The 57,671-nt window shown below is 54.3% G+C and carries 49 protein-coding genes (1 of these 49 only partly in view); 20 read left to right on the top strand and 29 right to left on the bottom strand.

The features are described from left to right. A protein-coding gene (gene elyC / locus DFO57_RS01620; protein ID WP_019106193.1) for an envelope biogenesis factor ElyC crosses the window boundary here: on the top strand, positions 1–662 show its 3' portion. 115 nt of this gene lie to the left of the window's left edge; only the last 662 of its 777 coding nucleotides appear in the window; the start codon falls outside the window, past its left edge; its stop codon occupies positions 660–662. Positions 663–759: 97 nt separating this feature from the next. Here elyC and kdsB read toward each other — a convergent pair whose 3' ends face one another. From kdsB to serC, 11 genes are all read right to left on the bottom strand, one after another. Then, positions 760–1,509, bottom strand: coding sequence for a 3-deoxy-manno-octulosonate cytidylyltransferase (gene kdsB, locus DFO57_RS01615; RefSeq protein ID WP_028714991.1), 750 nt, complete (start codon positions 1,507–1,509; stop codon positions 760–762). Then, positions 1,506–1,688, bottom strand: a complete 183-nt coding sequence (locus DFO57_RS01610; RefSeq protein WP_013025246.1) for a Trm112 family protein — start codon at positions 1,686–1,688, stop codon at positions 1,506–1,508. The genes kdsB and DFO57_RS01610 overlap by 4 nt, the downstream gene beginning before the upstream one ends. 85 nt (positions 1,689–1,773) lie before the next feature. Continuing rightward, positions 1,774–2,991 carry a winged helix-turn-helix domain-containing protein gene (locus DFO57_RS01605; protein WP_028714990.1) on the bottom strand — a complete coding sequence of 406 codons (1,218 nt, stop codon included), beginning with the start codon at positions 2,989–2,991 and terminating at the stop codon, positions 1,774–1,776. Between the two features lie 24 nt (positions 2,992–3,015). Further along, a complete protein-coding gene (gene lpxK / locus DFO57_RS01600; protein WP_110015006.1) occupies positions 3,016–4,017 on the bottom strand; it encodes a tetraacyldisaccharide 4'-kinase in 1,002 nt (333 codons plus the stop codon). Further along, positions 4,014–5,762, bottom strand: a complete 1,749-nt coding sequence (gene msbA, locus DFO57_RS01595) for a lipid A ABC transporter ATP-binding protein/permease MsbA (RefSeq protein ID WP_013025243.1) — start codon at positions 5,760–5,762, stop codon at positions 4,014–4,016. Before msbA ends, lpxK begins: the two co-directional genes overlap by 4 nt. A gap of 34 nt (positions 5,763–5,796) precedes the next feature. Next, positions 5,797–8,052: a DNA internalization-related competence protein ComEC/Rec2 gene (locus DFO57_RS01590; protein ID WP_110015005.1), complete on the bottom strand. Its 2,256-nt coding sequence runs from the start codon at positions 8,050–8,052 to the stop codon at positions 5,797–5,799. A gap of 202 nt (positions 8,053–8,254) precedes the next feature. Beyond that, positions 8,255–8,539, bottom strand: coding sequence for an integration host factor subunit beta (gene ihfB, locus DFO57_RS01585; RefSeq protein ID WP_003849360.1), 285 nt, complete (start codon positions 8,537–8,539; stop codon positions 8,255–8,257). An 82-nt stretch (positions 8,540–8,621) separates the two neighbouring features. Then, complete coding sequence (gene rpsA, locus DFO57_RS01580; RefSeq protein ID WP_026021040.1) at positions 8,622–10,295, bottom strand: 30S ribosomal protein S1; 1,674 nt, start codon at positions 10,293–10,295, stop codon at positions 8,622–8,624. A 122-nt stretch (positions 10,296–10,417) separates the two neighbouring features. Continuing rightward, on the bottom strand, positions 10,418–11,098 hold the full coding sequence (gene cmk, locus DFO57_RS01575) for a (d)CMP kinase (protein ID WP_110015004.1): 681 nt from the start codon (positions 11,096–11,098) through the stop codon (positions 10,418–10,420). Between the two features lie 191 nt (positions 11,099–11,289). Beyond that, entirely contained in the window at positions 11,290–12,576 is a 1,287-nt protein-coding gene (aroA, locus tag DFO57_RS01570; RefSeq protein ID WP_019106189.1) for a 3-phosphoshikimate 1-carboxyvinyltransferase, read from the bottom strand. Between the two features lie 81 nt (positions 12,577–12,657). Next, complete coding sequence (gene serC / locus DFO57_RS01565; protein WP_015700652.1) at positions 12,658–13,743, bottom strand: 3-phosphoserine/phosphohydroxythreonine transaminase; 1,086 nt, start codon at positions 13,741–13,743, stop codon at positions 12,658–12,660. 309 nt (positions 13,744–14,052) lie between these two features. Between serC and ycaO the strand changes: the two genes are divergently transcribed. From ycaO to pflA, 4 genes are all read left to right on the top strand, one after another. After that, positions 14,053–15,816 (top strand): 30S ribosomal protein S12 methylthiotransferase accessory factor YcaO, encoded by a 1,764-nt coding sequence (ycaO, locus tag DFO57_RS01560; protein WP_110015003.1) that lies wholly within the window; start codon positions 14,053–14,055, stop codon positions 15,814–15,816. Between the two features lie 378 nt (positions 15,817–16,194). Then, entirely contained in the window at positions 16,195–17,055 is an 861-nt protein-coding gene (gene focA / locus DFO57_RS01555) for a formate transporter FocA (RefSeq protein ID WP_013025235.1), read from the top strand. 72 nt (positions 17,056–17,127) lie between these two features. Then, positions 17,128–19,410 carry a formate C-acetyltransferase gene (gene pflB, locus DFO57_RS01550; RefSeq protein ID WP_013025234.1) on the top strand — a complete coding sequence of 761 codons (2,283 nt, stop codon included), beginning with the start codon at positions 17,128–17,130 and terminating at the stop codon, positions 19,408–19,410. 167 nt (positions 19,411–19,577) lie between these two features. Then, positions 19,578–20,318, top strand: a complete 741-nt coding sequence (gene pflA / locus DFO57_RS01545; protein WP_014606197.1) for a pyruvate formate lyase 1-activating protein — start codon at positions 19,578–19,580, stop codon at positions 20,316–20,318. A gap of 101 nt (positions 20,319–20,419) precedes the next feature. Here the strand turns inward: pflA and DFO57_RS01540 are convergent, their stop codons facing one another. The 6 genes from DFO57_RS01540 to lrp form a co-directional block, all read right to left on the bottom strand. Further along, a complete protein-coding gene (locus DFO57_RS01540) occupies positions 20,420–21,574 on the bottom strand; it encodes an MFS transporter (RefSeq protein ID WP_013025232.1) in 1,155 nt (384 codons plus the stop codon). A gap of 322 nt (positions 21,575–21,896) precedes the next feature. Next, entirely contained in the window at positions 21,897–23,189 is a 1,293-nt protein-coding gene (gene serS / locus DFO57_RS01535) for a serine--tRNA ligase (RefSeq protein WP_015700658.1), read from the bottom strand. A gap of 90 nt (positions 23,190–23,279) precedes the next feature. After that, complete coding sequence (locus tag DFO57_RS01530) at positions 23,280–24,623, bottom strand: replication-associated recombination protein A (protein WP_026021039.1); 1,344 nt, start codon at positions 24,621–24,623, stop codon at positions 23,280–23,282. 7 nt (positions 24,624–24,630) lie between these two features. Further along, on the bottom strand, positions 24,631–25,242 hold the full coding sequence (lolA, locus tag DFO57_RS01525; RefSeq protein ID WP_013025229.1) for an outer membrane lipoprotein chaperone LolA: 612 nt from the start codon (positions 25,240–25,242) through the stop codon (positions 24,631–24,633). Between the two features lie 182 nt (positions 25,243–25,424). Next, positions 25,425–28,874, bottom strand: coding sequence for a DNA translocase FtsK 4TM domain-containing protein (locus tag DFO57_RS01520; protein ID WP_110015002.1), 3,450 nt, complete (start codon positions 28,872–28,874; stop codon positions 25,425–25,427). A gap of 118 nt (positions 28,875–28,992) precedes the next feature. Then, the gene (gene lrp / locus DFO57_RS01515) at positions 28,993–29,487 is read right to left on the bottom strand and encodes a leucine-responsive transcriptional regulator Lrp (RefSeq protein WP_006118610.1); all 495 of its coding nucleotides are present in this window, start codon (positions 29,485–29,487) and stop codon (positions 28,993–28,995) included. A 525-nt stretch (positions 29,488–30,012) separates the two neighbouring features. Between lrp and trxB the strand changes: the two genes are divergently transcribed. The 5 genes from trxB (at position 30,013) to infA (ending at position 35,901) form a co-directional block, all read left to right on the top strand. Next, positions 30,013–30,978, top strand: coding sequence for a thioredoxin-disulfide reductase (gene trxB / locus DFO57_RS01510; protein WP_014606200.1), 966 nt, complete (start codon positions 30,013–30,015; stop codon positions 30,976–30,978). Positions 30,979–31,114: 136 nt separating this feature from the next. Continuing rightward, the gene (cydD, locus tag DFO57_RS01505) at positions 31,115–32,884 is read left to right on the top strand and encodes a cysteine/glutathione ABC transporter permease/ATP-binding protein CydD (RefSeq protein WP_105083073.1); all 1,770 of its coding nucleotides are present in this window, start codon (positions 31,115–31,117) and stop codon (positions 32,882–32,884) included. Continuing rightward, the gene (cydC, locus tag DFO57_RS01500; protein WP_110015001.1) at positions 32,884–34,614 is read left to right on the top strand and encodes a cysteine/glutathione ABC transporter ATP-binding protein/permease CydC; all 1,731 of its coding nucleotides are present in this window, start codon (positions 32,884–32,886) and stop codon (positions 34,612–34,614) included. The genes cydD and cydC overlap by 1 nt, the downstream gene beginning before the upstream one ends. Positions 34,615–34,645: 31 nt before the next feature. Next, positions 34,646–35,338 (top strand): leucyl/phenylalanyl-tRNA--protein transferase, encoded by a 693-nt coding sequence (gene aat / locus DFO57_RS01495; RefSeq protein WP_013025223.1) that lies wholly within the window; start codon positions 34,646–34,648, stop codon positions 35,336–35,338. A gap of 344 nt (positions 35,339–35,682) precedes the next feature. Continuing rightward, on the top strand, positions 35,683–35,901 hold the full coding sequence (gene infA, locus DFO57_RS01490; protein ID WP_002211347.1) for a translation initiation factor IF-1: 219 nt from the start codon (positions 35,683–35,685) through the stop codon (positions 35,899–35,901). A gap of 92 nt (positions 35,902–35,993) precedes the next feature. On the opposite strand, the gene clpA is transcribed toward infA, so the two are convergent. Together clpA and clpS are read right to left on the bottom strand one after the other, a co-directional pair. Then, positions 35,994–38,270, bottom strand: coding sequence for an ATP-dependent Clp protease ATP-binding subunit ClpA (gene clpA / locus DFO57_RS01485; RefSeq protein ID WP_013025222.1), 2,277 nt, complete (start codon positions 38,268–38,270; stop codon positions 35,994–35,996). A 53-nt stretch (positions 38,271–38,323) separates the two neighbouring features. After that, positions 38,324–38,644, bottom strand: a complete 321-nt coding sequence (gene clpS, locus DFO57_RS01480) for an ATP-dependent Clp protease adapter ClpS (protein WP_013025221.1) — start codon at positions 38,642–38,644, stop codon at positions 38,324–38,326. Positions 38,645–38,960: 316 nt separating this feature from the next. Between clpS and cspD the strand changes: the two genes are divergently transcribed. Further along, a complete protein-coding gene (gene cspD, locus DFO57_RS01475; RefSeq protein WP_006118603.1) occupies positions 38,961–39,185 on the top strand; it encodes a cold shock-like protein CspD in 225 nt (74 codons plus the stop codon). 71 nt (positions 39,186–39,256) lie between these two features. Here the strand turns inward: cspD and DFO57_RS01470 are convergent, their stop codons facing one another. Beyond that, positions 39,257–40,906 (bottom strand): ATP-dependent endonuclease, encoded by a 1,650-nt coding sequence (locus DFO57_RS01470; protein ID WP_041457557.1) that lies wholly within the window; start codon positions 40,904–40,906, stop codon positions 39,257–39,259. 136 nt (positions 40,907–41,042) lie between these two features. On the opposite strand from DFO57_RS01470, the gene DFO57_RS01465 reads away from it, so the two are divergent. The 3 genes from DFO57_RS01465 (at position 41,043) to ltaE (ending at position 44,912) form a co-directional block, all read left to right on the top strand. Beyond that, on the top strand, positions 41,043–41,942 hold the full coding sequence (locus DFO57_RS01465; protein WP_024470921.1) for a lysine exporter LysO family protein: 900 nt from the start codon (positions 41,043–41,045) through the stop codon (positions 41,940–41,942). A gap of 123 nt (positions 41,943–42,065) precedes the next feature. After that, on the top strand, positions 42,066–43,787 hold the full coding sequence (poxB, locus tag DFO57_RS01460; RefSeq protein ID WP_110015000.1) for a ubiquinone-dependent pyruvate dehydrogenase: 1,722 nt from the start codon (positions 42,066–42,068) through the stop codon (positions 43,785–43,787). Between the two features lie 63 nt (positions 43,788–43,850). Then, positions 43,851–44,912 carry a low-specificity L-threonine aldolase gene (gene ltaE, locus DFO57_RS01455; RefSeq protein ID WP_233255844.1) on the top strand — a complete coding sequence of 354 codons (1,062 nt, stop codon included), beginning with the start codon at positions 43,851–43,853 and terminating at the stop codon, positions 44,910–44,912. A gap of 23 nt (positions 44,913–44,935) precedes the next feature. Here the strand turns inward: ltaE and DFO57_RS01450 are convergent, their stop codons facing one another. Together DFO57_RS01450 and DFO57_RS01445 are read right to left on the bottom strand one after the other, a co-directional pair. After that, complete coding sequence (locus DFO57_RS01450) at positions 44,936–45,760, bottom strand: N-acetylmuramoyl-L-alanine amidase (protein ID WP_110014998.1); 825 nt, start codon at positions 45,758–45,760, stop codon at positions 44,936–44,938. After that, on the bottom strand, positions 45,757–46,077 hold the full coding sequence (locus tag DFO57_RS01445; RefSeq protein ID WP_013025214.1) for a heavy metal-binding domain-containing protein: 321 nt from the start codon (positions 46,075–46,077) through the stop codon (positions 45,757–45,759). The genes DFO57_RS01450 and DFO57_RS01445 overlap by 4 nt, the downstream gene beginning before the upstream one ends. 105 nt (positions 46,078–46,182) lie before the next feature. Between DFO57_RS01445 and DFO57_RS01440 the strand changes: the two genes are divergently transcribed. From DFO57_RS01440 to artJ (DFO57_RS01415), 6 genes are all read left to right on the top strand, one after another. Continuing rightward, positions 46,183–46,722 (top strand): lipoprotein, encoded by a 540-nt coding sequence (locus tag DFO57_RS01440; RefSeq protein WP_014593303.1) that lies wholly within the window; start codon positions 46,183–46,185, stop codon positions 46,720–46,722. Between the two features lie 222 nt (positions 46,723–46,944). Further along, positions 46,945–47,673, top strand: coding sequence for an arginine ABC transporter ATP-binding protein ArtP (gene artP / locus DFO57_RS01435; protein ID WP_014606209.1), 729 nt, complete (start codon positions 46,945–46,947; stop codon positions 47,671–47,673). 15 nt (positions 47,674–47,688) lie between these two features. Continuing rightward, on the top strand, positions 47,689–48,420 hold the full coding sequence (gene artJ / locus DFO57_RS01430; RefSeq protein ID WP_014606210.1) for an arginine ABC transporter substrate-binding protein: 732 nt from the start codon (positions 47,689–47,691) through the stop codon (positions 48,418–48,420). A gap of 6 nt (positions 48,421–48,426) precedes the next feature. Further along, positions 48,427–49,143, top strand: coding sequence for an arginine ABC transporter permease ArtQ (gene artQ / locus DFO57_RS01425; RefSeq protein ID WP_110014997.1), 717 nt, complete (start codon positions 48,427–48,429; stop codon positions 49,141–49,143). Next, positions 49,143–49,811, top strand: coding sequence for an arginine ABC transporter permease ArtM (gene artM / locus DFO57_RS01420; RefSeq protein WP_013025209.1), 669 nt, complete (start codon positions 49,143–49,145; stop codon positions 49,809–49,811). The genes artQ and artM overlap by 1 nt, the downstream gene beginning before the upstream one ends. A gap of 122 nt (positions 49,812–49,933) precedes the next feature. Next, on the top strand, positions 49,934–50,665 hold the full coding sequence (gene artJ / locus DFO57_RS01415; RefSeq protein ID WP_015700668.1) for an arginine ABC transporter substrate-binding protein: 732 nt from the start codon (positions 49,934–49,936) through the stop codon (positions 50,663–50,665). Between the two features lie 62 nt (positions 50,666–50,727). On the opposite strand, the gene rlmC is transcribed toward artJ (DFO57_RS01415), so the two are convergent. From rlmC to DFO57_RS01380, 7 genes are all read right to left on the bottom strand, one after another. Further along, the gene (gene rlmC, locus DFO57_RS01410; RefSeq protein ID WP_015700669.1) at positions 50,728–51,870 is read right to left on the bottom strand and encodes a 23S rRNA (uracil(747)-C(5))-methyltransferase RlmC; all 1,143 of its coding nucleotides are present in this window, start codon (positions 51,868–51,870) and stop codon (positions 50,728–50,730) included. Between the two features lie 48 nt (positions 51,871–51,918). Beyond that, positions 51,919–52,386 (bottom strand): YbjO family protein, encoded by a 468-nt coding sequence (locus DFO57_RS01405; RefSeq protein WP_014593297.1) that lies wholly within the window; start codon positions 52,384–52,386, stop codon positions 51,919–51,921. 74 nt (positions 52,387–52,460) lie between these two features. Then, positions 52,461–53,306 (bottom strand): putrescine ABC transporter permease PotI, encoded by an 846-nt coding sequence (potI, locus tag DFO57_RS01400; protein WP_013025205.1) that lies wholly within the window; start codon positions 53,304–53,306, stop codon positions 52,461–52,463. Beyond that, positions 53,303–54,265, bottom strand: a complete 963-nt coding sequence (gene potH, locus DFO57_RS01395) for a putrescine ABC transporter permease PotH (protein ID WP_013025204.1) — start codon at positions 54,263–54,265, stop codon at positions 53,303–53,305. The genes potI and potH overlap by 4 nt, the downstream gene beginning before the upstream one ends. 9 nt (positions 54,266–54,274) lie before the next feature. Beyond that, a complete protein-coding gene (potG, locus tag DFO57_RS01390) occupies positions 54,275–55,408 on the bottom strand; it encodes a putrescine ABC transporter ATP-binding subunit PotG (protein ID WP_014606214.1) in 1,134 nt (377 codons plus the stop codon). Between the two features lie 114 nt (positions 55,409–55,522). After that, positions 55,523–56,632: a spermidine/putrescine ABC transporter substrate-binding protein PotF gene (gene potF, locus DFO57_RS01385; RefSeq protein WP_014593294.1), complete on the bottom strand. Its 1,110-nt coding sequence runs from the start codon at positions 56,630–56,632 to the stop codon at positions 55,523–55,525. A gap of 493 nt (positions 56,633–57,125) precedes the next feature. Then, positions 57,126–57,605, bottom strand: coding sequence for a YbjN domain-containing protein (locus DFO57_RS01380; RefSeq protein WP_014593293.1), 480 nt, complete (start codon positions 57,603–57,605; stop codon positions 57,126–57,128). Positions 57,606–57,671: the final 66 nt, after the last annotated feature.

The following is a 57,671-nucleotide window of genomic DNA, read 5'->3' as shown; positions in this document are numbered from 1 at the left end:
GCAAAATACTCATCTCGGTGAGCTGGCTGATAATATTACTGATTAGCCTACAGCCTGTGGCAGACCGCCTGTTATTGCCGGTGGAGTCGCACTATTCAACATGGAATGGTAGCCAGAAAGTGGATTACATCGTGGTACTGGGTGGAGGCTATACCTACAATCCTGCCTGGGCACCCAGCTCAAACTTGTTGAATAACAGTTTGCCTCGCGTGACAGAGGGCGTGCGTCAGTGGCTGCGTAACCCGCAGGCAACGATGGTCTTTACCGGTGCTGCTGCAGGGCACAATCCCAAAAGTAATGCGTGGGTGGCCGCACAGGTCGCCGAAAGCCTTGGCGTACCTGACGCTCATATTCATATTCTGGATCAACCCAAGGATACTGAGCAGGAAGCGCGGGCGGTCAGCGCAGTGATCGGGCATCATTCCTTTTTGCTGGTCACATCAGCGAATCATATGCCGCGTGCCATGCGTTTCTTCCAGCAGGCAGGGCTTAACCCGATTGCCGCACCGGCGAACCAGTTGGCAATTACCTCCCCGCTCAACTGGTGGGAGCGGGCTTTTCCTTCTCCGCTGTGGATGGGCCACAGCGAACGCGCCATCTATGAAACGCTCGGCAGTGCATTGCAACGCATTAATCCCCCCGCCGAAACACCCGCTTCGTAGAAGCGTTGGAGGATGCGCACGACGCCGCGCGCATCCTTCAATCGGGTAATCAGAAGCGCGGAGAGCCGTAGTCACGCCCTGAACCTGTCGGATGACCTCAGCCGCGCATGGCAGCGCGCACACGAATCAGGTCCTCTGGCGTATCGACCCCAACGCCCGGCACCGTTTTTGCTACGGCCACGTGAATCTTTTCGCCGTACCACAGCACCCGGAGCTGCTCGAGTAATTCAATCTGCTCAAGGGGACAAGGTGCCCAGTCGATGTAACGGCGAATAAAGCCTGCCCGGTAGGCGTAAATGCCAATGTGCCGGAGCAGCGTATCGCCGATGCGATCGCGTGATTCCGCATAGCGCTCGCGGTCCCAGGGAATGGTCGCACGAGAAAAATACAGCGCATAGCCTTTGGCATCCATAACGACTTTCACGGCGTTAGGATTAAAGGCTTCTTCTGCATCGGTAATGGGCACGGCCAGCGTCGCCATACCGGCCTCAGACTGCGCCAGATTATTCGCCACCTGGTGCACGATTTCGGCCGGGATCATAGGCTCATCGCCCTGAACATTGACGATAATTTGATCGTCTGCGAACTGATACTTCTCAATCACTTCGGCAAGGCGTTCTGTGCCTGAATGATGATCGGCGCGCGTCATGCAGACTTCGCCTCCCGACGCTTCCACTGCGCCGGCCACATCCGGGTGATCGGTCGCCACGATAACCCGGCTGGCACCGGATTCGCGCGCGCGTTCCATCACATGTACCACCATCGGCTTGCCATGAATATCGACCAAGGGTTTACCGGGTAGACGGGTTGAGGCATAACGAGCAGGAATGATGGCAATGAAACTCATGGATGGATCTCTTCAACCGACAACGTACGGGCTTCGTTTTCCAACAGGACCGGAATGCCATCGCGCACCGGAAAAGCCAGTGCATCGGGCTTGCAGATCAGTTCTTGCTGTTCGTTGTTGTAATACAGCTTGCCATTGCAAACCGGGCAGGCAACGATTTCGAGTAAACGGTGATCCATATATCCTCCATCACGGACCGATAGCGTAAGCGCTAAAGCATATCACAGCGTTGATAAGAGCGGGTAAACCACACCGGTTGTGGCATCACGAATTATCCAGCGGCCACAACCGCGGCCAGTGTGCCAGTAACGCCGGAGGAGCCTGCTGTAACACGACCGTCTCTGCACCCTGCCAGCGCGCGAAACGGGTAATTGCCCGTTGTGCATCCTGGAGAAAGGAGGTGGTGACAGAGACGTCGTGCTCCAGCCAGATATTTTTGATCTCCAACTGACGTGACGCGCGAATCATTCGTGCATCCAGCCGGGCTTTAAGCTGACCACGATGCAGCAAAGGTAAAACGAAGTAACCGTACCTGCGCTTTTCGGCAGGCGTGTAGCATTCGATACGGTAGTCAAAATCAAACAGTTCTCGCGCCCGCTTTCGATCCCAGACTACGGGATCAAATGGGGATAACAGCGCGGTGTGCGTCGCTTTCAAAGGCGTCGTTAATCCGGGCAGCGCGCTCTGGTGCAGCCACATCGCGCCCATCCCCTTGACCTCGACCGGAATAATGTCTCCCGCGACCTGCGCCGATTGGATAAAGGCTTTGATCGGTGCCTGTTTCAGCCGGTAATAATCGGCCAGCCATTCACTGCGAAAAATCCCCAGGCTGCGCGCACTGTTCATCAACATCAATTGGATCGCTTCATCCTCGCCGATCGCGTGGATCGCATCCTGCCAGTCCGGCATCACCCGGGTGCGTAAATCGTAGACTCGCTGAAAATTTCGGCGCTCTGCTACCATCAATTCACCTGCGCTAAACAGATTTTCGAGATGCCGCTTGTGCGGTTTCCACGCCCACCATCCCGGTTTATGATTTTTTTCGGTGGCAAAATCGGCCGATCTGACGGGGCCGTTATCGCGGATGTAGGTCAGTAAATCGGCCATCTCCTGCTGATACTCGGCAGCCCATTGCGCACTGTATTTCCAGCCCAGGCGTTCGGGCGAGAGCATGCGATGTCGCAGTAATTTGTAATCGTTGCGCGGAATAAAGCAGGCTTCGTGGGCCCAGTACTCAAAAATGTCCCCCTGAGCCAGGGATGTATCCAGCCAGGATTGAGGGTAATCCCCTAAACGACTAAACAGCACCAGATAAGGGCTTCGGGCAACCACATTGATGGTGTCGATTTGTAGTAAGGCCATTCGGGTAATACAGTCTGGAATGTCCTGCTGACGCGCCCGGCGGGCTGCCGGACGGAGCAGACCCTGAGCTGCGAGGTGGATGTTACGTGCCTGCTGTCGCGAAAGTGAATGTATGCTCATTCTCTTCCTTATCAGATGGGGAGGTTAGTACTTTGCCCGGTGTGCAGACGTACGGCAAAGGTTTTCTATATCCTCTAACAGCAAGGTGGCTGCCTCGGCGTGCAGTTGTGCATCAACCGGCAGATACCACCACGAGGGTTGTGCGAATGCCCGGCACTTAACCGCATCTTTTTCGGTCATCAACAGCATCTGCTCAGGCTGCAGCAGACGTGAAAGTTCTTCTTCGCTGTAAGCATGGTGGTCGGCAAAAGCGATTTCCGCTACAGGCGTTAACCCCTGCTGCTTTAAGGTATTAAAGAAGCGTGGCGGATGACCAATTCCCGCCATAGCAACAACGTTATGAAAGGTGCTGAGCGGGCGTTGTTCGCCGCTCAGCAGATGCGTCGCCTTGCCCGGGCGCAGTTGCATCGCAATTTCACCTGCCTGCGGTTCGCCGCCATTGACGATAACGGCATCCACCGTTTTGAGACGTGAAGCGCGTTCGCGCATTGGGCCAGCAGGTAACCACCAGCCGTTGCCGAAACGGCGCACGCCATCCACCACGACAATCTCCCGATCGCGCTGCAAGGCGTAATGCTGCAGACCATCGTCAGTCACAATCAGATCCAGCTCGTGATGCTTCAGGAGAAGGTCAATGGCCTCACGGCGGCGCGGCGCAACGGCCACGGGCGCAGCCGTGCGCTGGGCGATCAGAACGGGTTCGTCACCCGCCTGTTCAGTGGCGGTTGCGGCAGTGACCTGCAATGGATAATGGTCTGCTTTACCGCCATAGCCTCGTGAAATCACGCCAACACGCAGGCCGCGTTGTTGCAGGGCCTCTACCAGCCAAATCACCACCGGCGTTTTGCCGTTCCCGCCTGCGGTTAAATTCCCGACCACCACGACAGGCACGGGCGCACGCCAGCTTTTGCGCCAGCCGCGTTGAAAACTGAAGCGGATCAATGCCGTAATCGCCCCGTATAGCAGACTAAGTGGCCATAGCAGTACCCATAAAGGCGATCGCCCGCTCCAGATGCGCTCAATCATTGGCCAAATTGCATTTTATGAAGTTGGGCATAGGCGCCTTTTTCCGCAAGGAGCACAGCATGCGTGCCGCGCTCGATAATTTTGCCCTCTTCCACGACCACAATTTCATCCGCTTTTTCGATAGTCGACAGGCGGTGTGCAATCACCAGGGAAGTACGGTTTTTCTGCAACTCATCCAGGGCTGACTGAATAGCACGCTCAGATTCCGTATCCAGCGCCGAAGTGGCCTCGTCAAGAATCAGGATAGGACAGTCGCGCAGTAACGCACGCGCAATGGCGATACGTTGACGCTGACCGCCAGACAACAGGACGCCGTTTTCGCCGATAACCGTATCCAGCCCTTTATCCATTTTATTGATAAAATCCATGGCATGAGCCATGGTCGCCGCTTTTTCAATCTCCTCACGGCTGTACTGCTCGCTGCGCGCATAGGCAATGTTATTGGCGACAGTATCATTAAACAGGTGCACATTTTGCGACACCAGCGCGACCTGATTACGCAATGACGATAAGGTGTACTCGCGCAAATCGTAGCCATCCAGCAAAATGTTGCCCTGCTGAATATCATAAAAACGGGTCAGCAGGCTTGCCATGGTCGATTTACCCGAGCCTGAACGCCCCACCAGGGCTACCGTTTTGCCTGCCGGCAGCGCCAGATTAATGTCTTTCAAGGCAGGCGTTTCACGGCCCGGATAGGTAAATGTCACATTACGGAACTCGACATCCCCTTTTGCGCGGGTAATTTCACGCTTACCGTTGTCAATTTCCTGCTCGCTGTCCAGAATGGAAAACAGCGTCTGGCAGGCCGCCATACCACGCTGGAACTGAGCATTCACGTTGGTCAGTGACTTCAGCGGGCGCATCAGCGCAATCATGGATGAGAACACCACAGTGATCGTACCGGCGGTCAAGGTATCCATCACGCTGGGGAAACTCGCCGCATAAAGCACAAACGCCAGCGCCAGCGAGGCAATCAGCTGAATAACCGGATCGGAGATCGAGGACGCTGACACCAGCTTCATACCCTGCTGGCGCATACGGTTGCTGACCTTGGCAAAACGCGCCGATTCGATTTCCTGTCCGCCAAAAATCAGCACTTCTTTATGCCCTTTCAGCATCTGCTCAGCGCTGGTTGTCACTTGCCCCATGGTGTTTTGCATGGATTTGCTGATGTTGCGGAAGCGCTTCGACACCATACGAATGGCAAAGGAAACAATCGGGGCGAGCACGATGAGAATCAGCGACAGCTGCCAGCTGTAATAGAACATCATGATAAACAGGCCAATGATGGACGCGCCTTCGCGCACGACCGTGACCAGTGCGCCTGATGAAGACGATGCAACCTGCTCCGAGTCATAGGTGATACGCGAGAGGAGCGTACCCGTAGACTGCTGATCGAAGAAGGCCACCGGCATGCCCATCATATGACTGAACAGACGCCGGCGCATATTCATGACCACGTTCCCGGATACCCAGGAAATGCAGTAGCTGGAAATATAGCTACTTACGCCGCGAACCAGCATCAAGCCAATAACTGCCAACGGCATCCACAGCATCACGGACCTGTCCGCTTTACCAAAGCCGTCATCCAGCAAAGGCTTCAACAGGGAGAGCATTAACGTATCGCCTGCGGCATTAATAATCAGGGCCGTAGCCGCCACAATTAAGCCAGCTTTGTTGGGTGCGATCATCGGCCAGAGTCGACGGAATGTCTGCCACGTTGAGAGATCTTTATCTTGATGCATTATTTATTCACGTTGTTGGAAATAGCCGGCCATTCTACCTGGATTCGCGTTTGACGCCAAACCACTGATGATACCAACGGGGCATTAATTGTTCTCTGAGGGTAAAAACCTGCATTTTACCTTTACCAACTCTGATGCTTATCTGTCCAGATTGCCCTGTATCGAGCCAGTTATAGCCATATTCGTGGTAATTACGTAATACAGGTTTAGCCGGCATTCGCCATGCATTATAGCGCGCCAGAGAGGCAATCGCGGTGTGTCCGGCCACGCTACGAAGCAGTAATCGGGAGGATGACGTGCGGCTGCCATGATGGGGAACCTGCAAAATATCGGCTTTTAGCTGCTGCTTCTCCAGCCTGACCAACTGCTGCTCAGCCAGTTTTTCCAGATCGCCGGTCAGCAACAGCCGGACATTTCCGTCATCAACGCTCACCACGCAGGAGTCGTTATTTTCACCTTTATTGGGTGAACTGAGTGGCCAGAGCACGCTGAAATTTAGCTGCTTCCAACGCCATGTTGCTCCCCGAACGCAGGCCAAATGGTGCGTTCCCTCCAGGCTGCTGCGCACCTTTATCCCAGGCCAGCGTTGCAGAATGGCAGCGAGCCCGCCGGTATGATCGAGATGTCTGTGGCTCAGGATAACCTCCTGCAGTACCAGACCTTTATGTTGTAACCAGGGCGTAATCACGCGTGTTCCTGCATCACTGTGTTGCCAGCGTGGCCCCGTATCGTACAACACGGCCTCACGGCCCTGACTGATGACCACGCTCAAGCCATGCCCGACATCCAGCATATCAATGCGCCATTCCCTTTCCGGTTTATAGTGGCGGGAAAACACCATGGCCAGTGCGATAGCGCTGCAGCTCCACGGCAGGCTGAACAGTGCACCAGTGCGCCAGACCAGCAAGCCGCCCCACACCATGAGCATAAAAAAGGCTGCCCCCTGCAATGGCCACCAGCCCGGCGGCAACAGCGCCAGGCTGGTTAACAGAAAACGAAGAGAGCCATCTGCCGCCAGCCAAAACCAGGTGGAGATTGCCGGCACCGGTAGCAGCATCGCAACCAGTATTAACGGCACCGTGACAAATGACACCACCGGGATGGCCAGCAGATTGGCTATCAGCGCCGTTATACTAATGCCGTTGAACAAGCCCGCCTGTAACGGCAGCATCAAAATCATCATGCCTGACTGCAGGTGGAGAAGCTGTATCGGTAACCAGCGGCGTGCGTGCCGAAAGCGCGCCGCCAGTGGGAACCAGTGGTACCAGGTCAACAGCATGCCCACCGCCAACACAGAAAGCCAGAAGCTGTCAGAGAGTACCGTAAGCGGGTCGACGGCAAGCAGTAAACCCACACACAGCGTCCAGACTTGCCAGCTACTCAACTGCACGCCAACGAAACGTGTTACAGCCCAGAGTGTCAGTGCCAGTAATGCCCGCTGCGCAGGTGCATGCGCCCCGGAAAGCCAGGTATACAGCGCGGCAAAAAGCCAGCCCATAATGACAGGATACAGATAGCTGACAGCGCGGGCCGGAAACAGAATCTGGCTTCCTCGTGCCAGTAACCACCCTGTCCCTGCTGCCAAAGCAATGTGCATGCCTGAAATTGCCATAAGGTGCGCGGTACCGGTCTCCCTTAACAGCTGTCGGGTCGCCTCGCTGAGGTTGTCCCGGATGCCAAAGGCTAACGCTTCAAGCGTGGCTGAGGCAGGCAAGTGGCCGTTTTGCTGACGATGGTGAGTGATAAATCGCCAGCGCACGCTGCAGGAGGCGTGCGTGATGGTCTGGGAAACAATACGGCCCTGCACGGGTGCATGATTCGCCATGGCGAAGCGCTGCGCATCAAACGCCCCTTCGTTGAGCCTGGCATGCACCGCTCTCAGCCTGAGCATCATCTTTCCACGCTGGCCGGGGCAATACTCACTGGCGTTATCCGGCAACGAAAGCCACGCAAAGCGCGGCGGGAAGAGAATGTGATCGTCCACTTTTAGCAATCTGACTCTGATGCGCGAATGCGCCTGATGGACGTCCTCAATTTGCACATCAAACTTCCCCGGGGCAGCAATCATCATTTCGGTGTCTTTTACCAGTGATTGTGCATTAAAAAGCCCCCAGGCCGTGAACAGGAGCGCCACGCCGGCGATGCGGATCCTGCGATGAGATAAGGCAAGCAGGCAGACACCACTCAACAGCAGCACCACTATGGTGAAAGGGGAAGGAAGCCCGGGTAACACCAGTAAGGGTAACGTCGTGATCGCGGCGATTCTTGCCAGTAAAATCCATGTCAACATAATGCATCCCGCTCCTGTCGTGCCACAAGTATGCCGCACGACTTCTCAGGATAAAGCGCATTCGTTGTTCACCAGGTGAAGGATCGCAGTAAAAATCGGCCGTTGCAGCGAAGAGACATTTTTCTGGAAGAGAGATCCATCGCAGGTGACAGGCAAAAAAAAACGACATCCGGAGATGTCGTTTAGGCGGTTCGGTATCGGCTTAGCCGTAAATGTTTGCACGGTCACGCAGTTCTTTGCCCGGCTTGAAGTGGGGAACGTATTTACCTTCCAGATCCACTTTGTCACCCGTTTTCGGGTTACGACCGGTGCGCGGAGCGCGATAATGCAACGAAAAGCTGCCGAATCCCCGGATTTCAATGCGTTCGCCCTGTGCCAGCGTCGTGGCCATGTGCTCCAGCATTTCTTTGACTGCATCCTCAACGACTTTCGCCGGTATATGAGTATGCTGTCCCGCCAGCCTTTCAATCAGTTCTGACTTGGTCATGTAACCTCCGGTTAATCCCTACAGGAATGTATGACAGCTTTTACCGAAACCGGGCGAATAAATCCGCCCGGTGCAAGGTCGATTACTCGCCTTTAGCCGCTTTGAACGCTTCAGCCATAGCGCTAGAGAAGTTGCCTTCTTCCTGTTTGGTGTTAACAGTATTGATGGCTTCTTTCTCGTCAGCCTGGTCTTTCGCACGAACAGACAGGCTAACAACGCGGTTTTTACGGTCAACGCCGGTGAATTTAGCTTCAACGTCGTCGCCTACGTTCAGAACCAGCGTAGCGTCTTCGATGCGGTCCAGTGAAGCTTCAGAAGCGCGCAGGTAACCTTCAACGCCGTCTGCTAATTCAACTGTAGCACCTTTAGCATCAACTGCAGTCACTTTACCGGTGACGATGGCACCTTTCTTGTTCAAAGTGATGTAGTTGTTGAACGGATCTTCTGCCAGCTGTTTAACGCCCAGAGAGATACGCTCGCGCTCTGCATCAACCTGCAGTACAACGGCAGCGATTTCGTCACCTTTTTTGTACTCACGAACGGCTTCTTCGCCAGTCGCGTTCCAGGAGATGTCAGACAGGTGAACCAGACCGTCGATGCCGCCGTCCAGGCCGATGAAGATACCGAAGTCAGTGATTGACTTGATTTTACCTTCAACGCGATCGCCTTTATTGTGAGTCTCGGCGAACTGCTGCCATGGGTTAGATTTGCACTGCTTCAGACCCAGGGAGATACGACGACGCTCTTCATCGATGTCCAGAACCATTACTTCAACCACATCGCCTACGTTGACAACTTTAGACGGATGGATGTTTTTGTTGGTCCAGTCCATTTCTGAAACGTGTACCAGACCTTCAACGCCTTCTTCGATTTCTACGAAGCAGCCGTAATCAGTCAGGTTGGTCACACGACCAGTCAGCTTGGTGCCTTCTGGATAGCGCTTAGCGATAGCCACCCATGGATCTTCGCCCAGCTGCTTCAGACCCAGAGATACACGGGTACGCTCGCGGTCGAATTTCAGGACTTTAACGTTGATTTCATCGCCAACATTCACGATCTCGCTTGGATGCTTAACGCGCTTCCAGGCCATATCAGTGATGTGCAGCAGGCCGTCAACGCCGCCCAGATCAACGAACGCACCGTAGTCAGTCAGGTTCTTAACGATACCTTTGACTTCCATGCCTTCCTGCAGGTTTTCCAGCAGCTGATCGCGCTCTGCACTGTTCTCAGATTCGATAACCGCACGACGTGAAACCACGACGTTGTTGCGTTTCTGATCCAGCTTGATCACTTTGAATTCAAGCTCTTTGCCTTCCAGGTGCAGCGTGTCACGCACTGGACGCACATCTACCAGTGAACCTGGCAGGAACGCACGGATACCGTTCAGCTCAACTGTGAAGCCACCTTTGACTTTGCCGTTGATAATACCGGTAACAGTTTCAGCTTCTTCGTAAGCTTTTTCCAGCGTGATCCAAGCTTCATGACGCTTAGCTTTCTCACGGGACAGCAGAGTTTCACCGAAGCCGTCTTCCACTGCGTCCAGAGCAACGTCAACTTCGTCACCAACCTGGATTTCCAGTTCGCCGGCTGCGTTTTTGAACTGCTCTGCAGGAATTGCAGATTCAGATTTCAGGCCCGCATCAACCAGAACGACGTCTTTGTCGATAGAGACAACGACGCCACGAACGATGGAACCCGGGCGGGTTTCGATTTCTTTCAGGGATTCTTCAAATAGTTGAGCAAAAGATTCAGTCATATTGATAATCTTAGGATTCTTCAATTTAACGTCCATCTGACTTCATGTCGGATGGGGTTGTTTCACATGCCCTGCACCGGATCCCTGGCACAGGGTTAATACAATTCGTTTAAACCAAAATGTTAAATGCCCAGCGTTTTGCGGGAATAATCTAACGCTTTATCAATAACTTGCTCGATAGACATCTGTGTTGAATCCAACACTAACGCATCTTCAGCAGGCACTAATGGCGCTATAGCGCGGTTACGATCGCGGTCGTCGCGCTCTTTTATCTCGGCTAAAAGGCGATCAAAGTTAACATTAAAGCCCTTGTCCTGCAACTGTAGCATACGTCGTTCTGCACGGACTTCCGGGCTGGCATCAAGGAAAATCTTCACAGGCGCGTCGGGGAAAACAACGGTTCCCATATCACGCCCATCGGCAATCAAGCCGGGAGCCTCGCGAAAGGCGCGCTGGCGGCGTAACAGGGCTTCACGCACGCGAGGAAATGCCGCAACGCGCGACGCGGTATTGCTCACTTCCTGGGTGCGAATTTCGCTGGTGACTTCTTCGCCTTCAAGGATGACCTGCATCTCACCGTTCTGTGAGATGAAGCGCACATCAAGGTGAGCGGCAATCGGCACCAGTCCTTCTTCAGATTCGATATCAACCTGGTGATGTAATGCAGCTAACGCCAGAACACGGTAAATCGCGCCAGAGTCCAGTAAATGCCACTGCAATGCTTCCGCCATCGCTTTGCACAGGGTGCCCTTTCCCGCACCACTTGGCCCATCAATAGTTATGACCGGGGCAGTTGCTGTCATTATTCCCTCCTGTTGCTGCGCGCATTTTGGCCAGTTGGCCATCACAAATGTCGGGCATTATACGCTGCCCTGCGACACGGCGTTACCCTTAAGAGAGAAGGTTAGGCGAAATTTCGTCTGAAAAAGGGCTTTTTGACGCGAGAAATGAGACAGGGAAAACGGCCCGGTGAAATACTCACCGGGCACAGGACTCAGGCGTTATGGCTAATTTTTGCCAGTTGCTCAAAATAGTCAGGGAAGGTTTTAGCAGTACAGCCCGGGTCAAGAATTGTTACGGGCGTATCTGATAACGCCACCAGCGAAAAACACATAGCCATACGATGGTCGTTATAGGTTCCGATGTCAGCATGCATCAGCTTAGCCGGCGGGGTAACACGGATAAAGTCGTGCCCTTCTTCGACTTCAGCCCCGACTTTACGGAGTTCTGTTGCCATCGCCGTCAGGCGGTCGGTTTCTTTAACCCGCCAGTTGTAGATATTGCGCAGTTGGGTCGTGCCTTCAGCAAACAGCGCGGCAGTGGCAATTGTCATCGCGGCATCGGGAATATGGTTCATATCCATATCAATAGCCTGCAGCTTGCCCGCCGTACAGGCAATGAAATCGTCACCCCACTCGATGGTGGCACCCATTTTTTCCAGCACGTCGGCAAAACGAATATCGCCTTGTACGCTATGACGACCGATACCGGTCACGCGCACAGTGCCGCCTTTAATCGCGGCCGCCGCCAGGAAATAGGACGCAGAAGACGCATCGCCCTCCACCAGATACTCCCCCGGTGACTGATACTGCTGTTTTCCCTGGATCAGGAAATGCTGATAGTGCTGATTTTCAACCTCCACGCCAAAACAGCGCATCAGGTGCAGGGTAATGTCGATGTAGGGTTTCGAGACCAGATCGCCTTTAATCGTGATTCGCGTGTCTTCCTGAGCTAACGGTGCCGTCATCAGCAACGCGGTCAAAAACTGACTGGATACGCTACCGTCAACGGTGACCTCTCCGCCCGTAAAGCCGCCAAGCAGACGAACAGGGGGATAATCCGTATTCTCAAGGTAATCGATTTGGGCGCCGCCCTGACGTAGCGCGTCAACCAGATGCCCTATCGGCCGCTCTTTCATCCGCGGTTCGCCCGTCAGCACCACATCCTGCTCGCCAAGGCACAGCGCCGCAGCCAGCGGACGCATAGCCGTACCAGCATTGCCCAGGAAGAGTTCAACGGGTTGTGACGCCTGAAGCGGTCCGCCCTTTCCGGTAACGTCGCAAACGGTACGATCGCTGGAAAGCGTGAAATCGACGCCCAGAGCCTTAAGCGCATTAAGCATGTGCTTAACATCATCACTGTCCAGCAGATTAGTGAGTCGGGTTTTGCCGTTCGCCAATGCGGCCAGCAGCAGCGCGCGGTTTGAAACACTCTTGGAGCCGGGCAAATTAACCGTGCCATTTACGCGAGCAATGGGCTGAAGGGTCAGGGAATCTTGCATGTGAAACTCTATCCTCAAAAAAACGACAACTCCGCCGTATGGCGGAGTCAGGTGTCAGCAATCCCACTGACTGGGGAATAATCAGCCGTGGCGGCGTTCGAAATCGATCATGAAGTCTGTGAGGGCTTTAACACCTTCCAGCGGCATCGCATTGTAGATGGATGCACGCATGCCGCCAACAACGCGATGGCCTTTCAAGGCATGCAAACCTGCTTTAAATGACTCTTCCAGGAACAGGCTGTCGAGTGACGCATCCGCCAGTTGGAAAGGAATATTCATTCGCGAACGGTTCAGCAGAGCGACATCGTTACGGTAGAAATCACTCTTATCGATGAGGTCGTAAAGCAAGCCCGCTTTTGCCTGATTAATTTTTTCAATTTCACCGACGCCGCCTTTCTGCTTCAGCCACTTGAATACCAGACCGCTCAGGTACCAGGCGAACGTTGGCGGCGTGTTGAACATGGAGTCGTTTTCCGCCAGAACACTGTAATCCAGAATGGAAGGCACACTTTGATGCGCTTTACCTAACAGATCGTCCCGGACGATGACCAGCGTAATGCCCGCCGGACCAATATTTTTCTGCGCGCCGGCATAAATCACGCCATAGCGGCTGACATCAATAGAGCGGGATAAAATCGTGGAAGAGAGATCGGCAACGACGACCTTGTCGCCAAAATCAGGTTCTTCATCAATGGCAACGCCGTCAATGGTTTCATTCGGGCAGAAGTGCAAATAGGCTGCCGCATCGCTGACGTCCCACTCACGCATAGGCAGAATGGCGCGTTTTCCCTCAAGGGTCGTTTTGACATCCAGCGTGCGGGGCGAACAATATTTTGCCGCTTCTTTAATGGCGCTGTGCGCCCAGTAGCCGCCGTCGGCATAATCCGCACTGGTGGCGCTGCCCAGCAGGTTACCCGGTACCGCAGCAAACTGCGCACGTGCGCCGCCGTGGCAGAATAAAACTTTGTAATTAGAGGGGATTTTTAGCAGATCACGGAAGTCCGCTTCCGCTTCCTCGGCCACCTGAATAAACTCTTTACTGCGGTGACTGATCTCCATTACTGAAGTCCCCAGACCATGCCAGTTTGTCAATTCTTGTTCTGCACGGCGGAGCACTTCGCTCGGCAGCATCGCTGGCCCAGAGCTAAAATTATAAATTTGCGTCATTTCCCTCACCACTGTCATATCGAACGGTTATGAATAACGATTCGGTTTTATCACTGCATTCTGGTGGCTGCAATCATAAATCTAACACCGGTCACATTTTTTCAGCACGGCGCACCGGAGGTTATGTTACCAATGCAAGCCAACACAAAATATTGTGAGGGACGTTCCTTTCACTCGCTGCCGGTATTGGCAGACAAACCCTGACATGAGAAAACGTCCAGTAAAATTGCAGCGACTTGATAGCGAACAGGCGGTAAAAAACGTATCATTGCGCGCTTTAGGCACCCTATTCACAGAGAGAGCGGCACCATGACGCAAACTTTTATCCCGGGCAAAGATGCCGCCCTGGAAGACTCCATTACGCGTTTCCAGACCAAACTGCAGGATCTGGGCTTTAATATAGAAGAAGCTTCCTGGCTTAATCCCGTTCCACACGTCTGGTCTGTGCATATTCGCGACCGCGACTGTCCACTCTGCTTTACCAATGGCAAAGGTGCCAGCAAGAAAGCCGCCCTGGCTTCCGCATTGGGTGAATATTTTGAGCGCCTGTCCACGAACTACTTTTTTGCCGATTTCTGGCTGGGTAACCGCATCGCTCAAGGCGATTTTGTTCATTACCCCAATGAAAAATGGTTTGCGCTTCCGGAAGATGACAGCCTGCCAGAGGGGATCCTGGACTCACGCCTGCGTACCTTTTACGATCCTGAAAATGCGGTGGCCGCATCAGACCTGATCGATCTCCAGTCGGGTAACAGCGAGCGCGGTATTTGCGCCCTGCCTTTTACCCGCCAGTCCGATCAGCAAACCGTCTATATCCCGATGAACATCATTGGCAACCTTTACGTATCGAACGGCATGTCGGCCGGCAATACGGCCAATGAAGCGCGGGTGCAGGGATTATCCGAGGTCTTTGAGCGCTACATTAAGAACCGTATCATTGCCGAATCGATCAGCCTCCCAGTCATCCCTGAGTCAGTGATGGCGCGCTACCCTTCCGTGGTCGAGGCCATTGCGCGCCTGGAAGCTGAAGGCTTCCCAATCTTTGCGTATGACGCGTCGCTGGGCGGTAAATATCCGGTTATCTGTGTGGTCCTGTTTAACCCTGCCAATGGCACCTGTTTCGCGTCCTTCGGTGCGCATCCGGACTTTGGCGTTGCGCTGGAGCGCACCGTTACTGAACTGCTCCAGGGCCGCAGCCTCAAGGATTTGGACGTCTTTACCCCACCCACCTTTGATGATGAAGAAGTGGCAGAGCACGCCAATCTGGAAACCCACTTTATTGATTCAAGCGGCCTGATTTCCTGGGATATGTTTAAAGAAACGGCCGATTATCCGTTTGTTGACTGGACGTTTGCTGGCACTACCGAGCAAGAGTTCAGCACGCTGATGGCCATTTTTGCTGCCGAAGATCAGGAAGTTTATATCGCGGACTACGAGCACTTAGGCGTTTATGCCTGCCGCATTATTGTGCCGGGCATGTCCGATATCTATCCGGCCGAAGACCTGCTGCTGGCAAATAACAGCATGGGCGCAGGCATTCGTGACACGCTGCTTGCCCTGCCCGGCAGCAACTGGAATCCAGAAGAGTACCTTGATCTCATTTCGCAGTTGGATGAAGAAGGTTTTGATGACTTCACCCGCGTCCGTGAGTTGCTTGGCCTGGCAACGGGTAAAGATAATGGCTGGTATACCTTACGCATCGGGGAGCTTAAAGCCATGCTTGCGCTGGCCGGCGGCGATCTGGATCAGGCATTGATCTGGACAGAATGGACCATGGAATTCAACGGCTCCGTGTTCAGCCCAGCGCGGGCAAATTATTATCGTTGCCTGCAAACTCTGCTACTTCTGGCTATGGAAGACGAGCGTAATCCACTGGAATATCACGCCGCCTTTGTCCGTATGTATGGCGCAGAGGCGGTAGAAGCGGCATCCGCAGCGATTAGTGGTGAAGCAGCCTTCAACGGTCTTCAGTCGGTAGACAGCGACCTGACCGCTTTCCCTGCTCATCAGGCGCTACTGGCGGCTTATGAAAAATTGCAGCGTGCCAAACGCCGCTACTGGGAAAATGCCTAAGCTGGCGTTGAACATTCACGCGGGTTAGCCTGACAATCATGCCTGAGGCACTGAACCTGTTCAGTGCCTTTTTATTGATCCTTATGTATTCCTGCCATTAATAGATTAATGTCATTATTTTTCTGCTAAATAGCGACACCAACAACCTATCTTATTAACAAATCTACAACATTTCAGCCTTGATTACGCCCTCTCGTTAAACAAAACCTGTATTATTTAAAATAAATTTATTCATTATTTTTCATGACGTTAGTTCCAAAAACCACCTTTCTTGTTAAACCTTTACCGTTGTTGCTCTGCTGGACATGATCTATATCAACTTTAATCACAGGTGCATTTGTTATTATTTTTTTCAGACAACTTTTGGAGTGAGTTAGTGTGAAAGCTGACAATCCTTTTAATCTGTTATTACCCGCCGCGATGGCAAAAGTGGCTGAAGACGCTGGCGTCTACAAAGCCACCAAGCATCCGCTGACGACAACCTTTCTCGCGTTTACCGCAGGCATGTTTATCTCCATCGCTTTCGTGTTTTACATCACAGCCACCACCGGCAGCGGTGAAATGGCTTACGGCATGGCTAAGCTCGTCGGGGGGATATGTTTCTCACTCGGGTTGATACTCGTTGTGGTATGTGGTGCCGACCTGTTTACCTCCACCGTGCTGATCGTCGTTGCGAAAGCGAGTGGCCGCATCACCTGGGGGCAACTGGCACGTAACTGGATCAACGTTTATGTTGGTAATCTGGTCGGTGCGCTGTTTTTTGTCGCGCTGATGTGGTTTTCCGGTGAGCATACGGTGGCCAACGGCGCATGGGGTTTAAACGTGTTGCAGACTGCCGACCATAAAATGCATCACACGTTTGTTGAAGCGGTCTCTCTGGGTATTCTGGCTAATTTGATGGTCTGTCTGGCGGTCTGGATGAGCTATTCAGGACGGACCTTAATGGATAAAAGCCTGATTATGATTTTGCCGGTGGCGATGTTTGTTGCCTGTGGTTTTGAACACAGTATCGCAAATATGTTTTTAATTCCTTTCGCCATCGTCATTCGCGATTTTTCTGGCCCGGAATTTTGGCATGCTGCGGGCGCGACGGCAGCACAGTTTCCGGCCCTTTCTGTGAAAAACTTTATTTTCGACAATCTGATTCCAGTCACGCTCGGCAACATTATCGGCGGTGGAGTGCTGGTCGGATTGACCTACTGGGTAATTTACTTACGCGGTGGACACGAAGCGCACTAATCCAGCCTCGAGGGTTCATCCCAACCGGATCGACCCAAGAGCAAAAGTCTCCTTAAATAAGGCAGGTATAATATGACCGAACTTAACGCAAAACTGGCCTCAGCCTGGCAGGGTTTTACTGAAGGCGAATGGCAGAACAGCGTCAACGTACGCGACTTCATCCAGAAAAACTATACGCCGTATGAAGGCGATGAATCTTTCCTCGCTGGCGCCACCGAAGCCACCACTAAACTGTGGGAAAGCGTGCTGGAAGGCATTAAAGTTGAAAACCGTACCCACGCACCCGTCGATTTTGATACCGATCTTGCTTCTACCATCACCTCGCACGATGCCGGCTATATCAATAAATCACTGGAAAAAGTTGTTGGCCTGCAAACGGAAGCGCCGCTGAAACGCGCCATTATTCCTTTTGGCGGCATTAAGATGGTCGAGGGTTCATGTAAAGTTTACGGGCGCGAACTCGATGCTTCACTGAAAAAAATCTTCACCGACTATCGTAAAACGCACAATCAGGGCGTGTTTGATGTTTATACCCCTGACATTTTACGCTGCCGTAAATCAGGTATATTAACCGGCCTGCCTGATGCCTATGGTCGTGGACGCATCATTGGTGACTACCGTCGTATCGCCTTATACGGCATTGACTACCTGATGGCCGATAAGTTTGCTCAGTTTGCGTCTCTGCAAAGCGATCTGGAAAATGGCGTCAACCTGGAAGCCACCATTCGTCTACGCGAAGAAATTGCTGACCAGCATCGGGCGCTTGGACAAATCAAAGAGATGGCAGCCAAATATGGTCACGATATCTCAGGTCCGGCGACCAATGCAGTCGAAGCCGTTCAGTGGACCTATTACGGCTATCTTGCCGCAGTAAAATCACAGAACGGTGCAGCCATGTCCTTTGGCCGTGTTTCAACCTTCCTGGACGTGTTCATTGAGCGCGATCTCAACGCCGGTAAGCTGAACGAAGCGCAGGCGCAGGAACTGATTGACCACCTGGTGATGAAACTGCGCATGGTCCGCTTCCTGCGCACGCCTGAGTACGATGAACTGTTCTCTGGCGACCCCATCTGGGCAACGGAATCGCTGGCCGGTATGGGCGTTGATGGACGTACGCTGGTGAGTAAAACCACCTTCCGTTTCCTCAATACACTGTACACCATGGGCCCTTCACCTGAGCCTAATATGACCATTCTGTGGTCTGAGAAGCTGCCGGTTAACTTTAAAAAGTATGCGGCGAAAGTGTCTATTGATACGTCATCATTGCAGTATGAAAACGACGACCTGATGCGTCCCGATTTCGACAACGATGACTATGCAATTGCCTGCTGCGTCAGCCCGATGATCGTCGGTAAGCAAATGCAGTTCTTCGGTGCCCGCGCCAACCTGGCGAAAACCCTGCTCTACGCAATCAATGGCGGCGTGGACGAAAAACTGAAAATGCAGGTCGGACCAAAAGAAGCCAAGATTACCGATGAGGTGCTTGATTTTGACGTGGTAATGGCGCGTCTGGATCACTTTATGGACTGGCTGGCGAAACAGTACGTCACTGCACTGAACATCATCCACTTCATGCACGATAAATACAGCTATGAAGCCGCGCTGATGGCACTGCACGATCGTGACGTTTACCGCACCATGGCATGCGGTATTGCCGGACTCTCTGTCGCGGCCGACTCGCTGTCTGCCATCAAATACGCGAAGGTGAAACCGGTGCGTGATGAAGATGGCCTGGCCATCGATTTCGACATCGAAGGAGAGTATCCGCAGTTCGGGAATAACGATCCCCGCGTTGACGATCTGGCCTGCGACCTTGTTGAACGCTTTATGAAAAAGATTCAGCAACTCGAAACCTACCGCAACGCTGTACCGACCCAGTCTGTGCTGACCATTACCTCTAACGTGGTTTACGGCAAGAAAACCGGTAATACGCCAGACGGTCGCCGTGCAGGCGCGCCTTTTGGTCCGGGCGCTAACCCGATGCACGGTCGCGATCAGAAAGGTGCCGTGGCCTCGCTGACCTCGGTGGCGAAACTGCCCTTTGCTTACGCAAAAGACGGTATCTCCTACACTTTCTCTATCGTTCCTAATGCGTTAGGCAAAGATGACAACGTGCGTAAAACCAATCTGGCAGGCTTGATGGACGGTTACTTCCATCATGAGACCAGTATTGAAGGCGGTCAGCATCTTAATGTGAACGTCATGAATCGGGAGATGTTAATGGACGCGATGGATAATCCTGAAAAATATCCTCAGTTAACCATTCGCGTCTCCGGCTACGCCGTTCGCTTTAATTCGCTGACAAAAGAGCAGCAGCAGGACGTGATCACCCGTACCTTTACACAATCGCTGTAAGCGCTGTCGCCATCAGCCCTTTCTGAGGCTCCTTCATGGAGCCTCATATTCAAAGTCTGCTTTGGTCGTTGTCTGAGATACGGATAACCACCAAAATTGATTTCCTGTTCAGAGCACACCAGAGAGTGTGCCACCTGCTCCGCAGGCTTACCTGGAGAAACATCGCAATGTCAGCCATAGGTCGCATCCACTCATTCGAATCATGCGGAACCGTAGACGGTCCCGGCATCCGGTTTATTACCTTTTTCCAGGGTTGCCTGATGCGTTGCCTTTACTGCCACAACCGCGATACCTGGGACACGCACGCCGGTAAAGAAATCACCGTTGAGGCGCTGATGGCGGACGTTCTGTCCTACCGTCACTTTATGAATGCCTCTGGCGGTGGCGTCACCGCATCGGGTGGCGAAGCCATTCTTCAGGCTGAGTTTGTGCGTGACTGGTTTCGTGCCTGCAAGGCAGAAGGCATACATACCTGTCTGGATACCAATGGTTTTGTTCGCCGCTACGATCCGGTCATTGATGAGCTACTGGACGCAACAGATTTAGTGATGCTGGACCTTAAACAGATGAATGACGAGGTTCACCAGATTCTGGTTGGCGTATCTAACCATCGCACGCTTGATTTCGCTCGCTACCTACAGAAAAAAGGCAAACGGACATGGATCCGTTTTGTCGTCGTGCCTGGCTACTCAGATGACGACGATACCGTTCATCGCCTGGGAGCGTTTACCCAGGATATGGCGAACGTTGAAAAGATCGAGCTTCTGCCTTATCACGAACTGGGTAAACATAAGTGGATCGCGATGGGCGAAGAGTACAAGCTTGATGGCGTGAAACCGCCCACTAAAGAGACGATGGAGCGGGTAAAAAACATTCTTCTCCGCTACGGACATGAAGTCATGTATTGAAAACGGGGCGGAGATCTCTACCGCCCCGCAGGAACCTTTCAGGAAGGCGCACTGACCACCATGCAACAACGAGGCACAGTGCTGCCCTCTGCAGAAGGCATTCAGGCATGCGCCACGGGCGTGGCATGATGATCGGCTTTACGCAACAGCATCACCAGGTAAACCAGCGCTACTGCCGCAATCATAACGAACAATAAACGGTCTGAGTAACTCTGCATCAGCATTGCTGTCATGCTCGGCCCCGCCAGACTGCCCAGCGTATAGCTCAGTAACAGCGCCTGATTCATGGCCACCAGTTCGTGATGCGCCACGGTTTCGCAGGCCCACGACATCGCCACAGGGTAAAGCGTAAAACCCGCCAGCCCCAGAACAAACAAGGCAGGTGCCATCGCGGCATTGGTTAGCATCGCAATCGCGCCCAGGATTACCACAAATACCTGCACACGCAACACCATCATGCGGCCAAAGCGATCGGCAAGGCGCCCAATCGGCCACTGCCCGACAATACCTGAACTAACGAGTAAAGCCATCCAGTAACCTACGTTTGCATCGCTCATGCCCTGATGGGAAAGATAGAGCGGCATCAAGCCATATAACGAACCTAAAACAATCCCGGAGATGATGCAGCCGTTGATGCCCAGGCGCGAACTGCGGCGGCGTAGCATGGGTAAGATACGGCCACCCGGCAAGGCTTCAGCCGGATCACGGCTGGCAGCAACCTGTGTGAAGATCAGCGGTAAAATGGCACAAATCACCGTCGCGGTTACCCAAGGGATCACACTCAACAGCTCTGTGGAAAGTTTGCTCACCAGTAGCTGCCCGGCAACCGTTCCCAGATAATAGACAATCATATAGGCAGCCAGGAGCTGCCCACGGTTACGCACCGTGCCGCTGCACAATAAAGCGCTTTCAACCACGACCCAGACTAAGGCGCAGCCGACACCCGCGCTAAAACGCAACAGCGTCCATGACCAGAAGCCTGCCAGCACCATCATACACAGGGTTGCCACCGCAAACAGGCCAGTTGCCAGATAATAACTACGGTTAAATCCATACTGTTTAATCAGCCAGCCCGCCAGCAACGTGCCAAGCAGATTGCCGGTGTAATACGACGAACTCACCACGCCCACCTGCCAGGTAGCCAGAGCATCATGCGTCAGCCAGAGAGGCACTAACGTATTCAGCACAGCAATTGAAACTGTCATTAACAGCAGGCCGCAAAGCAGCAGTATCACAGGACGTGACCAGGTCGACATAGGGAATTAAAACCAAAAGAAATGAAGGAAATTGCGCGCAGTTTGCCACTGCGTTTTTTAAAGTCAACGGGGCCAAACGCACCGCAGCACATTTTGCTGCCCGACAATTTAATTTATTTATCTTCAGTAAGTTAGCGGCATATTTTACGTCAGGGAAAATAAAGCTATCTTACTGATAATGTAGATTTTTACGCTTTCGGCATCGGGATATATCGATAACGTTTATTTGTGATAAATTCTGATACCGTCCTTTGGCATCGATCCGTCTTGCGGACCAAAAAAAACCCAGCAGCCGCTGGGTTTTTCAGAGAAGAACGGGCGATTAACCAATAAATTCCAGGCCCTTCATATAAGGACGTAACACTTCAGGCACGGCGATGCGGCCATCCTGCTGCTGGTAGTTTTCCAGCACCGCCACCAGCGTGCGTCCCACAGCCAGACCGGAACCATTTAATGTATGGACCAGACGCGGCTTTTTATCCTGCTTACCGCGGGTCCTTGCCTGCATACGGCGAGCCTGGAAATCACCCATGTTTGAACAAGAGGAGATTTCACGGTACGTATTCTGCGCCGGTAACCACACTTCTAAATCGTAGGTTTTGGTCGCACCAAAGCCCATATCGCCGGTGCACAACAGCACTTTACGATAAGGCAGATTCAGCAGCTGTAAGACTTTTTCGGCGTGGCCGACCAGCTCTTCCAGGGCATCCATTGAGGTTTCAGGCGCCACTATCTGTACCATCTCGACTTTATCGAACTGGTGCATACGGATAAGCCCGCGCGTGTCACGGCCATAGGAACCTGCTTCAGAGCGGAAGCATGGCGTGTGAGCCGTCAGCTTAAGCGGCAGGTTTTCTTCCTCGACGATTTCATCGCGTACCAGATTGGTCAGCGGCACTTCGGCAGTAGGAATCAACGCATAGTGGCTGCTTTCTGACTCTTCTTCCAGCGGCCGGGTGTGAAACAGATCTTCACCAAACTTTGGCAACTGTCCTGTTCCGTACAGGGTCGCATGGTTGACCAGATAAGGCACATAGGTTTCCAGATAGCCATGCTGCTCGGTATGCAAGTCAATCATAAACTGGCTGAGCGCCCGGTGCAGGCGGGCAATCTGGCCCTGCATCACGACAAAGCGTGAACCGGTGAGTTTGACCGCCGCAGCAAAATCCAGGCCTTTCGCGGCTTCGCCCAGCTCAACATGATCTTTCACCTGAAAATCAAACTGACGCGGCTCACCCCAGCGGCTGATTTCCAGGTTCTCGGTATCGTCTTTACCCAGCGGTACAACGTCTGCAGGCAGATTCGGCAGCGCCAGGCTGAAGTCACGAATCTGATTTTGCAGTTCATCCAGTTCTGCTTTGGCAGCATCCAGGCGTTCGCCCAGGCTGTTCACTTCCTGACGCAGTGGCTCGATGTCTTCCCCACGTGCTTTGGCCTGACCGATGGATTTGGATCGGGAGTTACGCTCGGCCTGCAGATTTTCAGTTTCTACCTGCAAGACTTTGCGACGCTCTTCGAGCGAACGCAGCATTTCCACATCCAGTTTGAATCCTCGGCGTGCCAGTTTTTCTGCGACTGCGTCTGGCTCATTACGCAGCAGATTGGGATCGAGCATGCTTATCCTGTGTATTTATGAGTTGAAAGAAGGGACGCATTCCAGCTGGAATGCGTTGAAAACATTGACCACATTACCGCAACGTCTGTTTTAGCGGTAGCGTTTTGTCTGGCTATTTTGATCGAGTTCAGTAAGCCAGGCCAGCTTTTCGCCAATTTTGCCTTCAAGACCGCGTTGGGTGGGATGATAGTAACGTGTTTGTGCCATTTCCGGAGGGAAATAGACCTCACCCGCCGCATAGGCGTTGGCTTCATCATGGGCATAGCGATAGCTTTCACCCAGGCCCATTTCTTTCATCAGCTTAGTGGGTGCATTGCGCAGATGATCGGGAACATCAAAATCAGGGTGGTCGCGCGCATCGCGCATCGCCGCTTTAAAGGCGGTATAAACGGCATTACTTTTTGGCGCACAGGCGAGATACACGATGGCCTGAGCAATCGCCCGCTCCCCTTCTGCCGGACCCACGCGGGTGAAACAGTCCCACGCCGATATCGCCACCTGCATGCCGCGCGGATCGGCATTGCCCACGTCTTCAGAGGCAATGGCCAACAGACGACGCGCGACATACAGCGGATCGCCCCCTGCGGTAATAATACGCGCGTACCAGTAGAGTGCAGCATCGGGTGCTGAACCGCGAACAGACTTATGTAACGCAGAAATAAGGTCGTAAAAGCGGTCACCCTTGTTATCAAACCGGGCAGATCGCTCCCCGGCAACTTCAGTCAACAGCTGTGGCGTCAGTTCTCTTTTGCCTTGCGCGTTGGTTTCGGCCATATCGGCCATCATTTCCAGCGTGTTAAGCGCACGGCGCGCATCGCCGCTCACCAGCTCAGCGATCATGCGGCGCGTATTATTCGGTAACAGGATATCGCTGTTGCCATAGCCGCGATCGGCATCTTGCATGGCCTGGTCAAGCACCTGCTCAATGTCTTCTGTGGTCAGGGATTTCAGTAGATAAACGCGGGCGCGTGACAGCAGTGCGGAATTAAGCTCGAAACTGGGATTTTCAGTGGTGGCGCCAATGAAGGTAATGGTGCCGTCTTCAATATGCGGCAGGAAGGCATCCTGCTGACTTTTATTGAAACGGTGCACCTCATCCACGAAAAGGATGGTGCGACGGCCAGCTTGCTTGCTCAAGCGCGCACGCTCTATCGCTTCACGAATTTCTTTGACGCCGGAGGTGACGGCAGAGATGCGTTCAACGTCCGCGTTACCGTAGTGCGCGATAATCTCGGCCAGTGTGGTTTTGCCTGTTCCCGGCGGCCCCCAGAGAATCATGGAATGCAAATGGCCAGCCTCAATGGCGCGCGGCAGCGGTTTCCCCGCAGCCAGCAGGTGCTGCTGACCAATATAGTGCTTCAGGGTTTCTGGCCGCATACGCGCGGCCAGAGGTTTAAAATCTTCGCTGGAGAAATCCAGGGACAGGTTGCCCACTACCACCTCACTGACGTTGATCATCCACCGTGACGCCTTTCGGCGGGGTGAAAGTGAATTTATCCGGACTGATAGGGCCGTTTTTCTGGCTCTTCAGCTGGTAGTTACTGCGCTGTCCATCCTGCTCTACGGCGCTGAACTGATTAATCGTGCCATCTGGCGTTACGTCGATAGTGAACTGCTTGAGGTTGCCGTCGCTTTTCTTCGGCGTCAGTTCAAATTTATCGCCCTGCTGCTTAACGTTGTATTGCTGCCAGTCGCTGGACTGATTGCGGGCAATTAACATAAACGGCGTATTGCTGGTAGCATTCTTTAACAGACTTACCGTAGCCTGCTCTACAAACGGGTTGTAGAACCATAACGATTTTCCGTCAGAGACAATGACGCTCTCGTCAGGCGCGGTCATGTGCCAGTTAAACAGGCTTGGGCGCTTGACCCAAAGTTCACCTTCTCCATCCTGCACGTTAGCACCGCTGCCATCGGTCACCTTTTGCGTAAAGCTGGCGTGGAAGCTGTTTACTTTATTCAAACGCTGTTGCAGGTCACTTGATGCATCAGCTAAAGCGCTGGCTGAACCCAAAGCGGCCAACAGGCCTAAGGCAATTACGCGTAATTTCATCTGCTTAAATCCTTATTAAATCGTTTCCCGTTGATAACGCTACTAAGCCTGGTCGCTGTCCTGCGTTTAATACAGGAGAAAAAACCGAAAGCCTAATCAACTATGGGGGTAAACGGCTAAAAAACAATGAGCCAGCAAGAACTGGCTCATTGATTTATGTTTCAAAGCTTATCGTTCAGGCTCTACATATCGTGAGGAGGCGGTGACAGCACTTCGCGGTTACCGTTATGTCCCGGTGCCGAAACGATGCCCTGGGCTTCCATCTGCTCAATGATGCGCGCGGCGCGGTTATAGCCAATACGGAACTGACGCTGAACGCCTGAAATCGAGGCGCGGCGCTTGTCCACCACGAAACCCACCGCCTGATCGAACAACGGATCCAGTTCTTCATCGCTGTCGATGCCGCCCGCACCTTCGCTCTCTTCGCCCGCTGTAATGCTTTCAATGTATTGCGGACGTCCACGCGCTTTCCAGTCCTGGACCACCGCATGCACTTCCTGATCGCGTACAAAGGCACCGTGAACACGAACCGGCATGGAGGAGTTTGGCGGCATATAGAGCATGTCACCCATGCCCAGCAACGACTCCGCGCCGCCCTGGTCGAGGATGGTGCGCGAGTCAATTTTGCTCGACACGGTAAAGGCGATACGGGTTGGAATGTTGGCCTTGATCAGGCCGGTAATCACATCCACCGAGGGACGCTGGGTGGCCAGCACCAGGTGGATACCGGCCGCACGTGCTTTCTGCGCCAGGCGGGCAATCAGCTCTTCCACTTTTTTACCCACGGCCATCATCAGGTCGGCGAACTCATCCACCATCACCACAATGTAAGGCAGTTTTTCCAGCACCGGCGGCGTCATGTCCATACTGTCGCCCGGTTTCCAGAACGGATCGGGGATTGGACGACCCATCGCCTCAGCCTGCTCAACTTTCTCGTTGTAGCCCGCAAGATTACGCACGCCAAGTGCCGACATCAGTTTATAGCGGCGCTCCATCTCACCAACGCTCCAGCGCAGCGCATTCGCCGCATCTTTCATATCGGTGACGACTTCGGTGAGTAGATGCGGAATGCCTTCATAGACCGACAGCTCAAGCATTTTCGGGTCGATCATAATAAAGCGCACTTCTTCCGGCGTGGCTTTATACAACATGCTGAGAATCATGGCGTTCACACCGACTGACTTACCCGAACCGGTGGTACCCGCTACCAGTAAGTGTGGCATCTTCGCCAAATCGGCCACTACCGGCTGACCAGCAATGTCTTTACCCAGTACCACGGCCAGAGGTGAAGGATTGTCACGGAATTTTGGACAATCCAGCACTTCACGTAAGTAAACGGTCTGACGGTGCTTATTCGGTAATTCCAGTCCGACATAGGGCTTACCCGGAATCACTTCAACAACGCGCACCGCCGTGGTGGACAGTGAACGGGCCAGATCGCGCGACAGGTTAGAAATACGCGCGGCTTTCACGCCCGGCGCCAGATCCAGTTCAAAGCGAGTAATGACCGGGCCGGGAGAGATGCCGACGACCTCGGCCTTAACACGATAATCGCCGAGGCGTGATTCAACCAGGCGCGCCGTCTGCTCAAGGGCAAACATGTCAACCGGCTCTTCTTCTGCAGGCGGTGCGGTTAACAGATCCAGAGAAGGCAACGGCGTAGAGGGTTTTTCCAGCGGCTGTTCATGACGCATCAGGAAAGGATGAATCAGGCTGTCATGCAACGACGGCTTCGCCTCTTCCACAGGTTCGGGCTGCTCGACAGGTGCCGCGAAGGTATCCGACGCAACGTTCTGCGTCGGCATGCTTCTCTGCGCGGCCGCATGCGTCGGCGCAGCCTGTACTTGCTGCCACGGCTCATGTTTTGCAGCGACCTCATCCGTTTCCGGCGTTGCCGCAATGGTGAACAGCGGCTCAACCGGGCCGTCGTCAACCAGATCTTTCATCGGTGAGAAATCAAAGGCCGCAGACGTGTCCAGGTTGAATACCGGCGCATTGTTGGCAGGTTCGGTCTCATAACGCTGTTGCTGCTGCTCGGCGAACTGACGGGCCAGGGATGCCTGCTCTAGAGCCTGTTCATCGTCTTCACTCTGTTCATCCTGTTGCCAGCTCTCGCCATAACGCTGTTGCTGCTCAGACTGAAACGCCTGACGTAACTCAGCCTGTTGCAGGGCATCCTGCTCCTCCGCTGACCAGTCTGGATTATGCGGCTGATCGGAAGCCTGTGGAGCCGCCGGGGCTTCAGACAGTCTGGCTTTCTCTTCTGCCATGCGCTGGGAAGGAAGTTTAATTCCGTAAGACGCCAATTCGCGTCGGGTCGGTAATTTAACCGGGTTTGGCCGCGGTAACGCCGGACCTATCCCCTGCTTCACCTGTGGATTCGCCTGATTTTCAGGCACCGGTTCAAACAGCGGCGACATCGAGGCCGCGGCTTTGCCTGCCGCGCCTGCCGTTACCGCACTGCTCAGGGTTGCGGCAGAGGCTGCCTCGCGCCAGTTGCCCATCTTCGGCGCATCATCCTCATAGGCCGTAAAGGGTGCTGAGGATGCGGGTGTTTCATCCGGCATTTCAAACCGGTACAGAGGCGGTTCACTGACCGGTTTATCCTGCGGAACAGGATCACGCGGTGCAAAATGACGCTCTGGAGCAGGATGAGGTACAGCCGCTTCCTGGGCGGGCGCGGCGACAGTATTCACGGGCGCAACCGCAGGCTGGGCTGCAGATGGGGCTGACGGCGGCACGGTAGCCGTGGTAAAGGTTGACGCCACGCTGGCTGCAGCAGGTTGCTGGACGGGTGCCACCGGCATTTCAGCAGCGTCGGTGGTTGCCGCGACGGCAGCGCGGGTCGCTGTTGCCGCCTTAGCCAGCAGCGGATCGTGCTCGTCCAGATCGGGCTGCGCCTTACGGGGCGCAGAAAGCAGAACGTCATCGTCGTCATGGGGCTGCGCGTGAAGAACAGGCACATCATCTTCATGATGTTCGCCCTCGTCCTCTTCCTGCCAGGGTTCGTCGTGACGTGAACGGTTGCTGGCAAATGTCAGCACGCCCATGACCACGCCACCGATTCGTTCTGCAATGGTCAACCACGACCAACCGGTATACAGCGTAATGCCCGCTGCCCAGATGCAAAGCAGAGTGAGGGTGCCACCAGCAGGACTAAACCAGGGTGAGATCGCATTGCTGACGAGGCTGCCGATCACGCCGCCAGAAGCAAAGTACCAGATGTCGTCAGCATTCAGTGCAGCCATGCCGCAGGTCGTCACGACCAGGGCCAGTACGCCAATTAAGCGCAAACCTACGGCGAAATAGTCGAAGTAGTCCTGATTATCGCGCTGGCGAAAGGCTATCCAGCACAATCCAAGGATCACCGGTGGAATGGCGTAAGCCATCACGCCAAAGATGAACAACAGCGTGTCAGCCAGCCATGCCCCTACCGTACCGCCGATATTATGGATAGGCTCGTGCCAGGCCGTCTGCGACCAGCTCGGGTCGGAAGGATTAAAACTGACCAGGGAAACCATCAGGTAGACGGCAAACAACGCCACCAGAATGAGCAACGCTTCCAGCAGACGGCGTCCACTGCTCAGCGACTGTAACGAAACGTCTTTATCTTCTGTGTATTCCTGGCTCAAGAGAACTCTCCAGGTGCCTGTAAAGTAAGAAACAACAGCGTCGGGCTCACCCGACGCTGGTCCTGTATGTATTCACAGGAGTGTACCGAAATTTCACAGGCTTTGCACCTGCCACGCATCAGCGCGTTTTGATCACCAGACGGTTACTCTGTTTGACCTCTTCCATCACCACGTAAGTACGCGTGTCGTTTACACCCGGCAGGCGCAGCAGGGTTTCCCCCAGCAGCTTGCGGTAGGCGGACATATCGGGCACGCGTGTTTTCAGCAGGTAGTCGAAATCACCAGAAACCAGGTGACACTCTTGAGTTTCCTCAAGTTTTTGCACAGCGGCGTTAAATTGCTCAAACACATCTGGTGCGCCACGATTCAGAGTAATCTCAACGAATACCAGTAATGAGGCGTCCAGGTAGTGAGGGTTAAGTTGCGCAGTATAACCAAGGATGAATCCCTGGCGTTCAAGACGACGTACACGCTCAAGACAAGGTGTAGGCGATAATCCTACACGTTTGGAAAGTTCCACGTTTGAGATACGACCGTCTTTCTGCAATTCATTCAGAATATTTCTGTCGATCCTGTCGAGGTCTTTACCGGGGCGTTTCTTATTATCTACCATTATTATTGTCTCTCTTAATTCCTTCCCTTTACCTGCCATCCCCTGAAAACGCTCATTGTTCGGGGCATTTTTTGAAGTGAAATAACGGCGTCTCAGTGCGGTCGCACCTATGTGTATGACGCATGTTGTCTGTCCACATCATGCGTCATGACTCATATCAGACGACAAAATTCGTTCGGCACATTGCCCAAAACCCGGCGGCAAAACCCGTTTTGTTCCGAAGATGTCATTCGCTTCTCACACTGTTTTCGCAAATGCGCAGGCGATTGTCAAAGTAAAATGTCTAAATTCAGGACAAGATGCCAGACACATCGCTGGGTCCCTGTTTTTAAATGAGTATTTTCGGGCGATAAGGTGCAACAACGTGAATTTTTGCCCCCTTTTGGCGCAAACCGCAGGCAAAAAGTGCAATCATCGTCTACGCCGTTTGCAGTAATCGTTAACAAACGCGCGCAAGTGTTGTCAATGACACGGCTTATTCCCTACAATCGCAGGCTATGTCAGGCGAATGAAACTGAGGAACGCATGAGTACGGCTAAACACAGTAAGTTGCTCATTCTGGGCTCTGGTCCAGCAGGTTATACCGCAGCCGTTTATGCTGCACGCGCGAATCTGAATCCGGTGTTGATTACCGGTCTGGAAAAAGGCGGACAGCTGACGACCACGACGGAAGTGGAAAACTGGCCGGGCGACCCGCACGATCTGACAGGTCCATCGTTAATGGAACGCATGCATGAGCATGCCGAGAAATTTAACACTGAGATCATTTTTGACCACATCCATTCCGTGGATCTGCAGAATCGTCCGTTCCGTTTAACCGGTGACAGCGGCGAATACACCGCAGATGCCCTGATTATTGCCACAGGTGCATCGGCACGCTACCTCGGCCTGCCGTCAGAAGACGCGTTTAAAGGCAAAGGCGTTTCGGCCTGCGCTACCTGTGATGGTTTCTTTTACCGTAATCAGAAAGTCGCCGTGATCGGGGGCGGTAATACGGCGGTAGAAGAAGCACTTTATCTGGCCAATATCGCCGCTGAAGTGCATTTAATTCACCGTCGCGACAGCTTCCGCGCCGAGAAAATTTTGATCGATCGCCTGATGGAAAAAGTCAGCAACGGCAACATTGTGCTGCATACCCACCGTACGCTGGAAGAAGTGGTTGGCGATCAGATGGGCGTGACCGGACTGACGCTGCGTTCAACGCTGGACGACAAAACCGAGTCGCTGGAAGTCGCTGGCCTGTTTGTGGCGATTGGCCACAGCCCAAACACAGCGATTTTCGACGGCCAGTTAGCGCTGGAAAATGGCTATATCAAGGTTCAGTCTGGCCTGCACGGCAATGCAACCCAGACCAGCATTCCGGGTGTGTTTGCTGCAGGTGATGTGATGGACCATATCTATCGCCAGGCCATTACCTCTGCGGGCACCGGCTGCATGGCTGCTCTGGATGCAGAACGTTATCTTGATGGTCTGGTTAAGAACGATAAGTAAGTTGTTAATAACCTGATCTTAATTGTTTGAGGCGACTGTTTTTCAGTCGCCTTTTTTATTATCACCATGCTAAATTCATGCGCCAGGCGGGAGGGGCTCGCCTCTTTTCCTTTGTCTTCGCCACTGTGGGTTTCGCATGAACAAATCGCGGCAGCAGCACCTTACCCGTTGGCTTCGTCAACAGCGGCATCATGCCGGTCCCTGGTTACGGCTCGCCTCACTGTCGGGTTCCGCCAGTGCGTTGCTGATTATCCTGCAGGCCTGGCTGCTGGCGTCGTTGCTTCAGGCGTTGATTGTGGCGCATCAATCGCCCCCGTCGCTTCTTTCACAGTTTATGTTACTGCTGCTGTGCTTCGTGCTGCGGGCGATGCTGAACTATGCGCGCGAGCAGGCAGGATTCCGTGCCGGACAGGCTATTCGCCAGGCGCTGCGCAAACAGATTCTGGACCGTTTATCCGCGCTGGGCCCCGCCTGGATTCAGGGCAAACCGGCCGGCAGTTGGGCAACCTTGCTGCTGGAACAGACAGAAGATATGCAGGCGTACTATGCGCGCTACCTGCCGCAGATGACGCTGGCGACCGTCATCCCCTGCGCCATTTTGATTGCGCTGTTTCCTTTAAACTGGGCCGCCGGATTGATTCTGCTGGCTACGGCACCGTTGATTCCGCTGTTTATGGCGCTGGTGGGCATGGGCGCGGCCGATGCCAATCGGCGCAATTTTCTGGCCCTGGCGCGCCTGAGTGGTGACTTTCTTGATCGCCTGCGCGGCCGGGAGACGCTGAGGCTGTTTCATCGGGCCGAAGCAGAAAAACAGGCCATTGCCGCCACCACGACGGACTTTCGTCAACGCACCATGGACGTCTTACGGCTGGCTTTTCTCTCCTCCTCCGTTCTGGAGTTTTTTGCGTCATTAGCTATTGCTGTGGTCGCGGTTTATTTTGGTTTTTCCTACCTGGGTGAGTTGCACTTTGGCGATTATGGCAAGGGCGTTACGCTGTTTGCTGGTTTTCTGGTGTTGATTCTGGCCCCGGAATTCTTTCAGCCTTTGCGCGATCTCGGCACCTTCTACCATGCTAAAGCGCAGGCCATCGGCGGCGCCGATGCCATTGAGCGCTTTATGCAGGCGACGCCACAGTCAGAAGCGCGCAACGGCACTATCCCGTTTGCCGCCGCCGCACCGCTGGAGCTGGTTGCTGACAACCTGATGGTCTGCGCGCCCGGCGGTAAAATCCTGTGTGGTCCTTTACATTTCACTCTGCGCTCGGGCGGACGCATCGCGCTGGTCGGTAAAAGCGGCGCAGGCAAAACTGCGCTGTTGAATGCGCTGCTGGGGTTTTTACCTTATCAGGGCTCGCTTAAAGCCAATGGGATTGAGTTACGCGATTTGGTTCAACGCGACTGGCATCGGCATGTTGCCTGGGTCGGACAAAATCCCCAGTTACCGGCAGAAACCTTACGTGAAAATATCCTGATGGGCGCGCCCCTCGACGCCGCACGTCTGGATGCCTTAATCGCGGCTTGTGGCATCCACGAGTTTCTCTCACGACTGCCTGACGGGTTGAATACCGCACCGGGCGATGCCAGCAGCGCGCTGTCCGTTGGTCAGGCACAGCGCATTGCGGTTGCGCGGGCGCTGTACAAACCGGCTCAGCTATTGCTCCTTGATGAGCCTGCAGCCAGCCTGGATGCGCTGAGTGAACATCATGTCATGCAGGCACTTCATCAGGCCGCGCGACAGCAAACCACCCTGATGATTACGCATCAGATCGATTCGCTGCGCGACTGGGATGAAATCTGGCTCATGGAGGCGGGAAAACTGGTACAGCAAGGCAGTTGGCAGGCACTGACGGCCCAGCCCGGCCCTTTCCGTGCACTGCTGCAACATCGTCAACAGGAGTGCATCTGATGTCTGCTCTGCGTCCTTTTCTGCGGCTGTGGCTGCGTCATCCCTTCCGGCTGGCGCTGGGGATTATACTGGCGATAGTTACGTTGCTGGCCAGTATTGGCCTACTCACCCTCTCTGGCTGGTTTCTGGCGGCATCGTCCGTTGTTGGCGTCGCGGGCCTGTACAGTTTTAACTATATGCTCCCGGCCGCCGGCGTGCGTGGCGCGGCCATTATACGTACCGCGGCACGTTACTTCGAACGGCTGGTCACGCACGATGCCACGTTCCGGGTGCTGCAGCATTTGCGCGTTTTCACCTTCAGCCGATTGATTTCACTGGCACCGGGTCAGCTTGCGGCCTTTCGCCAGGCGGATCTGTTAAACCGTTTTGTTGGGGATGTGGATACGCTGGATCACCTCTACCTGCGGGTAATATCGCCGCTGCTGGGCGCATTTATCGTTATTGTGGTGGTGACAGCCGGTTTAAGCCTGATTGATCCGCAGCTGGCACTCCTGCTGGGCGGTACCCTGCTTGCCCTGCTCTGTCTTTTTCCTCCCCTGTTTTACCACCTGGGCGCCCCGGCGGGCGTGGCGATAACCCGGCAGCGTTCGCACTGGCGCGTGCAGTTAATGCACTGGCTGGCGGGCCAGGCTGAACTGACGTTGTACGGTAACGCCTCCGCCTGGCGCGCGCGGCTGGACAGCAGCGAACAACAGTGGCAGAACGCGCAGCGCCAGCAGGCACGTTTAGAGGCACTGGCGCAGAGTCTGTTGCTGATGTGCAGCGGTATCACGGTGACCGCCTTGCTCTGGCTCAGCGCCGACAGCATTGCGCAGCAGCATCTTCCCGGTCCCTTTATTGCGCTGGTGGTGTTTTGTGCCCTGGCCGCTTTTGAAGCGCTGGCCCCGGTCGCGGGTGCCTTTCTGCCCCTGTCTCAGGTGATCACCGCCGCCCAGCGCGTCAATGAGATCATCGAGCAAACGCCGGCGATCGTTTTCCCCTCCGCAGCCGCTGTCCCGCCCGGCGCGCTCAGCATGAGCGTGCAGGCGCTTGAATTCAGCTATCCCGGTCGGCCGGAAAACGTGTTAAACCAGTTTTCCCTGCACATTAAGGCGGGTGAACATGTCGCGCTACTCGGGCCTACCGGCTGCGGAAAATCCACCCTACTTGGCCTCCTGACGCGCGCCTGGGATGTTGAGCATGGCGAGATAGCGCTGAACAACGTCCCGCTTGCCGAGTGGGATGAAGCGCAACTCCGTCAGCGCATCAGCGTTGTCACCCAGCGCGTTCATCTTTTCAGCCAGACCCTGCGTGATAATTTATTGCTGGCCTGCCCCGATGCCAGTGATGAAACCCTTACCGTGGCATTAATGCAGACCGGCCTGCAGAGTCTGCTGGATAATGAAGAAGGATTAAATGCCTGGCTGGGCGAAGGCGGCCGGCCGCTGTCGGGTGGCGAACTGCGACGCCTGGCGATTGCCCGTGCGCTGCTGCACAACGGCGACCTGTGGTTGCTGGATGAGCCGACGGAAGGGCTGGATGCCGCGACCGAGCAGCATATTCTGTCCCTGTTGCAGCAGCTGACAGCGGGCAAGACCGTGATTATGGTTACCCATCGTCTGACCGGACTGGCGCAGATGGATAAAATTTACGTTATGGACGGCGGGAAGATCATTGAGCAGGGAAATCATTCCGAATTAGTCGCAAAAGGTGGACGTTACTGGCGTTTCCAGCAACGCTTTGCGTTATAGTTTTGTAAAAGCTGATGGATAACTTAACGCGATGAGACTGGTTCAACTGTCACGGGAATCGTTGCTGTTTCCTCCTCCAGAAACGGCGCTGCGTGAGCCCAATGGCCTGCTGGCTATGGGCGGTGATCTCTCGCCTGCGCGCCTGCTCAACGCCTATCAGCAGGGGATTTTTCCCTGGTTTTCCCCTGGCGATCCGATTCTGTGGTGGTCACCCGACCCTCGCGCGGTGTTACTCCCAGACCGTTTTCACCTCAGCCGCAGTATGAAGCGCTTCCACCAGCAATCACCTTATCGGGTTACGATGAATGAAGCCTTTTCCGACGTGGTCGAAGGCTGTGCGGCCGGTCGGGAAGAAGGGACATGGATTACTTTTGAAGTCAAACGCGCATGGCTGAAGCTTTATGAGCTTGGTCATGCCCATTCCATTGAAGTCTGGCGCGAGCAAGACCTGGTGGGCGGCATGTATGGTCTGGCGCTGGGCCAGATATTTTGTGGCGAATCCATGTTCAGCCTGCAGACCAACGCCTCGAAAACCGCACTTTGGGTTTTCTGTCAGCATTTTATTAAGCACAAAGGACGCCTGGTGGATTGCCAGATACTGAATCCCCATACGGCTTCACTCGGCGCGGTCGATATTCCCCGCGAAGCTTACCTGGATGCGGTAAAAAACCTGTCCTCGCAGCCCGTGGACAGCGGCTGCTGGCGGAATCAAACCCTTTTTTAATCCGCGCGCAGATGTTTTGCACACATAAACCCGGTTAAGTGATATAATAGCGGCGTTTGGTATGTCGTCCGCGCTTGATTTTCAAGCCGGAATTGCCAGGCTGGGAATCTCATCGCACTCTCGGAACTGTTTCAATCGTGCGCGTGTTACCGGTTGATTCAGATTCTTAGCCCGCTAATCCCCCGCAGACGTCACATAAACACCCGAATTTAACCGACATGCTCGCGTTATAACGCGAAGCACGGCGATGCGTTGGCTTTATTGCCGACGGTTCTTTACATAACTTGTTGAATTGGGCATTATCTTGCCGGTTCAACTGAAAGGTAGTACACCCAGAGGATTCGATGGCCAAAGAAGACAATATTGAAATGCAAGGTACCGTACTGGATACGTTACCTAACACCATGTTCCGCGTAGAACTTGAGAACGGACACGTGGTTACCGCTCATATCTCCGGTAAAATGCGTAAAAACTACATCCGCATCCTGACGGGCGACAAAGTGACTGTCGAGCTGACCCCGTACGACCTGAGCAAAGGCCGCATTGTCTTCCGTAGTCGCTGAGTTGCGTTGATGCCGTTGCCTGCGCCTCGTGTGCGGGCAAACAAAAAAAGGCCGGATATTATCCGGCCTTTTCTCTTTCTGTCATACCGCGCTTAGTGCACGGTGCCTTCCGTTTTACGTTTTTGCGCACTCAGGAAGTGATAGGTCAGTTGCCCCTTCTCTTTATCCAGCGCAACAGAGACCGATCCACCGTCAACCAGCGAACCAAACAGCAGTTCGTTCGCCAGCGGTTTCTTCAGGCTCTCCTGAACGGTACGCGCCATCGGACGAGCGCCCATCGCTTTGTCATAGCCCTTCTCTGCCAGCCAGTCACGCGCTTCGTCACTGACCTCCAGTGAAACACCTTTCGCATCCAGCTGTGCCTGCAGTTCAACAATAAACTTGTCGACGACCTGATGGATAACGTCCGTTGACAGGTGGCTGAACCAGATAATGTTGTCCAGGCGGTTACGGAATTCAGGGGTAAAGATTTTCTTAATCTCTTCCATGGCATCCGTACTGTTGTCCTGATGGATCAGGCCAATCGATTTACGCTCGGTTTCACGCACGCCGGCGTTGGTGGTCATCACCAGCACCACGTTACGGAAGTCGGCCTTGCGGCCGTTGTTATCGGTCAGCATACCGTTGTCCATCACCTGCAGAAGCAGGTTGAACACATCCGGGTGCGCTTTCTCAATCTCATCCAGCAGCACAACGGCGTGAGGATGCTTGATTACCGCATCGGTCAGCAGGCCGCCCTGATCGAAACCCACATAGCCCGGAGGCGCACCGATCAAACGACTGACGGTATGGCGCTCCATGTACTCAGACATGTCGAAGCGCAGCAGCTCAATTCCCAGCGCTTTCGCCAGCTGAACGGTAACTTCGGTTTTACCGACGCCCGTTGGGCCAGCAAACAGGAACGATCCCACCGGCTTGCGATCCTGCCCCAGCCCTGCACGGCTCATCTTGATGGCTTCGGTCAGCGCTTCAATGGCGTTATCCTGACCAAACACCAGCATTTTCAGACGGTCGCCCAGGTTCTTGAGCGTATCGCGATCGGTTGCTGAGACGCTCTGCTCTGGAATACGGGCAATACGCGCCACCACGGTTTCGATATCAGCCACGTTAACGGTTTTCTTACGTTTGCTCGCGGGCATCAGACGCGCACGGGCACCGGCCTCATCGATCACGTCGATGGCTTTATCCGGCAGATGGCGATCGTTAATGTATTTCACCGCCAGCTCAACGGCCGCACGCACGGCTTTGGCCGTATAGCGAACGTCATGGTGCGCTTCGTATTTGGTTTTCAGGCCGTTAAGAATCTGCACCGTTTCTTCCACCGACGGCTCGGTGATATCGATTTTCTGGAAACGACGCGCCAGCGCACGATCTTTTTCAAAGATGTTGCTGAATTCCTGATAGGTGGTAGAGCCCATCACGCGGATCTTACCGCTGGAGAGCAGCGGTTTGATCAGGTTTGCCGCATCGACCTGCCCACCCGATGCCGCACCCGCACCGATAATGGTATGAATCTCGTCAATAAACAGGATGCTGCTGTTATCCTGCTCCAGCTGTTTTAACAGCGCTTTGAAACGTTTCTCAAAGTCACCCCGGTATTTGGTGCCCGCCAGCAACGAGCCGATATCGAGAGAGTAAATCGTGCAGTCTTTCATCACTTCAGGCACGTCACCCTGCACAATGCGCCAGGCTAAGCCTTCCGCAATGGCGGTTTTCCCGACGCCGGATTCACCCACCAGCAGGGGATTATTTTTACGGCGACGACACAGGACCTGAATAGTTCGTTCCAGCTCTTTGTCGCGACCGATCAGCGGGTCAATTCCGCCGACGCGAGCAAGCTGATTGAGATTGGTGGTGAAGTTTTCCATACGTTCCTCCCCGCCTGCTTGCTCTTCGTTAACCGGATTTTCAGCACCAGGTGCCTGGCCGGGTTCGTCTTTACGCGTGCCATGAGAGATGAAATTCACCACATCAAGGCGGCTGACTTCGTGTTTGCGCAGCAGATAAGCCGCCTGCGACTCTTGCTCGCTAAAGATGGCAACCAGCACGTTAGCGCCGGTAACTTCACTGCGTCCGGATGACTGAACATGGAAAACCGCACGCTGCAATACACGCTGGAAACTGAGCGTAGGTTGTGTGTCACGCTCTTCTTCGCTGGCTGGCAGCACAGGCGTGGTCTGTTCAATGAAGGCTTCGAGTTCCTGCCTTAGAGCCACAATGTCCACCGTACAGGCTTCCAGTGCCTCTCTGGCCGACGGGTTACTGAGCAACGCCAGTAACAGATGCTCGACGGTCATAAACTCATGACGGTGCTCACGCGCTCTGGCGAAAGCCATGTTTAAACTGAGTTCCAGTTCTTGATTGAGCATTAGGCACCTCCTCCAGTTAATCGCTCTGACCTGCTTCCTGTATGGAGAGAGGCTCAGGCTTTTTCAAGCGTACACAGCAACGGATGATGATTGTCCCGCGCGTAATTATTCACCTGCGCCGCTTTGGTCTCAGCGACCTCTGCGGTAAATACACCACAGATTGCTTTACCGTGGTAGTGAACTTTCAGCATCAGTTGCGTTGCACGTTCAATATCATAAGAAAAGAACTTTTGCAGAACGTCAATAACAAATTCCATAGGTGTATAATCGTCATTATTCAGAATGACTTTATACATGGAAGGCGGCTTTAACCCTTCGCGTACTTTATCGTCAGCTAATTGTTCAAAATTTAGCCAGTCATTTGTGTTTGCCATAGTGTTCCGTTGTGATTCTGTACATCGTCATAAACCCGGTTCATCTGTAGAGTTTAACACGTGTGTCAAGTGCACAGTCGCTAATGAATCATTCCGCTAAAAATGCCACACGCGACCTGTATCACAAAATTTCAAATAGCGTTAACTACCTCAAATTTTGATGATTTTTTCCCCGCCTTGCCCGGTGGTTTGCTTGACGACCACGCCAGTTTCTCTACATTCTACCTTCACAAGCTGATTGAGTTTTAATCAAACCCGACTCACGGCTTCAGTGACCTCACCTACTTATAAAATGTCTTGCGAGGGAAGTAAAAGCATGGAGACAGGTACCGTTAAATGGTTCAATAACGCCAAAGGTTTCGGCTTTATCTGTCCAATCGGGGGCGGAGAAGATATCTTCGCACACTACTCAACGATACAGATGGATGGTTACAGAACGCTAAAGGCGGGCCAGCAGGTCCATTTTGACGTTCATCAGGGCCCTAAGGGCAACCATGCCAGTCTGATAGTACCCGTTGAAGCGCAACAGGCTGTCGCCTGAGATCACCCCAACGTTGGACCGCTCCGTTGAAAATGCCAGCCTGCCGTGCTGGCATTTTTACTTGCGAATCGCTAACCCGCTTTACCCTGCGCCAGTCTGATAACGCGTGCAAACATGTCCCGCAGGCGTTCCGGTATGGCCTCGGTGCCGCGTTCAGCTGCCGCCATCGCGACCATAATGGCCAGTTCAGGTTTAGATGCACGATGAATCGCTTTGGTAATAATACGCCTGGGTTTCATCGGCACGTTTAACGGCAGGTGCGCTGCTTGTTGATAAATATCGCTAAAGCCATTCTGATAAAGGAAGTGCTCTATATCCGCCGCCGGTAGCGCCGTTAAGTGATGCTTCTCAACGTCAGGCGGCAGGAGCTGACTGCGCGCCGTGGCCGCGTATTTTTTCCCTGCCATATCGCCGTCAGTCAGCACATGCCAGGCAATGCCCATACGCCGGGCAAATTTCAACAGCGGTTTTAATCCTGACTGGGCGAACTCAATCACTTTTATGCCTTCCGCGGCAAAGTGAAAGCCGCATTGTCGCGCCATCTCGTTAATGATCCAGACTTCGGTTTCGCCTTCAACCAGGAGCCAGCAGCGGGCAAACAGGGCCGAAGGCCGGTTAACTTTAATGTGGAAGCCGATTCGCCGGCTCTCTTCAGCACTCAGCCCTTCGGGACCGACGCGCCATGCGGCCACGCGCGCGGGCTCGCGAACCAGCCGGCAAACATGCTCGATCGCGACCTGAGAAAGCAGCTCTCCGGAATTGGTTGTCGCGATCTTCTGCAGCGGCAGCAGCGTCAGCAGATTCCACGCCACGGACAGCATAATGGGATGCAGGCGGGTCTCCGGATCCTCAATCAGCAGCAGCGGCCGTGCGCCCGGCGCCAGAGGTTCGCTTCCCCGTGCCTGCACCAGCAGGGTAAACATGCGCAACAAAATAAGCTGACGGCTGCGAACGTCGGTGGCGGCAATCAGATGATTGAGCTGATCCAGCGAATGCCAGCCCCGGGCACCTTCACGTGACTGCGGCTCAACGCGGTGCGGCTCGCTGCCCCGCTCAGGATGCTGGATCAGGAAATAGTGTTCTACGAGCTGCTGCATCGTCTGCAATCCTTGCCGTAGCATGGCATTACTCATCTGCTGCGGGTGCTGCTCCAGATCTCGCGTGAGGGTATCCAGCTCTTTCGCCAGTTGGTTTAAGGTAGAGAGGCGGGCATCAATACCGCTCTCAACCGGTCGGATGCGGCGGCTGAAGCGGGCATCGCGCAGCCGTAATACCGGGTTCATGCGCAGCAGGTAATCTATCGCCGCCGCGCTTCCCGCTTCCGGTAATACCTGCCCATTCCCGTCGATAAAGCGGCGCGTCGAGGTAATCTGATCGTCACGCCGTCTGGCCTGCACGCTATAGCTCAGGCGGCGCTTTCCCTGCTCGCCGGGTTGCCAGAATGGCTGCAGCAGCTCGCTGGTGTCCGCTTCGTCATCCGCAAAGTGGAAAACAACCGACAACCGATGCACCCGATCCTTAACCTCACCCGGCGTAAAATGAAAATCATCAAGGGAGAACGCATAGTCGCGCGTGCGGGGAGAGAGCAGCAGGCTGAGCGCGTCGAGCAGGCTGGATTTCCCCCAGGCGTTTTCACCAATCAACAGGTTGATGCGCGTCAGCGGTAAAGAGAGTTGATTGATGCCGCGGAATCCCCGGATATCGATATGTTCCAGAATCATAGCGTTTTTATCCTCTTTGCTTTCCGAAGAATGGAGCGGCTTCATCAGGGGGTCAAGAGACTTTATGACAAAGGTTTACTCCCCTACGCTTTTTCGCTAGCGTGTCGTGACTTTCGACATGGACGAACCTTTCATTATGTATTCCGGACTCTTAATTATTCTTCTGCCTCTGCTGGCAGGCTGGCTGTTACCGCTTCGGCACGTTGCGTTCCTGAAGGCCGTAAACCGGCTGCTGGGTTGGATGGTCTACGTCATCCTGTTTTTTATGGGCATCAGCCTGGCCTTTCTCGATAATCTCAGCAGCAATCTGGTGACGGTGTTTTATACCGCCGCCGTGGCAACGGCTTGCATTCTACTGTGTAACCTGCTGGCGCTACGCTGGCTGGAACATCGCCTGCCCTGGCAGCACAGTCACAAACAACAAAAGCTGCCCTCACGTTTGCATATGGCGCTGGAATCGCTGACGTTATGCGGCGTGGTGATCGCCGGCTTTGTGCTGGGCCTGACCCAGTGGCCCTGGCTGCATCATGCGTCAGCCGCCAGTGAATATGCATTACTCTTTTTGCTTCTGCTGGTGGGGATTCAGCTGCGCGGCAGTGGGATGACGCTGCGGCAGATTGTGTTAAACCGCCGTGGCATGATGGTGGCGGGCGCGGTGCTGTTGAGCGCGCTGTTGGGCGGAATGATCGCGGCGCTGATACTGGGGCTGCCGCTGAAAACCGGTCTGGCCTTAGCCAGCGGCTTCGGCTGGTACTCGCTTTCGGGGATTCTGATGACGGAAGCCTTTGGTCCGGTGATCGGCAGCGCGGCATTCTTTAACGATCTGTTGCGAGAGCTTATCGCCATCATGCTGGTGCCCGCGCTGATTGCCCGCCACCGCAGCACAGCGCTGGGCTTATGCGGCGCCACCTCGATGGATTTTACCTTACCGGTATTGCAACGGGCGGGCGGTTCAGAAATCGTTCCGGCTGCGATTGTGCACGGTTTTGTCATGAGCCTGCTTGCGCCGGTCTTAATCGCGCTGTTCTCTGCCTGATGGCTGAATTCAACTTTTGATGCAATTTTTTACGGTTAAGTTGAATCAGCGTCGTCTACGCTTCTTGTGAGCTGTTTGATTCTGCTATCCGGTGGATGGCGACGGATGACCAAGGAGAAGAAGATGAAACAAACCGTAGCGGCGCTGGTGGCCAAAACGCTGGAAAACGCCGGTGTAAAACGTATTTGGGGCGTCACGGGTGACTCATTAAACGGCCTGAGCGACAGCCTGAACCGAATGGGCACCATTGAGTGGATGCCCACCCGCCATGAAGAAGTGGCCGCCTTTTCTGCTGGTGCAGAAGCGCATGTCAGTGGGGAACTGGCAGTATGTGCGGGTTCATGCGGACCCGGTAACCTGCACTTGATTAACGGCCTTTTTGACTGCCATCGCAACCGCGTGCCGGTCCTGGCGATTGCGGCCCATATTCCTTCCAGCGAAATCGGCAGTGGTTACTTTCAGGAAACCCATCCTCAGGAGCTGTTCCGCGAATGCAGCCACTACTGTGAGCTGGTATCGAACCCCGAGCAGTTGCCGCAGGTGCTGGGCATTGCGATGCGTAAAGCCATCCTGAATCGTGGCGTATCGGTGGTTGTCCTGCCGGGCGATGTCGCGCTGCAGGCCGCACCGGAATCCGCCCGCGCTGACTGGTATCCACCGCAGTTGCCGCTGGTGCTGCCGTCCGCCGATGAGCTGACCACCCTGGCGCAAACCCTGAACGACGCGAAAAATATTACGCTGATGTGCGGCAGCGGCTGCGCAGGCGCGCACCGGGAAGTCGTGGAGCTGGCGGCAACGCTGAAAGCGCCGGTGGTCCATGCCCTGCGCGGCAAAGAGCACATTGAATACGATAACCCGTACGATGTGGGCATGACCGGACTGATCGGTTTTTCCTCGGGCTATCATGCCATGATGAATGCCGACACCCTGGTCCTGCTTGGCACCCAGTTCCCCTATCGCGCCTTCTACCCGGAAAAAGCGAAAATTATTCAACTCGACATTAATCCGGGCAGTCTGGGCTCGCACTGCCATGTAGATCAGGCTTATATCGGCGATGTCAAAACCACGCTGCGCGCGCTGCTGCCAAAGCTGCAGGTCAAAACCGAGCAGCGTCACCTGGACAGCGCACTGAAGCATTATGCCGAGGCGCGTAAAGATCTGGATTCGCTGGCAACAGCCAATGATAACCAGCCGATTCATCCGCAATATGTGGCCCAGCAAATCAGTCAACTTGCCGACGACGACGCGATCTTTACCTGCGACGTGGGCACGCCAACCGTCTGGGCGGCTCGCTACCTGAAAATGAACGGCCAGCGTCGTCTGCTTGGCTCCTTTAACCACGGTTCAATGGCGAACGCGATGCCGCAGGCCATGGGCGCGCAATCACTCAACCGTGACCGTCAGGTCGTGGCGCTATGCGGCGACGGCGGATTCAGTATGCTGATGGGCGATTTCCTGACCGTCGCCCAGTTGAAGTTGCCGGTAAAACTGGTGATTTTTAACAACAGCTCGCTGGGCTTTGTTGCCATGGAGATGAAGGCCGGCGGTTATCTCACCGACGGCACCGATCTGCACAATCCTGATTTTGCCGCCATTGCTCAGGCCTGTGGTGTTAAAGGCATTCGCGTTGAGAAAGCCTCTGAACTGAATGGCGCGCTGGAACAGGCCTTTGCCCATGATGGCCCAGTCCTGGTCGATGTGATTACCGCAAAAGAAGAACTGGCGATGCCGCCGGAAATTAAGCTGGAACAGGCCAAAGGCTTTAGCCTCTACATGCTACGCGCCGTTATTAACGGCCGCGGTGATGAAGTGCTTGAACTGGCAAAAACCAACTGGCTGCGGTAAAACAGACGGATGTTACAGGCGGGTTCTCCGCCCGCCTGGCATTTTGCTGCCCAGGAGCACAATGTGATTGATCTACGCAGTGATACCGTGACCCGTCCCAGTGCCGCCATGCTACAGGCGATGATGGCTGCTGAAACCGGGGATGATGTTTATCGAGACGATCCTACCGTTAACGCACTGGAAGCCGAAGCGGCGAGGCTAAGTGGTAAAGCCGCTGCGCTGTTTCTGCCCACTGGCACCCAGGCCAATCTGGTGGCGTTGCTGAGCCACTGTCAGCGTGGTGAAGAGTACATTGTGGGCCAGCAGGCGCATAACTATAAGTACGAAGCAGGCGGCGCGGCGGTACTGGGGAGCATCCAACCCCAGCCGATTCTGGCGGCGGCCGACGGCAGCCTGCCGCTGGATGTGGTGGCCGACTTCATCAAACCTGACGATATTCATTTCGCCCCGACCCGGCTCCTGAGCCTGGAGAATACCCATCATGGCAAAGTCCTGCCCGCGGGCTATCTGGAGCAGGCGTGGCATTTTACCCGCAAGCATAAGCTGGCGCTGCACATTGACGGCGCACGTATTTTTAATGCCGTCGTGGCGCAGCAAACCACGCTAGAAAACCTTGCCCGTTATTGCGATACCTTAACCATCTGCTTGTCAAAAGGACTGGGCGCGCCCGTGGGTTCACTGCTCTGCGGCGATACAGATTATATTGAACGCGCGCGTCGCTGGCGCAAGATGACTGGCGGCGGTATGCGTCAGGCGGGGGTGCTGGCAGCGGCGGGGCTGTATGCGTTGCAACACAACGTCGCACGGTTACAGACCGATCACGAGAATGCGGCCTGGCTAGGAGAGGCGCTGCAGAAGATCGGCATTGAGGTCACGGAGCAGCAGACGAATATGCTGTTTGTGCGCGTCCCGGCAGACCAGGTTGACACGCTGGGTCAGTGGATGAGATCCCATGATGTGCTGATGAGCGTGGGTCCCGTGACCCGAATCGTCACCCATCTGGATGCTGAGCGCCCGGCGCTGGAAAAGGTGCTGTCGCACTGGCGAGCGTTTTTGGCACAGCATCGTTCCGGAGCTCCCGTCACGCCGTCTTCCCTTGCCGCGTCACCTTACGCGAGTCGCTAGATGTTGAGCGCGGTAACCACCGGTTATTGCGCTTCCCCGTATTTTTCCAGCAGCGCCTCTGCTATCGCCAGGGTTTCAGCATCCGCTAAACCCTGATAATTCGCTGGGCGGAAATGCATCTGAAACGCCGCAATCAAATTCCGTTGCTGGTTCGCGCTCATTCCTTCCGTGACCTCATAGCCGTAGCGCTGAAGGCGATCAAGCACTGTGGCAACCGGTACGGCGGCATCTCGATGCTGCCCGGCTAAGTAAAAAGCGACGCGCTGCGGATCGGGCCAGGCGCCAATGCCCTGCTCAGCCAGCTCCCGCCACGGGAACCGCGGGCCAGGATCCTGTTTACGCTGAGGGGCGATATCGCTGTGGCCCACGATATTTTCCGGCGCGATACCATATCGGCGGGCGATATCCTTGATGAGCGCGCCGAGCACACGGATTTGTTCGGGAGGAAAAGGCTGCCATTCCAGGCCGGTCAGGGTACGGCGATAGCCGTTGTTCACCAGCTCAATGCCGACTGACGTATCGTTGATACGGGTTGCGCCGCGCCAGAAGCTCGGCCCGGCATGCCAGGCCAGATCCTGCTCCGGTACCAGTTGCCAGATAATGCCCTGCCCCTTGCGCTGCGGCGGCTGGCGAGGAATAAGATAATGGACGCTGACGTCACGATCGGTCAACGTGGCCAGGGAAGAGGAAAAGTCTTCTGCGGTATAGTGAATCACCACCACTTTTACGCGCGGTCGCGCGCCCTGAGCGGGATGACGCAGATCGACCCAATAGCCCGGTCGTGATTCTATGCCCGACTGGCAGCCCACCAGCACCCAGAGCGCCAACAGCAGCAGAATACGTTTCAACGAATCACAACCGCCGTGCCGGTCACGCTCACCATCAGCATGCTGCTGTCTTTACCCACGGTTTCGTAATCGATATCAATGCCGACGACCGCATTGGCACCCAGCGCGCTGGCCTGCTCTTCCAGCTCTTTAAAGGCAATCTCTCGCGCTTTGCGCAGTTCCTTTTCATACGCGCCCGAGCGGCCACCGACAATATCGCGAATGCCGGCGAAAAAATCGCGGAAGATGTTGGCACCGAGAATGGCTTCCCCGGTGACCACGCCACAGTAATCCGTAATACTGTGTCCTTCCAGGGTTGGCGTCGTCGAAAATTTCATCGTTTTCTCCTGTTACGTAAACCGGCCAAAGGCTCTTTCACCTAAAAGCAGAACTATACTCTATGTTAAAAAGGCACCTTGCCAGAGAACAATAAGGAAATCGAGATGAGAAACAAAGGTTTTGCGCTTTTGCTCCCGGCCGCGCTACTGCTGAGTGCCTGTACGACAGTAGAGCCGGTAATTAAGGATAACGGCCCACGACTCGCCCCTTGCGTTGAAGGCGGCCCCGACACCGTGGCACAAAAGTTCTACGATATGCGGATCGCACATCCCACCGCCGGTCTGCCTGACACCACCACGCTGGCAAACTATCGTCCTTACCTGAGCGAAGGTCTCTATCACGCCCTTCAGGAAGCAAGCCAAAGCCAGAACGCAACACAATGGCACAGCGGCGATCTGTTCTCCAGCCTGGCACAGGGGCCAACTCAGGCTGATGTTGCTGATGCGTCGACCATTCCAAACCGGGATGCCCGCAATATCCCGCTGCGGGTAAACATGAGCCGTGACGATAAGCAGTGGCAGGATGAAGTGTTGATGATCCATCAGGGCAGTTGCTGGGTGGTGGACGATGTCCGCTACGTCGCAGACGTGCCTCACCCGGCAGGCGGTTCTCTGAGCCAGATGCTTGAAAAGGCGAAAAAATAAATAACCTTTACCTCCACGTCTGAACGCGCGGGCTTAACCGCCGGACGCGTTCAGACGGCATTCAGCCTGCCTTTCCAGAAATGCCCGCCGTTCGCCTCACAACATCTTGTGCTAATCTTTTGGGTGTTTACCGCTTATTCGTAAATTTTAAGCCACCTTAATTGCATAACTATTTTGGTGACGTTAAAATCCGCAAAACTAATAGCTATTCAAAATTGGCGCATGAGTATTCAACTAAACGCGATTAACTGTTTCTACGGTGCTCATCAGGCGCTGTTTGACATTAACCTGGAATGTCCGCAAGGCGAAACCCTGGTGCTGCTTGGCCCAAGCGGTGCAGGGAAAAGCTCGCTGTTGCGTGTGCTGAATCTGCTTGAGCACCCGCGCTCTGGTCAGTTGCACATTGCAGGTCACGATTTCGACTTCAGCAAAACGCCTTCGACGGCAGCAATACGCGAGCTGCGCCAAAACGTAGGCATGGTTTTTCAGCAGTACAATCTCTGGCCCCATCTGACGGTACTGCAAAACCTGATGGAAGCGCCCTGCCGTGTACTGGGCTTAAGCAAAGCCGATGCCCGGGCCCGAGCCGACAAGCTGCTCGATCGTCTGCGTCTCACCAGCTACAGCGACCGCTTTCCCCTGCACCTCTCTGGCGGACAGCAGCAACGTGTTGCGATTGCCCGCGCGCTGATGATGGAGCCGCAGATCCTGTTATTTGATGAACCGACCGCCGCGCTCGACCCCGAAATCACCGCACAGATTGTCAGTATCATTCGCGAACTGGCCCAGACCCAGATTACCCAGGTGATCGTGACCCATGAGGTGGAAGTGGCGCGTAAAACGGCCAGCCGTGTGGTGTACATGGAAAACGGTCATATTGTGGAACAGGGCGATGCCAGCCGCTTTACACAGCCGCAAACCGAGGCGTTTGCACATTATCTTTCGCACTAAGTCAGGATGCTAAAAATGAAAAAAGTCGTACTTGCTGCACTGCTTGCCGGATTAAGTCTGAGCGCTTCCGCTGCCGAAACCATTCGTATTGCTACTGAGGCTTCCTATCCTCCTTTTGAATTTGTTGATGCGAATAACAAAATTCAGGGCTTTGATGTCGATCTGGCTAATGCGCTGTGTAAAGAGATGGATGCGACCTGTACATTCACCAACCAGGCCTTTGACAGCCTGATCCCCAGCCTGAAATTCCGCCGCTTTGATGCGGTGATGGCAGGCATGGACATCACCCCTGAACGTGAAAAGCAGGTCCTGTTCAGCAAACCTTACTATGACAACTCGGCGATCTTCGTTGCGCAGAAAGGCAAAGTGGCGAGCGTTGAGGCGCTGAAAGGCAAGCGCGTCGGGGTGCAGAATGGCACCACGCATCAAAAATACCTGACGGACAAGCACGCGGATATTACCGTGGTGCCTTACGACAGCTACCAGAATGCGGTACTGGATCTGAAAAATGGCCGCATCGATGCCGTCTTTGGTGACAGCGCCGTGGTCAACGAGTGGCTGAAGCAGAACGCTAACCTGGCCCCGGTGGGTGAGAAAGTAACGGATAAAGCGTATTTCGGTACCGGTCTGGGCATTGCTGTGCGTCAGGGAAATACCGAGCTGCAAAGCAAATTCAACACGGCACTGGACAAAATCAAAGCCGATGGCACCTACAAAACCATCTACAGCAAATGGTTCCAGCAGTAATTTCTGATGAATGAAATAATCCCGCTTGCAAGCGCCGCCGGCATGACCGTCGGCCTTGCTGTTTGTGCCCTCATCGCTGGCCTGGTGCTGGCGATGATCTTTGCCGGCTGGGAGTCACTGCGACTGAAACCGCTGGCGTGGATCGGAACCACGCTCGTCACGCTGATTCGCGGCCTGCCGGAAATCCTGGTCGTGCTGTTTATCTACTTCGGCACATCACAGCTGCTGCTGACCTTATCCGACGGCTTTACGCTGAACTTCGGCCTGTTTACGCTGCCGGTTCAGATGCACATTGAAAACTTTGACGTTAGCCCGTTCCTCTGTGGTGTTATTGCTCTGGCCATGCTTTATGCGGCCTATGCTTCGCAAACCCTGCGCGGCGCGCTGAAAGCCGTCCCGATTGGACAGTGGGAATCCGGCCAGGCGCTCGGCATGAAAAAGTCAGCGATTTTTTTCCGTCTGATTATGCCGCAAATGTGGCGCCATGCCTTGCCAGGCCTGGGAAACCAGTGGCTGGTTTTGCTAAAGGATACGGCGCTGGTGTCGCTGATTAGCGTTAACGATCTTATGTTGCAGACGAAAAGTATCGCGACCCGCACCCAGGAGCCTTTCACCTGGTTTTTAGTGGCGGCGGCCATTTATCTGGCGATCACGCTTTTCAGTCAGGCCGTACTGCGCCGAATTGAACTGCGCACCACGCGTTTTGAGCGGGGGAACAGCTGATGCTGAGCTATCTACCCGAACTGCTTAAAGGGCTTAACACCAGCCTGAGCCTGACCGCGGCCTCGCTCGTAACCGCGCTGCTGCTGTCGCTGCTCTTTACCATTGTACTGGCCTTGAAAACCCCGCTGTTTTCTCCGCTGGTAAAAGGCTTTATTACCCTGTTTACCGGCACGCCGCTGCTGGTGCAGATCTTCCTGATCTACTACGGGCCGGGCCAGTTTCCCAGCCTGCAAACGCTGCCCTGGTTATGGCATCTGTTATCACAGCCCTGGCTCTGCGCCATGCTGGCCCTGTCGCTTAACAGCGCGGCCTACACGACTCAGCTGTTTTACGGCGCCGTTCGTGCCATTCCCGCTGGTCAGTGGCAGTCCTGTGAAGCCCTGGGCATGACGCCCCGGCAAACCCTGCGTATTTTGCTGCCTTATGCGTTTAAGCGCGCCCTGTCTTCTTACTCCAACGAAGTGGTGCTGGTGTTTAAGGGCACATCCCTGGCGTTTACCATTACGCTGATGGAGGTCATGGGCCATGGTCAACTGCTGTATGGCCGGACCTATGATGTCACGGTCTACGCGGCTGCCGGGCTGATTTACCTCTGTGTCAACGGGCTGCTCACCATTATGATGCGCCTGATCGAGAAACGCGCCCTGGCGTTCGAACGGCGAAATTAACCCGCAGGCAGGGCAACCTGCCTGATTAATTTTATAATCATATTTATTGCATAAAAATTCATTTACTGGCATCGTGTGGCGCATTCGCTTGCTGTGTTATTGATGGCTAACGGGAGCCTGTAATGAAAAAATGGATGATTGCCGCTGCACTGGTAAGCCTGGCCGTAAGCGCTCAGGCTGCTGAGAAAATTCGCTTCGCGACCTCTGCCACCTACCCACCTTTCGAATCGCTGAACAGCGATAATCAGATTGTCGGTTTCGATATCGATCTGGCGAAAGCGCTGTGCGAACAGATGAAAGCGGAATGCTCGTTTACCAACACGGCCTTTGACAGCCTGATCCCCTCACTTAAGTTCCGCCGCTATGACGCCGTGATTGCCGGTATGGATATCACCGCTGAACGCAGTAAGCAGGTTGACTTCACTCAGCCCTATTACGCGAACTCCGCCATTGTGATTGCGCCTAAAGGGAAATTTACCGCTATTGATGCGCTGAAAGGCAAACGTATTGGCGTTGAGAACGGTACAACGCACCAGAAATATCTGCAGGACAAGCATCCGGAAATCAACGTCGTCGCGTATGACAGCTATCAGAATGCGATTCTGGACATGAAAAACGGACGTCTTGACGGCGTATTTGGCGACAGCGCAGTTGTCAATCAGTGGTTAAAAACCAACAACGATCTGGCCAGCGTCGGTGAACACGTTACGGACCCGGCGTACTTTGGTACCGGCCTGGGGATTGCGGTGCGCAAAGGTAACGCCCCACTGCGGGATAAATTTAATCAGGCGCTGGCGGCCCTGAAAGCCAACGGCAGCTGGCAGAAAATCAATCAGAAATGGTTCCCTGAATAACGCTCATGGGCCAGCGGCGTATCTGCTGATCGGTTCTGCACTCTTCTCCGTTCAGCAGAGGATCAGGCTGGCCCGCCTGACCGTTGACGCGTCAGTAGCGTCAGCACTTCAAAATGCGCCGTGTGCGGAAACATATCGAACAGCTGTACCTGGGTAACCTCGTAATCCTTCAGCCGGGCAATATCCTGTGCCATGGTCTGCGGATTGCAGCTTGAATAGAGCACATAGTCAGGCGCCATGGCGCTCAGATAATCACACAGCGCTTCCCCAATCCCGCGACGCGGCGGATTCACCAGCACCAGCTGTGGCACCCTATCCCGCTCAGTGGCAAACGCGGTGGAATCCAGTGCGGCAAAACTGACGTTGTTCAGACCCAGCATCTGCGCAGAGCGCTGCGCGCACTGGATGGCTTCGGGACTGATCTCAATACCGGTAAGCGCTAACGTGGGTGAGGCACAATGCAGGCCAAATCCGCCCACGCCGCAAAACAGATCCCACATGCTGGTCACCGGCAGTTGACGTACCCAGTCGCGCGCCGTCGCGTACAGCGCACTGGCGACCTGAGGATTGGTCTGGAAAAAGCTTTGTGGTCGAATCCACAACGGCACGCCGTTAAACTCGTCCGCCAGCGCCTGAGTGGATGTCAATGCGACCTCCTCGTCCCCTTCCAGAATAGCCATATGCACCGGCTGTATGTTGGCTGAAATGACCTTTAGCTGTGGGAGTTGCTGCTGTAGCCACGGCAGGGCGTTACGCAGCTGTGTCAGTTTGGTGTGCGACCGCAGGACAAAACGCAGCATCATGCCGCCCTGGGTACTTTCGGTGAGCAGCAAATACTTCAGTTCACCGCGCTGACGTTCAATGTTATACGGCGTTAAACCGGCACGCGCGATAAAGGGTTTTAAGGTCGCCAGTACCGGGGAAAAGCTGTCGGGATAGAGCGGACATGCGCAAAGATCTGTCGCCTCGCCGTTGCGCTGCACCATGCCGAAAACCGGACGCTCAACGCTGCCGCTTACCACCATCTTTGCTTTATTGCGGAACCCTTGCTGCGCTGAGGTTACCGGCGGCAGCCACTGTTTAACCGGAAACGCGGCCAGCAGTTGGTTCAGCCGGGCCCCTTTATCATCAAGCTGCTGGGGATAGGGTTTTTCAAGCCACTGGCAAGAGCGGCAACGGTGAGCGTCATAGAGCGCGCAGTGCATGGTAAAGCCTGTATTAACTGTCGGGAAGGTTGGCGGAGCGCGATTGTATCACCGCTTGCGGAAAAATGCGCGGCTGCTGGCGGGCAGAAAAAGCAGTAATAACACCATCAGATCGGGCAGTTTTTGCAGCAGCGTGCGGTGAATAATCTGCAGATTATTTTCACCGGCAATACTGTAGATTTCCGGATAGATCCCGCCTGTGGAGGCCATCAACATATATAACAGCACCACAATTTGCGCCGCCACGAATCCCCAGCGTCCCCGGTTGCTTCCGCGCATCAGCGTGAAGGCACAGCGCAATTCAAATAAGAAAATGACCTGGCTGGCGATGAAGATCAGCGTGGAATCCCATGACTGCGCACTGCGATGGACAAAGTTGGCCAGCTCGGTATAACCCAGTTCATTCGCCAGCATCAACACGCTCAGGCAGCGCGTTGCGATAATCGCCACGCCCGCCACCGTGACGGGGACCGGGGCAGCCGGTAAAACAGCGCCGTGTTTAAGCATTTCCGACATGTCTTTCACTCCACCATGACGATAAAAAGGCTGGATTAACCAGCCCTTCTATAGAATGGCAAAAGTCGGGGATTTCAGCCACGTTTCGCTTTCTGAATATCGCTTAAACGCTGTTTTTCTTCATGTGCCATGACGCGCCAGGCAATAAAGCCCACGATGCCCACAACGAACAGGATCAGGGAAGCCAGCGCGTTGATCTCCGGATTAACGCCACGTCGTACCGTGGCAAAAATCGCCATCGGTAAGGTGGTGGCACCCGGGCCGGTCACAAAGCTGGCAATCACCAGGTCATCCAGTGACAGGGTAAAGGCCAGCAGCCAGCCGGTCACGATGGCCGGCGCAATCATCGGCACCGTGATCACAAAGAAGACCTTCAACGGCGTCGCGCCAAGATCCATTGCGGCTTCCTCAATTGACCGGTCCAACTCGCGCAGGCGCGAATTGATCACCACCGCCACGTAAGCGGTACAGAAGGTCACGTGCGCCAGCCAGATGGTGAGCGTACCGCGTTCTGTCGGCCAGCCCAGCGCATTGCCGAGCCCGACAAACAGCAACAGCAGCGACAGGCCGGTAATCACATCGGGCATGACCAGCGGTGCAGTGAGCATAAAGGCAAAGCCGTTATGGCCGCGAAAACGCCCAAACCGCACGATGATCACCGCCGCCATGGTACCCAGCACCACCGCCATGGTGGCGGAAAGCGCGGCAATGGTGAGGCTCAGCAGCACCGCATCGATCATGGCATCGTCCTGAAACAGCACCTGATACCAGTGAAATGAAAACCCTTCCCAGACCGTAACCAGCTGGGAACTGTTAAAGGAGTAAACCACCAGCAGCAGCATCGGCGCGTACAGAAACATAAAGCAGCAGGCCAAAATCGCCGTGCGCCAGGGAGAGCGGATCGTTGGCAGATTATTCATCCCTTCTCTCCCATTTCTCGGTTTTGATGTTTATGGAACCAGATAATCGGCAGAATCAAAATCAGCAAAATGATCACCGCCAGCGCGGAGGCCACCGGCCAGTCGCGGTTGTTAAAGAACTCCTGCCAGAGAATACGACCAATCATGATGCTGTCCGGTCCGCCCAGCAGTTCGGGAATCACGTACTCGCCGACCGCCGGGATAAACACCAGCATGGAACCGGCAATGATGCCGCCTTTGGTCAGAGGCACGATCACGCTGAAGAAGGTTTTCAGCGGGCGCGCGCCCAGGTCCAGCGAGGCTTCCACCAGCGAGTAATCGATACGCGTCAGCGCGGTATAGATGGGCAAGACCATAAACGGCAGATAGCAGTACACAATCCCGATATAGACCGCCGTATTGGTGTAGAGAATCACCAGTGGATGATCGATCACGCCTGTCCACATCAGAAAACGATTAAGAATACCGTTATTGTTCAGCAGCCCCATCCAGGCGTAAACCCGCACCAGGAACGACGTCCACGACGGCAATATGACCAGCAGCAGCAGGACAGACCGCATCGAGGGCTTACTGTGCGCGACGGCCCAGGCCAGCGGATAACCAATCAGCAGACAGATGACAGTGGAGATCGCGGCCACTTTTAACGACTGCAAATAGGCGTCGATATACAGCGGATCCTCACTGAGCGTGACATAGTTGCCCAGATTCAGCACCAGACTCAGCTGATCGTCAGCCCAGGTGACCAACTCGGTATAAGGCGGAATGGCACGGGCAATATCCGCAAAGCTGATTTTTAAAACAATCAGGAACGGCAACAGAAAAAACAGAATCAGCCACAGGTAAGGCAATGCAATGACGAGCTTGCGCCCGTGCTGCATTTTTATGCGCGTTGCCCAGCGCTGCAACGGTGTACCGAGCAGCTTAGCCGGGGCTTTCGTGCGTTGAAAAATCTGGCTCATCGCGCCTCCTTAAACTGTCAAAACCACGCAGCTGTCACTGTCCCAGCACAGGCGCACCTGGTCGCCCCAGGTCGGCATACCTTTGCGGTAGCGATGTTCATTTTGTAGCTGGGCACTGAGCATCTGACCGCTGTGCAGGCGAACATGGTAAATGGAGAGATCGCCCAGATACGCGATGTGTACCACCTCACCGTCCGCGACGTTACAGCCATCGGCAGGGATCTCTTCACACAGCATCACCTTTTCCGGGCGCAGGGCAACGTGAACCGGCACGTTATCGACGACCGACACATCGGAATCCACTTTCAGAGGATGCTTGAGGCCCGGACTGTCAATCACCAGGCCGTCTTCCTGACGTTCACGCAGCAGACCGTCGAACACGTTGACTGAACCGATAAACTCGGCGCTGTAGCGGCTGGTAGGATGCTCGTAAATCTCTTCCGGCTCACCAATTTGCACGAATTTGCCCCGGTTCATGATGGCAATTCGCCCCGCCATCGTCATGGCCTCTTCCTGATCGTGCGTCACCATCACGCAGGTCGCCCCGACCCGCTCCAGAATATCGACCACTTCCAGTTGCATACGGTCGCGTAGCTTTTTGTCCAGCGCCCCCATGGGTTCATCCAGCAGCAGCAGTTTAGGCCGCTTTGCCAGGCTACGCGCCAGCGCCACGCGCTGCCGTTGTCCCCCTGAAAGCTGGTGCGGCTTACGTTTGGCAAATTCCTGCATGTGCACCAGTGACAGCATTTCTTCCACGCGGCTGGCGATTTCGCCCTTTGCCAGTTTGTCTTGCTTTAGGCCAAAGGCGATGTTCTGCTCCACCGTCATATGGGGGAACAGCGCATAGCTCTGAAACATCATATTGATCGGCCGCTGATAGGGCGCGACATGGGAGAGATCGTGCCCATCCAGCACAATCTGGCCGCTGGTGGGCTGTTCAAAACCCGCCAGCATGCGTAACAGGGTAGATTTGCCACAGCCGGACGCGCCGAGCAGAGCGAAAATCTCCCCTTTGTAAATGGTCAGGCTGACATCATCCACGGCATGCTGGCCGTCAAACGATTTGGTCAGGTTGCGAATTTCCAGCAGCGGCGTTAACGCTTTTGCGGTTTTATTTTGCGGGCGAGGGATGGCATCGTTCACGAATGTAGTTCTCCGGAGCCAGGCGGAACAACGCGGCAAACAGTGCCGCTAAAAATGGCACAACAGAGGCCTGCACTGCGCCTCTGTTGCTGTCACAAAACATATGCTGTCGAATTACTTACCGCTTTTAACCTTAGTCCATGCACGCGTACGCACACGATCCAGTTTTGGATCCTGGACCTTCAGCACAAACAGTTTGGCCATGGCATCCGGCGTCGGGTAAATACCCGGGTTATTACGGATATCGGCATTAATCAACGGCAGTGACGCTTTATTGCCGTTGGCGTAATTCATTTTATTGGAGATGTCAGCAATCACTTTCGGATCCATGATGTAATTCAGCCAGGTGTAAGCGGCATCCACATCTTTCGCGTCTTTTGGAATCGCCATCATATCGAAGAAGGCCAGTGCGCCCTCTTTCGGTACGCTGTAACCAATGTTGACGCCATTCTTTGCTTTCTCCGCACGGTTTTTCGCCTGAAGAATATCGCCTGACCAGCCAATAGCCACACAGATATTGCCGTTCGCCAGATCGTTAATATATTGCGAAGAGTGGAAGTAACGAATATTCGGACGCAGCTTAAGTAGCAGATCCGTCGCGGCGCCAGAATAATCTTTTGCATCGCTGCTGTTAGGATCTTTGCCCAAATAATTAAGTACGGTTGCGAAGATCTCTTCAGGCGCATCCAGGAAAGACACGCCACAACTTTTCAGTTTTTCCAGGTTTTCCGGCTTCAAGACCAGATCCCAACTGTTTACCGGCGCATCCGCGCCCAGCGCAGCTTTCACTTTTTCGACGTTATAGCCAATGCCGGTGGTGCCCCACAAATAAGGAATCGCATATTTGTTACCCGGATCGTGTTGCGCCACTTTCGCCATTAACGCGGGATCCAGATTTTTATAGTTTGGCAGTTTGCTTTTATCTAGCGGCTGAAACACGCCGGACTGAAGCTGACGCGCCAGGAAACTGGAAGAAGGCACCACGACATCGTAACCCGTACTGCCGGCCATCAGTTTGCCTTCCAGCACTTCATTGGAATCAAACACGTCGTAGACGACTTTAATGCCGGTCTGCTTTTCGAAATTAGGCACGGTATCTGGCGAAATATAATCCGACCAGTTATAAACGTGCAGCGTCTTATCTTCCGCCATGGTACTGGCTGAAGCAGCCATCAGCACCCCAGCAACCACACCTGACAACCATTTTTGACGTTGGTTGAACATGCTTTTAATCCTCCTGAGCGGGTTATAACAACGCTGCACATCAGTGATTCAGTTTTGCGTTTTGTGATTAAAATTCAGTGACACAATGAATCATTATTCAGTGGACGTTTAATAGTAAAAACCTATACCTGCGCGGCAATCTAAGGCTTGTCGCCGCCCCGCAAGCATAGCCCCCCCGTTAAGGGTTCACCAGACCTCAGCGTAAAAAACGCCTGAACTCAATATTTTAGGCATGTTTAAGCTATGAGGTTCGGCTTTTATGGCATAAAGAACGTCATAAATCTGGCAATTAAGGGCTTAATGCAGAATAAAACATTACGGTTATAAATTAATCTATGTCGTTCACAATTGATAACATTAAGAATTACGCGTGCCGGAGACAGGGATCTTTGCGGCTGCATCGGCGGGGCGGGAAATAGCGCGGGTCAGCAAGTAGACATTCGCCGGGAATAAAAAAAGCCGTCACGGGTGACGGCTTAATCAGATCCTGTTCTTAGTGCAGAACAGAATGGATGCTGCTGCTTGAGACGTGCTCTTCGTCTTCACCTATCATCAGCAGATTATTGGCAAAGGCTTCCATAATGACCATGGAAATTTCTTCTTCGCTCTGCTTCATAAAATGTGCAAACTGCCCGAAGGTTAACCCGGCAGTGGTCATCATTGACTGACAAACAATAAGCTTAGGCAGGTTGTCATCCTGTATATCGATGAACGCCTTCACCGTGAGCGAACTGGCGTTAATTTGCGATAAGTCACCCACCAGCGGAATAAGCGCAGTCGGTTTTACTTCGGCCAGTGCCGAAAACAGAATGACGTTATCGACCAGGTCGATTTTAGCGTCAAACACCCCGTCGAAGTTTTGCATGTGCGGCAAATGAAGTGCCTGACAAGCATCACATTCAAACCAAGTGATATTTTGCTGATCCAGCCAACGACGCAGCAGGTCGATATCCGGAACGACAAGAGAATCCATTGTAAAATCCCATGGGGTGATAAATAAGCGACCTAGCTTACGGAAAAACGTGGTGAGATTCCACGA

This window comes from Pantoea sp. AG702 (assembly GCF_003182295.1).
Classification (GTDB): domain Bacteria; phylum Pseudomonadota; class Gammaproteobacteria; order Enterobacterales; family Enterobacteriaceae; genus Pantoea; species Pantoea ananatis.
The sequence above is the reverse complement of the archived record's forward strand: the minus strand, read 5'-3'. Positions and strand labels throughout refer to the sequence as shown.

What these genes read in the sequence shown, in the direction of transcription:
- kdsB (WP_028714991.1), bottom strand. Translation starts at nt 1,509, where the DNA reads ATGAGTTTCATTGCCATCATTCCTGCTCGTTATGCCTCAACCCGTCTA.
- DFO57_RS01610 (WP_013025246.1), bottom strand. Translation starts at nt 1,688, where the DNA reads ATGGATCACCGTTTACTCGAAATCGTTGCCTGCCCGGTTTGCAATGGC.
- DFO57_RS01605 (WP_028714990.1), bottom strand. Translation starts at nt 2,991, where the DNA reads ATGAGCATACATTCACTTTCGCGACAGCAGGCACGTAACATCCACCTC.
- lpxK (WP_110015006.1), bottom strand. Translation starts at nt 4,017, where the DNA reads ATGATTGAGCGCATCTGGAGCGGGCGATCGCCTTTATGGGTACTGCTA.
- msbA (WP_013025243.1), bottom strand. Translation starts at nt 5,762, where the DNA reads ATGCATCAAGATAAAGATCTCTCAACGTGGCAGACATTCCGTCGACTC.
- DFO57_RS01590 (WP_110015005.1), bottom strand. Translation starts at nt 8,052, where the DNA reads ATGTTGACATGGATTTTACTGGCAAGAATCGCCGCGATCACGACGTTA.
- ihfB (WP_003849360.1), bottom strand. Translation starts at nt 8,539, where the DNA reads ATGACCAAGTCAGAACTGATTGAAAGGCTGGCGGGACAGCATACTCAT.
- rpsA (WP_026021040.1), bottom strand. Translation starts at nt 10,295, where the DNA reads ATGACTGAATCTTTTGCTCAACTATTTGAAGAATCCCTGAAAGAAATC.
- cmk (WP_110015004.1), bottom strand. Translation starts at nt 11,098, where the DNA reads ATGACAGCAACTGCCCCGGTCATAACTATTGATGGGCCAAGTGGTGCG.
- aroA (WP_019106189.1), bottom strand. Translation starts at nt 12,576, where the DNA reads ATGCAAGATTCCCTGACCCTTCAGCCCATTGCTCGCGTAAATGGCACG.
- serC (WP_015700652.1), bottom strand. Translation starts at nt 13,743, where the DNA reads ATGACGCAAATTTATAATTTTAGCTCTGGGCCAGCGATGCTGCCGAGC.
- ycaO (WP_110015003.1), top strand. Translation starts at nt 14,053, where the DNA reads ATGACGCAAACTTTTATCCCGGGCAAAGATGCCGCCCTGGAAGACTCC.
- pflB (WP_013025234.1), top strand. Translation starts at nt 17,128, where the DNA reads ATGACCGAACTTAACGCAAAACTGGCCTCAGCCTGGCAGGGTTTTACT.
- pflA (WP_014606197.1), top strand. Translation starts at nt 19,578, where the DNA reads ATGTCAGCCATAGGTCGCATCCACTCATTCGAATCATGCGGAACCGTA.
- DFO57_RS01540 (WP_013025232.1), bottom strand. Translation starts at nt 21,574, where the DNA reads ATGTCGACCTGGTCACGTCCTGTGATACTGCTGCTTTGCGGCCTGCTG.
- serS (WP_015700658.1), bottom strand. Translation starts at nt 23,189, where the DNA reads ATGCTCGATCCCAATCTGCTGCGTAATGAGCCAGACGCAGTCGCAGAA.
- lolA (WP_013025229.1), bottom strand. Translation starts at nt 25,242, where the DNA reads ATGAAATTACGCGTAATTGCCTTAGGCCTGTTGGCCGCTTTGGGTTCA.
- lrp (WP_006118610.1), bottom strand. Translation starts at nt 29,487, where the DNA reads ATGGTAGATAATAAGAAACGCCCCGGTAAAGACCTCGACAGGATCGAC.
- trxB (WP_014606200.1), top strand. Translation starts at nt 30,013, where the DNA reads ATGAGTACGGCTAAACACAGTAAGTTGCTCATTCTGGGCTCTGGTCCA.
- cydD (WP_105083073.1), top strand. Translation starts at nt 31,115, where the DNA reads ATGAACAAATCGCGGCAGCAGCACCTTACCCGTTGGCTTCGTCAACAG.
- cydC (WP_110015001.1), top strand. Translation starts at nt 32,884, where the DNA reads ATGTCTGCTCTGCGTCCTTTTCTGCGGCTGTGGCTGCGTCATCCCTTC.
- aat (WP_013025223.1), top strand. Translation starts at nt 34,646, where the DNA reads ATGAGACTGGTTCAACTGTCACGGGAATCGTTGCTGTTTCCTCCTCCA.
- infA (WP_002211347.1), top strand. Translation starts at nt 35,683, where the DNA reads ATGGCCAAAGAAGACAATATTGAAATGCAAGGTACCGTACTGGATACG.
- clpA (WP_013025222.1), bottom strand. Translation starts at nt 38,270, where the DNA reads ATGCTCAATCAAGAACTGGAACTCAGTTTAAACATGGCTTTCGCCAGA.
- clpS (WP_013025221.1), bottom strand. Translation starts at nt 38,644, where the DNA reads ATGGCAAACACAAATGACTGGCTAAATTTTGAACAATTAGCTGACGAT.
- cspD (WP_006118603.1), top strand. Translation starts at nt 38,961, where the DNA reads ATGGAGACAGGTACCGTTAAATGGTTCAATAACGCCAAAGGTTTCGGC.
- DFO57_RS01470 (WP_041457557.1), bottom strand. Translation starts at nt 40,906, where the DNA reads ATGATTCTGGAACATATCGATATCCGGGGATTCCGCGGCATCAATCAA.
- DFO57_RS01465 (WP_024470921.1), top strand. Translation starts at nt 41,043, where the DNA reads ATGTATTCCGGACTCTTAATTATTCTTCTGCCTCTGCTGGCAGGCTGG.
- poxB (WP_110015000.1), top strand. Translation starts at nt 42,066, where the DNA reads ATGAAACAAACCGTAGCGGCGCTGGTGGCCAAAACGCTGGAAAACGCC.
- DFO57_RS01445 (WP_013025214.1), bottom strand. Translation starts at nt 46,077, where the DNA reads ATGAAATTTTCGACGACGCCAACCCTGGAAGGACACAGTATTACGGAT.
- DFO57_RS01440 (WP_014593303.1), top strand. Translation starts at nt 46,183, where the DNA reads ATGAGAAACAAAGGTTTTGCGCTTTTGCTCCCGGCCGCGCTACTGCTG.
- artP (WP_014606209.1), top strand. Translation starts at nt 46,945, where the DNA reads ATGAGTATTCAACTAAACGCGATTAACTGTTTCTACGGTGCTCATCAG.
- artJ (WP_014606210.1), top strand. Translation starts at nt 47,689, where the DNA reads ATGAAAAAAGTCGTACTTGCTGCACTGCTTGCCGGATTAAGTCTGAGC.
- artQ (WP_110014997.1), top strand. Translation starts at nt 48,427, where the DNA reads ATGAATGAAATAATCCCGCTTGCAAGCGCCGCCGGCATGACCGTCGGC.
- artM (WP_013025209.1), top strand. Translation starts at nt 49,143, where the DNA reads ATGCTGAGCTATCTACCCGAACTGCTTAAAGGGCTTAACACCAGCCTG.
- artJ (WP_015700668.1), top strand. Translation starts at nt 49,934, where the DNA reads ATGAAAAAATGGATGATTGCCGCTGCACTGGTAAGCCTGGCCGTAAGC.
- rlmC (WP_015700669.1), bottom strand. Translation starts at nt 51,870, where the DNA reads ATGCACTGCGCGCTCTATGACGCTCACCGTTGCCGCTCTTGCCAGTGG.
- DFO57_RS01405 (WP_014593297.1), bottom strand. Translation starts at nt 52,386, where the DNA reads ATGTCGGAAATGCTTAAACACGGCGCTGTTTTACCGGCTGCCCCGGTC.
- potI (WP_013025205.1), bottom strand. Translation starts at nt 53,306, where the DNA reads ATGAATAATCTGCCAACGATCCGCTCTCCCTGGCGCACGGCGATTTTG.
- potH (WP_013025204.1), bottom strand. Translation starts at nt 54,265, where the DNA reads ATGAGCCAGATTTTTCAACGCACGAAAGCCCCGGCTAAGCTGCTCGGT.
- potF (WP_014593294.1), bottom strand. Translation starts at nt 56,632, where the DNA reads ATGTTCAACCAACGTCAAAAATGGTTGTCAGGTGTGGTTGCTGGGGTG.
- DFO57_RS01380 (WP_014593293.1), bottom strand. Translation starts at nt 57,605, where the DNA reads ATGGATTCTCTTGTCGTTCCGGATATCGACCTGCTGCGTCGTTGGCTG.